At 68.1% G+C, this 56,964-nt stretch carries 51 protein-coding genes (1 of these 51 only partly in view); 26 read left to right on the top strand and 25 right to left on the bottom strand.

From position 1 onward, the window contains the following. The 6 genes from CK944_RS13560 to CK944_RS13540 form a co-directional block, all read left to right on the top strand. Positions 1 to 677, top strand: partial view of a DMT family transporter gene (locus CK944_RS13560; RefSeq protein WP_103173598.1) — the 3' portion only. The gene continues 256 nt to the left of window position 1, outside the view; the window shows 677 of its 933 coding nt (coding positions 257-933); the start codon falls outside the window, past its left edge; the stop codon is at positions 675 to 677. A gap of 77 nt (positions 678 to 754) precedes the next feature. Next, positions 755 to 1,504: a peptidoglycan-binding protein gene (locus tag CK944_RS13555; protein WP_103173597.1), complete on the top strand. Its 750-nt coding sequence runs from the start codon at positions 755 to 757 to the stop codon at positions 1,502 to 1,504. A 210-nt stretch (positions 1,505 to 1,714) separates the two neighbouring features. Next, the gene (locus CK944_RS13550; protein WP_103173596.1) at positions 1,715 to 3,241 is read left to right on the top strand and encodes a UxaA family hydrolase; all 1,527 of its coding nucleotides are present in this window, start codon (positions 1,715 to 1,717) and stop codon (positions 3,239 to 3,241) included. A gap of 58 nt (positions 3,242 to 3,299) precedes the next feature. Next, positions 3,300 to 4,376, top strand: a complete 1,077-nt coding sequence (locus CK944_RS13545) for a PLP-dependent cysteine synthase family protein (RefSeq protein WP_103173614.1) — start codon at positions 3,300 to 3,302, stop codon at positions 4,374 to 4,376. Between the two features lie 109 nt (positions 4,377 to 4,485). Beyond that, a complete protein-coding gene (locus CK944_RS23215) occupies positions 4,486 to 4,659 on the top strand; it encodes a hypothetical protein (RefSeq protein ID WP_158247999.1) in 174 nt (57 codons plus the stop codon). A 114-nt stretch (positions 4,660 to 4,773) separates the two neighbouring features. After that, positions 4,774 to 5,673 carry a DMT family transporter gene (locus CK944_RS13540; RefSeq protein ID WP_205049033.1) on the top strand — a complete coding sequence of 300 codons (900 nt, stop codon included), beginning with the start codon at positions 4,774 to 4,776 and terminating at the stop codon, positions 5,671 to 5,673. A gap of 21 nt (positions 5,674 to 5,694) precedes the next feature. Here CK944_RS13540 and CK944_RS13535 read toward each other — a convergent pair whose 3' ends face one another. From CK944_RS13535 to tpa, 8 genes are all read right to left on the bottom strand, one after another. Continuing rightward, positions 5,695 to 6,642: an ABC transporter substrate-binding protein gene (locus CK944_RS13535; protein WP_103173595.1), complete on the bottom strand. Its 948-nt coding sequence runs from the start codon at positions 6,640 to 6,642 to the stop codon at positions 5,695 to 5,697. 26 nt (positions 6,643 to 6,668) lie between these two features. Next, complete coding sequence (locus CK944_RS13530) at positions 6,669 to 7,658, bottom strand: ABC transporter permease (protein WP_103173594.1); 990 nt, start codon at positions 7,656 to 7,658, stop codon at positions 6,669 to 6,671. After that, positions 7,655 to 9,148 carry a sugar ABC transporter ATP-binding protein gene (locus CK944_RS13525; protein WP_103173593.1) on the bottom strand — a complete coding sequence of 498 codons (1,494 nt, stop codon included), beginning with the start codon at positions 9,146 to 9,148 and terminating at the stop codon, positions 7,655 to 7,657. The genes CK944_RS13530 and CK944_RS13525 overlap by 4 nt, the downstream gene beginning before the upstream one ends. Beyond that, positions 9,145 to 10,287: a Gfo/Idh/MocA family protein gene (locus CK944_RS13520; RefSeq protein ID WP_205049032.1), complete on the bottom strand. Its 1,143-nt coding sequence runs from the start codon at positions 10,285 to 10,287 to the stop codon at positions 9,145 to 9,147. Before CK944_RS13520 ends, CK944_RS13525 begins: the two co-directional genes overlap by 4 nt. Beyond that, positions 10,284 to 11,342, bottom strand: coding sequence for a sugar phosphate isomerase/epimerase (locus CK944_RS13515; RefSeq protein ID WP_103173592.1), 1,059 nt, complete (start codon positions 11,340 to 11,342; stop codon positions 10,284 to 10,286). Before CK944_RS13515 ends, CK944_RS13520 begins: the two co-directional genes overlap by 4 nt. Positions 11,343 to 11,354: 12 nt before the next feature. After that, complete coding sequence (gene xylA / locus CK944_RS13510) at positions 11,355 to 12,659, bottom strand: xylose isomerase (protein WP_103173591.1); 1,305 nt, start codon at positions 12,657 to 12,659, stop codon at positions 11,355 to 11,357. Beyond that, positions 12,656 to 13,621, bottom strand: coding sequence for a LacI family DNA-binding transcriptional regulator (locus CK944_RS13505; RefSeq protein ID WP_103173590.1), 966 nt, complete (start codon positions 13,619 to 13,621; stop codon positions 12,656 to 12,658). Before CK944_RS13505 ends, xylA begins: the two co-directional genes overlap by 4 nt. Before the next feature lie 89 nt (positions 13,622 to 13,710). Continuing rightward, positions 13,711 to 15,090 (bottom strand): hypotaurine--pyruvate aminotransferase Tpa, encoded by a 1,380-nt coding sequence (gene tpa, locus CK944_RS13500; protein WP_103173589.1) that lies wholly within the window; start codon positions 15,088 to 15,090, stop codon positions 13,711 to 13,713. 158 nt (positions 15,091 to 15,248) lie between these two features. Between tpa and CK944_RS13495 the strand changes: the two genes are divergently transcribed. The 3 genes from CK944_RS13495 to CK944_RS13485 all read left to right on the top strand — a co-directional run bounded on the left by CK944_RS13495 (position 15,249) and on the right by CK944_RS13485 (position 16,694). Next, entirely contained in the window at positions 15,249 to 15,821 is a 573-nt protein-coding gene (locus tag CK944_RS13495) for a cupin domain-containing protein (protein ID WP_103173588.1), read from the top strand. 61 nt (positions 15,822 to 15,882) lie between these two features. Then, complete coding sequence (locus tag CK944_RS13490) at positions 15,883 to 16,323, top strand: DUF1810 domain-containing protein (protein ID WP_103173587.1); 441 nt, start codon at positions 15,883 to 15,885, stop codon at positions 16,321 to 16,323. Continuing rightward, entirely contained in the window at positions 16,320 to 16,694 is a 375-nt protein-coding gene (locus tag CK944_RS13485; RefSeq protein ID WP_103173586.1) for a hypothetical protein, read from the top strand. The genes CK944_RS13490 and CK944_RS13485 overlap by 4 nt, the downstream gene beginning before the upstream one ends. Here CK944_RS13485 and CK944_RS13480 read toward each other — a convergent pair. Further along, a complete protein-coding gene (locus tag CK944_RS13480; protein WP_103173585.1) occupies positions 16,648 to 18,048 on the bottom strand; it encodes a M20/M25/M40 family metallo-hydrolase in 1,401 nt (466 codons plus the stop codon). The two genes, CK944_RS13485 and CK944_RS13480, sit on opposite strands and share 47 nt — an antisense overlap. 89 nt (positions 18,049 to 18,137) lie before the next feature. Next, a complete protein-coding gene (locus CK944_RS22905) occupies positions 18,138 to 18,329 on the bottom strand; it encodes a hypothetical protein (RefSeq protein ID WP_146038656.1) in 192 nt (63 codons plus the stop codon). 211 nt (positions 18,330 to 18,540) lie between these two features. On the opposite strand from CK944_RS22905, the gene CK944_RS13470 reads away from it, so the two are divergent. After that, positions 18,541 to 19,161, top strand: coding sequence for a restriction endonuclease (locus CK944_RS13470; RefSeq protein WP_103173583.1), 621 nt, complete (start codon positions 18,541 to 18,543; stop codon positions 19,159 to 19,161). A 2-nt stretch (positions 19,162 to 19,163) separates the two neighbouring features. Here the strand turns inward: CK944_RS13470 and malQ are convergent, their stop codons facing one another. After that, positions 19,164 to 20,963: a 4-alpha-glucanotransferase gene (gene malQ / locus CK944_RS13465; RefSeq protein WP_103173582.1), complete on the bottom strand. Its 1,800-nt coding sequence runs from the start codon at positions 20,961 to 20,963 to the stop codon at positions 19,164 to 19,166. A gap of 253 nt (positions 20,964 to 21,216) precedes the next feature. On the opposite strand from malQ, the gene CK944_RS13460 reads away from it, so the two are divergent. Further along, positions 21,217 to 22,077 carry a hypothetical protein gene (locus CK944_RS13460; protein ID WP_103173581.1) on the top strand — a complete coding sequence of 287 codons (861 nt, stop codon included), beginning with the start codon at positions 21,217 to 21,219 and terminating at the stop codon, positions 22,075 to 22,077. A 4-nt stretch (positions 22,078 to 22,081) separates the two neighbouring features. Here the strand turns inward: CK944_RS13460 and CK944_RS13455 are convergent, their stop codons facing one another. The 3 genes from CK944_RS13455 to CK944_RS13445 all read right to left on the bottom strand — a co-directional run bounded on the left by CK944_RS13455 (position 22,082) and on the right by CK944_RS13445 (position 25,045). Further along, on the bottom strand, positions 22,082 to 23,359 hold the full coding sequence (locus CK944_RS13455) for a sorbosone dehydrogenase family protein (protein WP_103173580.1): 1,278 nt from the start codon (positions 23,357 to 23,359) through the stop codon (positions 22,082 to 22,084). Further along, on the bottom strand, positions 23,359 to 23,793 hold the full coding sequence (locus tag CK944_RS13450) for a DUF2231 domain-containing protein (protein ID WP_103173579.1): 435 nt from the start codon (positions 23,791 to 23,793) through the stop codon (positions 23,359 to 23,361). Before CK944_RS13450 ends, CK944_RS13455 begins: the two co-directional genes overlap by 1 nt. 64 nt (positions 23,794 to 23,857) lie before the next feature. Then, positions 23,858 to 25,045: a replication initiation protein gene (locus CK944_RS13445; protein ID WP_103173578.1), complete on the bottom strand. Its 1,188-nt coding sequence runs from the start codon at positions 25,043 to 25,045 to the stop codon at positions 23,858 to 23,860. 520 nt (positions 25,046 to 25,565) lie between these two features. Here CK944_RS13445 and CK944_RS13440 point away from each other — a divergent pair. From CK944_RS13440 to CK944_RS13380, 13 genes are all read left to right on the top strand, one after another. Continuing rightward, entirely contained in the window at positions 25,566 to 26,960 is a 1,395-nt protein-coding gene (locus CK944_RS13440; protein WP_103173577.1) for an AAA family ATPase, read from the top strand. Then, positions 26,953 to 28,065 carry a ParB N-terminal domain-containing protein gene (locus CK944_RS13435; RefSeq protein WP_103173576.1) on the top strand — a complete coding sequence of 371 codons (1,113 nt, stop codon included), beginning with the start codon at positions 26,953 to 26,955 and terminating at the stop codon, positions 28,063 to 28,065. Before CK944_RS13440 ends, CK944_RS13435 begins: the two co-directional genes overlap by 8 nt. Before the next feature lie 180 nt (positions 28,066 to 28,245). Continuing rightward, positions 28,246 to 31,335, top strand: a complete 3,090-nt coding sequence (locus CK944_RS13430) for a response regulator (RefSeq protein WP_239986070.1) — start codon at positions 28,246 to 28,248, stop codon at positions 31,333 to 31,335. Further along, positions 31,332 to 32,192 carry a protein-glutamate O-methyltransferase CheR gene (locus CK944_RS13425; RefSeq protein ID WP_103173575.1) on the top strand — a complete coding sequence of 287 codons (861 nt, stop codon included), beginning with the start codon at positions 31,332 to 31,334 and terminating at the stop codon, positions 32,190 to 32,192. Before CK944_RS13430 ends, CK944_RS13425 begins: the two co-directional genes overlap by 4 nt. Then, a complete protein-coding gene (locus CK944_RS13420; protein ID WP_103173574.1) occupies positions 32,185 to 34,008 on the top strand; it encodes a response regulator in 1,824 nt (607 codons plus the stop codon). The genes CK944_RS13425 and CK944_RS13420 overlap by 8 nt, the downstream gene beginning before the upstream one ends. A gap of 241 nt (positions 34,009 to 34,249) precedes the next feature. Continuing rightward, positions 34,250 to 34,594: a hypothetical protein gene (locus CK944_RS13415; protein ID WP_158247998.1), complete on the top strand. Its 345-nt coding sequence runs from the start codon at positions 34,250 to 34,252 to the stop codon at positions 34,592 to 34,594. Continuing rightward, positions 34,591 to 36,825, top strand: coding sequence for a NosR/NirI family protein (locus tag CK944_RS13410; protein WP_103173572.1), 2,235 nt, complete (start codon positions 34,591 to 34,593; stop codon positions 36,823 to 36,825). Before CK944_RS13415 ends, CK944_RS13410 begins: the two co-directional genes overlap by 4 nt. 17 nt (positions 36,826 to 36,842) lie before the next feature. Further along, positions 36,843 to 38,795, top strand: coding sequence for a TAT-dependent nitrous-oxide reductase (gene nosZ, locus CK944_RS13405; RefSeq protein ID WP_103173571.1), 1,953 nt, complete (start codon positions 36,843 to 36,845; stop codon positions 38,793 to 38,795). 2 nt (positions 38,796 to 38,797) lie between these two features. Then, positions 38,798 to 40,126, top strand: coding sequence for a nitrous oxide reductase family maturation protein NosD (locus CK944_RS13400; protein WP_103173570.1), 1,329 nt, complete (start codon positions 38,798 to 38,800; stop codon positions 40,124 to 40,126). Then, complete coding sequence (locus CK944_RS13395) at positions 40,092 to 40,988, top strand: ABC transporter ATP-binding protein (RefSeq protein WP_103173569.1); 897 nt, start codon at positions 40,092 to 40,094, stop codon at positions 40,986 to 40,988. The genes CK944_RS13400 and CK944_RS13395 overlap by 35 nt, the downstream gene beginning before the upstream one ends. Next, positions 40,985 to 41,806, top strand: coding sequence for an ABC transporter permease (locus tag CK944_RS13390; RefSeq protein WP_103173568.1), 822 nt, complete (start codon positions 40,985 to 40,987; stop codon positions 41,804 to 41,806). The genes CK944_RS13395 and CK944_RS13390 overlap by 4 nt, the downstream gene beginning before the upstream one ends. Further along, the gene (locus CK944_RS13385; RefSeq protein WP_103173567.1) at positions 41,803 to 42,375 is read left to right on the top strand and encodes a nitrous oxide reductase accessory protein NosL; all 573 of its coding nucleotides are present in this window, start codon (positions 41,803 to 41,805) and stop codon (positions 42,373 to 42,375) included. The genes CK944_RS13390 and CK944_RS13385 overlap by 4 nt, the downstream gene beginning before the upstream one ends. A 4-nt stretch (positions 42,376 to 42,379) precedes the next feature. Next, positions 42,380 to 43,279, top strand: a complete 900-nt coding sequence (locus CK944_RS13380) for an FAD:protein FMN transferase (protein ID WP_103173566.1) — start codon at positions 42,380 to 42,382, stop codon at positions 43,277 to 43,279. Between the two features lie 4 nt (positions 43,280 to 43,283). Here the strand turns inward: CK944_RS13380 and CK944_RS13375 are convergent, their stop codons facing one another. The 6 genes from CK944_RS13375 to CK944_RS13350 form a co-directional block, all read right to left on the bottom strand. Next, positions 43,284 to 44,324: a glycosyltransferase family 4 protein gene (locus CK944_RS13375; RefSeq protein ID WP_239986069.1), complete on the bottom strand. Its 1,041-nt coding sequence runs from the start codon at positions 44,322 to 44,324 to the stop codon at positions 43,284 to 43,286. Then, entirely contained in the window at positions 44,321 to 45,853 is a 1,533-nt protein-coding gene (locus CK944_RS13370; protein ID WP_103173565.1) for an ABC transporter permease, read from the bottom strand. Before CK944_RS13370 ends, CK944_RS13375 begins: the two co-directional genes overlap by 4 nt. Next, positions 45,850 to 46,635: an ABC transporter ATP-binding protein gene (locus CK944_RS13365; RefSeq protein ID WP_103173564.1), complete on the bottom strand. Its 786-nt coding sequence runs from the start codon at positions 46,633 to 46,635 to the stop codon at positions 45,850 to 45,852. The genes CK944_RS13370 and CK944_RS13365 overlap by 4 nt, the downstream gene beginning before the upstream one ends. Next, positions 46,628 to 47,620, bottom strand: coding sequence for an ABC transporter substrate-binding protein (locus CK944_RS13360; RefSeq protein ID WP_103173563.1), 993 nt, complete (start codon positions 47,618 to 47,620; stop codon positions 46,628 to 46,630). Before CK944_RS13360 ends, CK944_RS13365 begins: the two co-directional genes overlap by 8 nt. A 71-nt stretch (positions 47,621 to 47,691) precedes the next feature. Continuing rightward, positions 47,692 to 49,236 carry a sulfatase-like hydrolase/transferase gene (locus CK944_RS13355; protein WP_103173562.1) on the bottom strand — a complete coding sequence of 515 codons (1,545 nt, stop codon included), beginning with the start codon at positions 49,234 to 49,236 and terminating at the stop codon, positions 47,692 to 47,694. Beyond that, the gene (locus tag CK944_RS13350; RefSeq protein WP_239986068.1) at positions 49,233 to 49,967 is read right to left on the bottom strand and encodes a CDP-alcohol phosphatidyltransferase family protein; all 735 of its coding nucleotides are present in this window, start codon (positions 49,965 to 49,967) and stop codon (positions 49,233 to 49,235) included. Before CK944_RS13350 ends, CK944_RS13355 begins: the two co-directional genes overlap by 4 nt. 93 nt (positions 49,968 to 50,060) lie before the next feature. Between CK944_RS13350 and CK944_RS13345 the strand changes: the two genes are divergently transcribed. Then, positions 50,061 to 50,609: a cytochrome b gene (locus tag CK944_RS13345; protein ID WP_103173561.1), complete on the top strand. Its 549-nt coding sequence runs from the start codon at positions 50,061 to 50,063 to the stop codon at positions 50,607 to 50,609. Positions 50,610 to 50,633: 24 nt separating this feature from the next. Here CK944_RS13345 and fahA read toward each other — a convergent pair whose 3' ends face one another. Beyond that, positions 50,634 to 51,839, bottom strand: a complete 1,206-nt coding sequence (fahA, locus tag CK944_RS13340; RefSeq protein WP_103173560.1) for a fumarylacetoacetase — start codon at positions 51,837 to 51,839, stop codon at positions 50,634 to 50,636. Between the two features lie 72 nt (positions 51,840 to 51,911). Next, complete coding sequence (gene hmgA, locus CK944_RS13335; protein ID WP_103173559.1) at positions 51,912 to 53,273, bottom strand: homogentisate 1,2-dioxygenase; 1,362 nt, start codon at positions 53,271 to 53,273, stop codon at positions 51,912 to 51,914. A gap of 117 nt (positions 53,274 to 53,390) precedes the next feature. On the opposite strand from hmgA, the gene CK944_RS13330 reads away from it, so the two are divergent. Beyond that, positions 53,391 to 53,816, top strand: coding sequence for a MarR family winged helix-turn-helix transcriptional regulator (locus tag CK944_RS13330; protein WP_103173558.1), 426 nt, complete (start codon positions 53,391 to 53,393; stop codon positions 53,814 to 53,816). Here the strand turns inward: CK944_RS13330 and CK944_RS13325 are convergent. From CK944_RS13325 to CK944_RS13315, 3 genes are read right to left on the bottom strand one after another with little or no spacing between them, the layout of a single operon-like run. Further along, a complete protein-coding gene (locus CK944_RS13325; RefSeq protein ID WP_103173557.1) occupies positions 53,813 to 54,847 on the bottom strand; it encodes a tyrosine-type recombinase/integrase in 1,035 nt (344 codons plus the stop codon). The genes CK944_RS13330 and CK944_RS13325 overlap by 4 nt on opposite strands. Positions 54,848 to 54,885: 38 nt before the next feature. Then, positions 54,886 to 55,602, bottom strand: a complete 717-nt coding sequence (locus CK944_RS13320) for a hypothetical protein (protein ID WP_103173556.1) — start codon at positions 55,600 to 55,602, stop codon at positions 54,886 to 54,888. A gap of 2 nt (positions 55,603 to 55,604) precedes the next feature. Continuing rightward, on the bottom strand, positions 55,605 to 56,879 hold the full coding sequence (locus CK944_RS13315) for a hypothetical protein (protein ID WP_239986067.1): 1,275 nt from the start codon (positions 56,877 to 56,879) through the stop codon (positions 55,605 to 55,607). Between the last annotated feature and the right edge of the window lie 85 nt (positions 56,880 to 56,964).

The following is a 56,964-nucleotide window of genomic DNA, read 5'->3' as shown; positions in this document are numbered from 1 at the left end:
TGGCGCTGAACTTCTGGGCCCTGGCACTGCTGTCCTTCCCCGAGGTGACGGCCATCGGCTATGCCGCGCCGCTTCTGGTGGTGATCTTCGCGGCGATGTTTCTGGGCGAGGACGTGCGCCTGTTCCGCCTGTCGATGGTGGGGATCGGGCTGACCGGGGTCTTGATCGTCCTGTCCCCGCAACTGCGTCTGGACGCCGATGCCGATCCCTATCGGATGCTGGGCGCTGTCGTCGCCATGGGCGGCGCGGCCGGATCGGCCCTGGCCCAGATCTTCGTGCGCAAGCTGGTGCAGGAGGAACGCACCTCGGCCATCGTGTTCTGGTTCTCCTTCACCTCGACGATCCTGGGCCTTGCCACGCTGCCCTTCGGCTGGGTCTGGCCCGACGCCACCACCGCCATGCTGCTGGTCGGCAGCGGCATCCTGGGCGGCATGGCGCAGATCCTGCTCACCTCGGCCTATCGCTTTGCCGATGCCTCGCTGGTGGCGCCCTTCGAATATGTGTCGATGCTGCTGGCGATCGCGATCGGCTGGTATGTCTTCGGCGAGGCGCCCGCTCGCGTGGTGCTGATCGGCGCGTCCCTGGTGATCCTGGCGGGCATCATGATCATCTGGCGCGAACGCCAGCTTGGGCTGGAACGCAGCAGGCAGCGCAAGGCCATGATGCTGCAAGGATAATCCGCCGGAACCCGGACTGCCCTGTCCGCGCTATATCCCCGGCGCCCCGCGAAAGGGGCAGACACAGGAGATTATCCATGGTCAGGACGATGCTTTCCGCGGCCTTTGTCGCCGCATCTTTGGCCGCACCGGCCGCAGCGCAGGATCTGGGCGATATTGTGGGCGGCGTCGCGCGCGAATACCTGTCCATCGAACAGGATCGCGCCGCCTTCGAACAGGCCCAAAGCCAGGGCACGCTGCGCAGCTATCAGACCTATCTTCAGCAGTTCCCCAGCGGACGCTATGCCCAGCAGGCCCGCGACCAGATCGCCCGCCTGGGCGGGACGACAGCCACGCGCGACGACCCCTATCAGGGCGACACCAGCGAGCTGAGCCGGCAGCAGCGCGTCAGCATCCAGCAGCAACTCAACGCCCTGGGCTACAGCACCAATGGCGCGGACGGCAATTTCGGGCCGGGCACCCGTCGCGCCATTGCCCTGTGGCAGCGCGACCGGGGCTATTCGCAGACCGGATCGCTGACCACCGCGCAGGCGAACGAGATCCTGCGCGGCACGGGCGGCACCTCGGGCGGCACCCGCGTATCGGAAACCACGTCGGGCAGCGCGTCGGGCGTGGGCGCAGCAGGGGCCGAGGGCGACTTGGGGTTGAGCCGGTCGCAGCGTTCCGCCATTCAGGCCAGCCTGACGCGGCAGGGCTATGACACGCGCGGCATCGACGGCGTCTTCGGACGCGGCACCCGCGGCGCCATCGCCGCCTGGCAGCAGGCGAACGGGCTTCAGGCGACCGGCTATCTGACGGCATCGCAGGCCGACAGCCTGCTGCGCTAAGGCTTGTCCGACGCCTAGCCTCCTTAGGCCCCGATTGTGGTGCAGGACGCGTTTTGCCAGCCTTGCACCGCAACCGGATAGGCCTGTGCCGTTTGGCTCTGCCAATGCGGATCCGCCTCTCAGGACAGGTGGATATCGTCCTTCGTTTGCGCTAAACCTCCTCGGGTCGCACAGCCCCGGCAGGGTCGGGACACCAGAGGGATGCCAGCCATGACCAAGCCGCAGATCCTGCGCCTGAACGACGCCGACAACATTGTCGTGGCGATTGCGGATCTGCCGTCCGGCACGCCGGTCGAAGGGGCCGTCCGTGCCCTTCGCCGGATCCCGCGCGGCCACAAGGTCGCCGCCTGCCCCATCGCGCAGGGCGCGCCCGTCCGCAAGTTCGGCCAGATCATCGGCTTTGCCAGCACCGACATCGCGCCGGGCGACTGGGTCCATGAACAGAACGTCACCATGGGCGGCGATTTCGAACGCGACTATGCCTTCGCCTCCGAGGCCCGCCCGCCCGAGGGCCTGCGCCAGGGCGAGGTTCCGGCGCATTTCCAGGGCTTCCGCCGAGGCGACGGGCGCGTGGGCACGCGCAACTATATCGGCATCCTGTCGTCGGTGAACTGTTCGGCGACCGTGGTGGACTACATCGCCGACCAGGCGGTGCGGTCGGGGATGCTGGACGATTACCCCGACATCGACGGCATCGTGGCCCTGCCCCATGGCCAGGGCTGCGGCATGGCAAGCAAGGGCGAAAGCTATGACCTGCTGGCGCGCACGCAATGGGGCTATGCCAGCCACCCGAACTTCGCCGCCGTCTTGCTGGTGGGACTGGGATGCGAGGTGTTCCAGATTGCCCGGCTGAAGGAAACCTATGGCATCGCCGAAGGGGATCATTTCCAGTCGCTGACCATCCAGGACACGGGCGGCACCCGCCGCACCATCGAGGCGGGCGTGGAACGCCTGCGCGACCTGCTGCCCGTGGCAGCGCGGGCGCGGCGCGAGGCGGTTCCGGCATCCGAACTGACGCTGGCGCTGCAATGCGGGGGATCGGACGGTTATTCCAGCCTGACGGCAAACCCCGCGCTTGGCGTCGCGGCCGACATGCTGGTGCGCCAGGGCGGCACCGCGATCCTGTCCGAAACGCCCGAGATCTTCGGCGCCGAACATCTGCTGACCCGCCGGGCAGAGACGCCCGAGATCGGCCAGAAGATCGTCGATCTGATCGACTGGTGGCAGGATTACACCACCCGCAGCGGCGGCGAGATGAACAACAACCCCTCACCGGGCAACAAGGCGGGCGGGCTGACCACGATCCTGGAAAAGTCGCTGGGCGCGGTCGCCAAGGGCGGCACGTCCACCCTGCGCGGGGTCTATCGCTATGCCGAACGGATCGACCGCAAGGGCTTCGTCTATATGGACACGCCGGGATACGACCCGGTGGCCGCGACGGGCCAGGTCGCGGGGGGCGCCAATGTGCTGTGCTTCACCACGGGACGCGGTTCGGCCTATGGCTGCAAGCCGGTGCCGTCCATCAAGCTGGCGACGAACACGCCGCTGTTCCAGCGGATGCCGGACGACATGGACATCAACTGCGGCGACATCGTGGACGGCGTGCCGCTGGAGGAAAAGGGCGCCGAGATCTTCCAGACGATCCTGGACGTGGCCTCGGGGCGAAAGACGAAATCTGAAGACCTGGGCTATGGCCGCAACGAATTCGTGCCCTGGCAGATCGGCGCGGTGATGTAGCGGTCGCGCCGGGTTCGGTGCTATGCTGCCCGGCGATATGATTGCAAAGGGGGTTGGCATGTCAGGAACCATCAGGACGACCAAGGGGCGCGGCAGGCTTTACGACAGCATCCTGGACACCGTGGGCGACACGCCGGTGATCCGCATCAACAACCTCGCGCCCGAAGGGGTGACGATCTATGTCAAGGCCGAGTTCTTCAACCCCGCCGCATCCGTCAAGGACCGCCTGGCGCTCAACATCATCGAGGCTGCGGAACGGTCCGGCGCCCTGAAGCCCGGCCAGACCGTGGTCGAGGCGACCAGCGGCAATACCGGCATCGGCCTTGCCATGGTCTGCGCGCAGAAGGGCTATCCCCTGGTCGTGACCATGGCCGAAAGCTTCTCGGTCGAACGGCGGCGGCTGATGCGGATGCTGGGCGCCAAGGTGGTGCTGACGCCCAAGGCGCAGAAGGGCACGGGCATGTACAGCAAGGCGGTCGAACTTGCGGAAAAGCACGGCTGGTTCCTGGCCCGCCAGTTCGAGACCGAGGCCAATGCCGACATCCACGAATCCACCACCGCGCAGGAGATCCTGGGCGATTTCGCGGGGCAGCGGCTGGATTACATCGTGACCGGATACGGCACCGGCGGCACCGTCAGCGGCCTGTCGCGCGTGCTGCGCCGCGAACGGCCCGAGGTGAAGATCATCCTGACCGAACCCGCCAACGCCGCCCTGGTCAGCAGCGGCACCCCGCAGGATCGCGGCCCCGACCATGCCCCCGCCGCCAGCCACCCGGCCTTCGAGCCGCATCCGATCCAGGGCTGGACCCCCGACTTCATCCCCTGGGTGCTGCAGGAAGCCCTGGACAAGAAGGGCTATGACGACCTGATCCCCATTCCGGGGGCGGAAGGGATGGACTGGGCGCGCAAGCTGGCCGCGCGCGAAGGCATCCTGACTGGCGTCTCGGGCGGGTCCACCTTTGCCGTGGCGATGCGGATCGCCGAAAAGGCCGAACCCGGCACCGTCATCCTGTCGATGATGCCCGACACCGGGGAACGCTATCTGTCCACGCCCTTGTTCGAACCCTTCGCCGAGGACATGGACGATGAGGAGCGCGCGCTGTCCGAATCCACCCCCGGATACCGGATGGGCTGACGATCCCTGCACCCGCTGCAAGGCGGGTGTGCGCAGATGCCGCATTGCGGCAAGGCGGGGGCGGGCCCATCTCTGTCCTGTCAACCAAGGACAGAAAGAGAGTTTGACCATGACCGCCCTCCGCACCGCCCTGAGCCGCATCCGCGCGTTCCTGGACGTGATGGATGCCGCGATTTCCGCCTCGGCCGCCGTGCGCCTGCATCATGCGCCCGCTGTGGCCGACCTGCGCCGCCTGGGGATCGAACCGACCCGTGCCGCCATGACCGCGATGTCGCGCGCCTGACCGCCGCGGAAATCCGACGATCCGGCCCGCCATTGGCGGGCCTTTTGTCTTTCCGGCCTTCAACCGGCCAAGGATCCGGCCTATGGTCCGGCGGTTTGAAATCCGGGGGACCGAATGACCAGCAGCACGACAACCCCAGCCGTTCGGTCCGACTTTGCCCAGGGTCTGATCTGGATGGCCCTGTCCATGACCGCCTTCATCGGCATGTCGGTCGGGTCGCGGGAAATGGCCGAAACCCTGTCGATCCGGCAGGTGCTGTTCTTCCGCGCGCTTGTCGGCCTGTTCGTGATCCTGGCCGTAGGCCGCGCCCTGTTCCCCGAGGTGCGCCGCGCCGCCAAGCTGCGCCTGCACCTGGCGCGCAACGTGATCCATTTCACCGCGCAGTATTTCTGGACAATCGGTGTCGTGATGCTGCCGCTGGCCTCGGTCTTCGCGCTGGAATTCACCATGCCGATCTGGGTGACGCTGTTCGCATGGCTGCTGCTGCGCGAAAGGTTGACCGGCCCGCGCCTGCTGGCGACGGTCGGCGGCTTTGTCGGGGTCATGGTGATCGTGCGGCCCGGCATCGGCATGGTCGATCCGGCAGCGGTCCTGGTGCTGATCGCGGCGGCGGGTTACGGGCTGTCGCTGATCCTGGTGAAACGGCTGACGCAGCACTGTTCGCCCGGCGCCATCGTGGTCTGGATGATCCTGATCCAGTTGCCGCTGGGCCTGATCGCCGCGCTGACCGACTGGCGGCCCGTCGCGGTGACGGACGTGCCCTGGATGCTGGTCGCGGGCGTGGGCGCGCTTGCGGCGCATTATTGCCAGGCGCAGGCGCTCAAGCGGCTGGACGCGTCGATCCTGATCCCCATCGACTTCCTGCGCGTGCCCATGGCGGCGGTCGTGGGATATTACTTCTATGCGGAAGCCATCGACCTGTGGGTCTTCCTGGGCGGCGGCATCATCCTGTTGTCGAATTTCCAGGCGGTGATGGCCGAACGGCGCAAGTCCGCTGCGGTCGCGGCCCCCTGAGAGGGCCGCGCCCCTTTACGATCAGAACGGACTGTCGGGATAGTAATAGGTTTCGGCGTTTTCCGGCGTGACCAGCACCGATCCGATGATGAAATCGCCCGATACTGGCGCCTGGGACACCAGGCCCACGGCCGTGATCTCGATGGCGGTGGCGATCATCGACGGGGGATAGGTGACGTTGGCCGGGATCATCGCGTCGCCGTCCATGGTGCGCTTGATCATCTCCTTCATGCCGGCGCCGCCCAGGACGAACTTGATGTCGTCGCGGCCTGCCGCCTCGATGGCGCCCAGGGCACCCACGGCCATGTCGTCGTCCGAGGCCCAGACCGCGTCGATCTGCGGGTGCTTGGACAGGAAGTCCTGCATCACGGTGAAGGACTTGTCGCGGTTCCAGTCGCCATGCTCCATGCCCAGGATTTCGATGTTCTTGCCCTCGATGGCGGCCTGGAAGCCTTCGACACGTTCATTGTCGATGGTCGTCGGGATGCCGCGCAGCACCACGATCTTGCCGCCTTCGGGCAGGGCGCTTGCCATGAATTCGCCCGACACACGGCCGAAGCCGGGGTTGTCGCCCGCGACATACAGATCCTCGATCCCTTCCTGCGACAGGCCCCGGTCCACGACCGTGATCCAGGCGCCCGATGCCTTGACGTTCTGGACCGGGCCGGTCAGCGGCTCGGATTCGAAGGGCAGCACGACAAGGGCGTCGATGTTGCGCGTGGCCACCATGTCCTCGATGTCGTTGACCTGCTTGGCGGGGTCGGATGCCGTCGCCAGGACGAAGTCAAGCTGGGGATAGGTTTCCTCCAGCCGGTCCACGGTGGCCTGCGCGAAATAGTTCATGCCCCCCGCCCAGCCATGGGTCGCCGCCGGGATCGACACGCCGATCACCTTGGTTTCCCCGTCCTGCGCCCATGCGGGCGCCGCCAGTGCGGCGGCAAGTGCCAGTCCCGATACGAAATGCTTCATGTGTTTCCCTCCCATATTGGCCCGGCTCAGCGGGCCTTGCCTTCGCGCTGCAACACCACAGCGAGAACGATGATGGCCCCCTGAATGGCGCCGTTCAGATAGGGCGATACGAAATCCGTCAGGTTCAGCAGGTTGCCGATCAGCGTCAGGATCAAGACGCCGATCACCGTGCCCCAGACGCGCCCGAAGCCGCCCTTCAGCACGGTCCCGCCGATGATGACGGCGGCAATCGCCTCAAGCTCCCACAGCATCCCCGTGGCGGAGGAGGCCGATCCGAGGCGCGGCACATACATGATGGTGGCGATCCCGACCAGCAGGCCAAGCGCGGCATAGGTCATCAGCCGCACCCGGTCCACGCGGACGGACGAATACTTGGCGACCTGCTCGTTCGATCCGATGGCCGCGCAATAGCGTCCAAAGGCGGTCGAACGCATCACCACCTCTCCGACCAGAACCACCAGGGCGAACACGATGATCGGCCAGGTAATGCCGAAGATGCCGCCGTAATAGACCGGCTGGTAAAGGCTGCGCAGGTTGAAATCCAAGGACAGCGTGCCACCGTCGGCCAGCCATGTGACGAGGCTGCGATAGATGCCCATGGACCCCAGCGTGACGATGAAGGCCTCGATCCCCAGGCGGGTGATCAGGATGCCGTTCAGCAGCCCCGCCGCAAGCCCCGCCAGCAGGGCCACCGCCATGCCGACCAGGATCACCGGGACGCCCACGCCCATGCTGGGCACAAGGCTGTTCATCACCAGGATCATCAGGCCCGCGATGAAGGCCGCCATCGACCCGACCGACAGGTCCAGCCCGCCCGCCGTGATCACGAAGGTCATGCCCACGGCGATGATGCCGATGAAGGCGGACCGGGCCAGCACATTGGTCACGTTGTCCCAGCCCAGGAAGTTGGGGTTCATCAGCGCACCGGCGATGACCAGCAGGACCAGGGCCAGGATCGGCCCGATCACGGTCATGCGGATGCGGCGGGGGGCGGCGGGAACGGCGGCGTCGCTCATGCGGGTTCCTTCAAGGGGGTCGGGGCCACGCCCATGGCAAGGCGGACGATGGCGTCTTCTGTGGCATCCGCGCCCAGCTCGCCCGTGACGCGGCCATGGCGCATGACCAGGATGCGGTCGGCAAGCCCGATCACCTCCTGCATTTCCGAGGAAATGACGACGATGGCGCGGCCCTGGGCGGCAAGGCGGCGGATCAGCACATACATCTGCTGCTTGGTGCCGATGTCGATGCCGCGCGTGGGCTCGTCGATGACGATGATCTGCGGATCGGCCAGCATGGTCTTGGCGAACAGCAGCTTCTGCTGGTTGCCGCCCGACAGGTTGCCGACCAGGGCATCCCGGTGGCCGCGAATGTCGAAATCGGCGATGGCCTGGGTCAGCGCGCGGTCCTCGGCCCCGGTATCCAGAAGGCCCCGGTCGAATTTCGACAGCGCCTGCAGCGTCAGGTTTTCCCGCAGCCCCTTGCCCAGCAGCAGGCCACGGGTCTTGCGATCCTCGGTCAGGTAGCACAGGCCAAGGTCCTGCGCCTGCCAGGGATGGTCGATGCGGACGGGCTGCCCGAAGACGCGCACCTCGCCCGTGGCGGGACGCAGGCCGCAAAGCCCCTCGAAGGTCTCGGTCCGGCCCGACCCGATCAGGCCCGCGACGCCCAGAACCTCGCCCCGGCGCAGGGTGAAGCCGACGTCATGGGAAAACCCCGGTACAGACAGGTTCTGGACCTCCAACGCGACCTCGCTGGGGGTGCCGGTCTTGGCGGGAAACAGATCCGACATCTCGCGCCCGACCATGGCGTTCGCCATTGCGTGCTGGTCCATCTGCGCGGCCTCGCCCGTCCAGACCACGCGGCCGTCGCGCATGATGGTCAGGTCGTCGGCGATCTCCTCGACCTCGTCCAACTTGTGCGAGGTGAACAGCACCGCCGTTCCCGCCTCGCGCAGGGCGCGGACCTGGCGCAGCAGGATCGCGGTTTCCGCCCGCGTCAGCACGGCGGTCGGTTCGTCCATCACCAGAACGCGGGTGTCGCGCAGCAGGGCCTTGGCGATCTCCACCATCTGCTTGTCGCTGTTGGACAGCGTGGACACCACCCGGTCGGGCGAGACGCGGCATTCCAGCCGATCCAGCAATTCCCGCGTCCGCGCCCGCATCGCGGGCTTGTCGAGGAAGGGACCGCGCTTCAGTTCCCGGCCCAGGAAGATGTTCTGTTCCACCGTCAACTGTTCGGCCAGGTTGAATTCCTGGTGGATCATCGAGATCCCTTGGTCCTCGGCCTGGCCCATATTGGCGAAGCTGACCGGCCGCCCGTCCAGCAGCACCTGACCCGACGAGGGCGGCTGATAGCCGGTCATGATCTTCATGGTCGTGGACTTGCCCGCGCCGTTTTCGCCGATCAGCGCATGGACCCGACCAGGGCGCAGGGCGATATCGACGCCGTGCAGCACCTCGATCGGGCCGAAGCTGCGGGAAACATCGCGCAGGGCAAGCACGGTCATGGCGTCACCCAGGCCGCGTCGTCGCGGGCGGACCGGATGCAGGCGTCGATGAAGCGCATCCCGGCCAGTCCCTCCTCCAGTCCCGGCAGGATATCCAGCATCGCGTCGCGTTCGCCCCGTTGGGCCGCCCGGATCGCCTGCGCGGCGCCGGTGTAGATGTTGGCGAAGCCTTCAAGATAGCCCTCGGGGTGACCGCCCGGCGTGCGGCTGACGGCATTGGCCACATCCGACGCCCCGGCGCCGCGCCGGGTCAGCAGGCGCTTGGCCTCGCCGAATGGGGTGAACCACAGATAGTTCGGATCCTCCTGCGCCCATTCCAGCCCGCCCTTTTCGCCATAGACGCGCAGGCGCAGGGCGTTTTCATTGCCCGGCGCGACCTGCGAACACCACAGCATCCCCCGCGCGCCGCCGCCGAAACGCAACATGACATGGGCGTTGTCGTCCAGCCTGCGGCCCGGCACGAAGCTTTGCAGGTCGGCCGACAGGCGTTCGACCGAAAGGCCGGTCACGAAGCAGGCAAGGTTATAGGCGTGCGTGCCGATATCGCCGATGGCCCCGCCCCCGCCGCTGCGTTCGGGATCGGTGCGCCATTCGGCCTGCTTGTTGGTGCCGGTCGTTTCCGACGCCTCGGTCAGCCAGTCCTGCGCGTATTCGACCTGAACCACGCGGATCGCGCCCAGGTCGCCCGCCTCGATCATCGCGCGGGCCTGCCGGATCATCGGATAGCCGGTATAGTTGTGGGTCAGGATGAACAGCGCCTCCGACTGCCGGATCGCGGCTTCCAGTTCCTGCGCCTGCGCCATCGTGGCGGTCAGGGGCTTGTCGCAGATCACATGGATGCCGCGCCGCAGGAAGGCCGCGGCGGCAGGCCCGTGGACATGGTTCGGGGTGACGATGGCCACGGCCTCGATCCCGCCTTCCCGGTTGGCCTCGGCCTCGGCCATCTCCTCGAAGCTGCCATAGCAGCGGTCCGGGTCCAGCCCCAGGGCCGCGCCGCTGTCGCGCGACTTTTCCGGCGTCGAGGACAAGGCCCCCGCCACAAGGTCGAATTCCCCGTCGATGCGGGAGGCGATGCGGTGGACCGCGCCGATGAAGGCATCCTTGCCGCCGCCGACCATCCCAAGCCTGATGCGCGTCATTCCGAAATCCCCAGCATGCGGCGGTTCGCGGCATCGTCCGTGCCGCCATCCGCGAAATCGTCAAAGGCCTTTTCCGTCACGCGGATGATGTGGTGGCGCACGAACTCGGCCCCTTCCCGCGCCCCGTCCTCGGGGTGCTTGAGGCAGCATTCCCATTCCACCACCGCCCAGCCGTCGAAGTCATTGGCCGTCATCTTGGAAAAGACCGCGCCGAAATCGACCTGCCCGTCGCCCAGGCTGCGGAAGCGCCCGGCGCGGTTCACCCAGGGCTGGAAGCCGCCATAGACCCCCTTGCGCCCGGTCGGGTTGAACTCGGCATCCTTGACGTGGAACATGCGGATCCGGTCCTTGTAGATGTCGATATTGTCCAGGTAGTCCAGGCATTGCAGGACATAATGCGACGGGTCGTACAACATGTTGGCCCGCGCATGGCCGTTGACGCGGTTCAGGAACATCTCGAAGCTGTCGCCGTCGTGCAGATCCTCGCCCGGATGGATCTCATAGCAGATGTCCACGCCGCAATCCTCGGCATGATCCAGGATCGGGCGCCAGCGGCGGGCCAGTTCGTCGAAGGCCGCTTCCACCAGGCCCGCCGGGCGCTGCGGCCAGGGATAGACGAAGGGCCAGGCAAGCGCCCCGGAAAAGCTGGCCATGGCACTCAGGCCCAGGTTGCGGCTGGCGGTCAGCGCCATCCTGACCTGATCGACCGCCCATTCCTGCCGCGCCTTGGGGTTGCCGCGCATGGCGGGCACGGTGAAGCCGTCGAAAGCCTCGTCATAGGCGGGGTGGACGGCGACAAGCTGGCCCTGCAGATGGGTGGACAGCTCGGTGATCCGGACACCGTTTTCGGCGGCAATGCCCGCGATCTCGTCGCAATAGTCGCGGCTTTCGGCGGCGCGGGCAAGATCGAACAGTCGCCCGTCCCAGCTTGGCACCTGCACGCCCGCATAGCCGCAATCGGCCGCCCATCTCGTGATGCCGTCCCAGGTATCGAAGGGCGCCTGATCGCCCGCGAATTGCGCCAGGAACAGCGCCGGTCCCTTGATGGTCTTCATCGCCTTTCCCCTTCAGACATATCGGTTGACCAGATTTTCCAGGATTTCCTGCCGGCCCGAGACCGGCTGCGGATCAAGCCCCGCCGCCACCGCACGGTCGGCGATGCCGTCCAGCGTCGCGCCGGGCGCGAGCATGGCCTGCGCTTCCTCGCGCTGCCATCCGGCGTAACGGTCGCGGCGCGCGGATTCCAGCCGGTCGTCCTCCAGCATCTTCGCCGCCGCTTTCAGCCCGCGCGCGCAGACATCCATGGCGCCGGCATGGGCCATCACCAGATCCAGCGGGTCCAGCGACTGGCGGCGGATCTTGGCGTCGAAATTCGTGCCGCCGGTGGTAAAGCCGCCGCCGCGCATGATTTCGTAATAGGCCAGCGTCACCTCCGCGACATTGTTCGGGAACTGGTCCGTGTCCCAGCCCGACTGCTGGTCGTTGCGGTTCATGTCGATCGACCCGAAGATGCCAAGCGCGTTGGCAAGCGCGATCTCGTGTTCGAAGCTGTGGCCCGCCAGGATCGCATGGCCCTGCTCGATGTTGACCTTGACCTCGTTTTCCAGGCCATACCGCTTCAGGAAGCCGTAAACCGTCGCCACGTCGAAGTCATACTGGTGCTTGGTGGGTTCCTGCGGCTTGGGTTCGATCAGGATGGTGCCCCCGAAGCCGATCTTGTGCTTGTAATCGACGACCATCGACAGGAAGCGGCCCATCTGGTCCAGTTCGCGGCCCAGGTCGGTGTTCAGCAGGGTCTCGTATCCCTCTCGCCCGCCCCACAGCACATAGTTCTCGCCGCAAAGCCGGTGCGTCACGTCCATGCAGTCGCGCACGGTGGCCGCGGCATAGGCGAAGACGTCGGGGTCGGGGTTCGTGGCCGCCCCCGCCATGTAGCGGCGGTTGGAAAACAGGTTCGCGGTGCCCCACAGCAGGCGCGGCCCGCCCCCCTCCATCTTCGCGGCCATCAGGTCCGCGATGCGGTTCAGCCGGTCGCGGCTTTCGGACAGGCTGGCGCCTTCGGGCCGAACGTCATGGTCGTGGAAGCAGAAGAAGGGCGCGCCCAGGATGCGGAAGAAGTCGAAGGCCGCGTCCACGCGGGCCTCGGCCTGTTCCATCGTGTCGGCGGGAAACCAGGGACGGTCGAAGGTGCGCCCGCCGAAGGGATCGCCGCCCTCCCAGCCGAAGCTGTGCCAATAGGCCACGGCAAAGCGCAGCTGATCCTCGGCCCGCTTGCCCATGACCGTCTCATTGGGGTCGTAATGGCGGAAGGCCGGGCCATCCGTATCGGGATCAAGCGTCAGGGGCGAAATGGCGTCGAAATAGCCGGTCATGCGGAAACTCCGGGAAGGTTTTCTTTGAAGAAGATGGCGGGGGTGATGGTGACCGATCCGGGCGTCTCGCCGTCGGCGATGGCCTTCATCACATCAAGCGCGCAGGCGACCTCCTCGGCGGGTTTCTGGTCGATCACCACGTCGATCAGGTCGTCCAGCAATCCCGCGCGGGAATGGGGGGTCAGTTCATGCAGCACGACGAAGGGGCGGTTTTCGCCCATGTCGCGCATCAGGGGGATCAGCCCGCGATTGCCCGCGCCGATCGAATAGATGCCGGTGATGCCGGGATCGGCGCGCAGCGCATGGCCCAGCAGGTCGCGCATCCGGTCGGGATTGTCCTGGACGTCGATCGGGGGCAGCAGGCTCTCCGCGCCCAGGATCTCGGCCATGCCGGCCAGGCGGTCGCGGTGATCGCGCAGGCCGGCCGAGCCCATCACCGGCAGGACGCGCGCCTGCCTGCCGCGATGCGCGATCCGGTGCAGCCGCCCCGCCGTACGCCCGGCCGCCAGGTTGTCGATGCCGATATAGGCGCGAAGGCCGGGCATGTCGGTGACAAGCGCGACCACCGGCACATCGCCCGCGATCAGCGCGTCGATCCGGTCCTGCCCCGCCCCCGCCAGCACCGCGCAATCGCAATCGGCCGGGAGACCGTCCAGGCCGTCGCGCAGATCGACGCTGATCCGCTGTCCGGCCCTGGCTTCGGCCTGATCCTGGAAGGCGCGGCGGATGGCGGAAAAGAACCCGTGATCGCCGGGCGGGACATAGGCCGCAAAGCGATAGCTGCGCCGACGCGACAGGTTGGCCGCCGTGATGTCGCGGCGATAGCCCAGATCATCGATGGCCTGGCGGACCCGCTGGATCGACTTCATCGCGACCCCGCCGCGCCCGTTCAGGACGCGGTCGGCAGTCGAATAGCTGACCCCAGCAGCCCGCGCCACATCATGCAGCGTCGGATTGCGCATTGTCCGATTGTCCTCCCGGAACCAGCATCGGACGGCAAATGAAAGACGTCAATCATTTTCTTCGGCCCGCCGCGCGGCAGGCCGTCCGGTCAAGCCATCACCCGTGTCAGCGCGGCGTCGATGGCGTCCGTGATGCGGTCGATATCGTCGGGTGTGGCGATCAGCGCGGGCGATAGGCACAGGGTGTTGTTCAGCCCCGGCAGGCTGCGGTTGGTGGCGCCGATGATCACGCCCTGGGCCAGGCATTCGGCCACCACGGCCTGCACGCGCTTTTCGTCCAGCGGCTCGCGGCTGTTGCGGTCGGCCACCAGTTCCGCCCCGCAGAACAGCCCCTTGCCGCGCACCTGGCCGATCACCGGATGCTTGTCCTGCAAGGCATGAAGGTTCGCCATCACCCGCTGGCCCATGGCGACCGTGTTGTCCAGCAGGCCCTCATCCTCGATGATGCGCATGTTTTCCAGCGCCGCGACCGGTCCGGCCGTGCAGCCCCCGAAGGTCGAGATGTCGCGGAAATAGCCCATCGGGTCGCTGGCATCGTCCTTGAACATCTCGAAGACGGCTTCCGTGGTCACCGTGCAGGAGATCGCCGCATAGCCCGAGGCCACGCCCTTGGCCATGGTCACGATGTCGGGCTGGATGCCGTAGTGCTGGTATCCGAACCAGGTGCCGGTGCGGCCGAGCCCGCAGACCACCTCGTCAATGTGCAGAAGGACGTTGTACTTGCGGCAGATCTCCTGCACGCGCTGCCAGTATCCCTCGGGCGGCACGATCACGCCGCCGCCGGCGGTGATCGGCTCCAGGACAATGGCGCCCACCGTGTCGGGGCCTTCGCGCAGGATCACCTCCTCAATGGCGTCAGCGGCGCGTTCGCCGTAGTTCTCCACGTCCCACTGGGCCCGGTATTCCAGGCAATGGGGCACGCGGACGAAGCCGTCGGGATAGGGTCCGTATTGCGCCGCCCGCTGGTCCTGGCCCGAGGTCGCCAGCGTGCCGATGGTGGTGCCGTGGTAATCGCGGTCGCGATACAGGATCTTCCACTTCTTGCCGCCATGCTGGCGCGCGGCGATCTGGCGGACCATCTTGTAGGCCTTCTCGTTGGCCTCGGACCCCGAATTCGAATAATAGACCCGGCTCATCCCCGGCATCTTGGCGATCAGGCGTTCGGCGAACAGCGCCGCCGGCACGGTCCCCGCCGCCCCCGCATAATAGTTCAGCTTGACCAACTGGTCGCGCACGGCATTGGCGATGCTTTCCCGGCCGTAACCCACGTTGACCGTCCAGACCCCGCCCGACAGCCCGTCCAGGTATTCGCGCCCGTTGGTGTCCCACAGGCGCATCCCCTTGCCCTCGACGAAGACGCGGGGGTCGGCGGATTCATATTGCTTGTGCTGCGACAGGTGGTGCCAGACATGCGCCTTGTCAGCGGCGACGACATGGGACAGGTCGTTGACGGGATGATCGAGGGACATGGCAGACTCCGGTTTAAAGGGTCGCGTGCGGCGACTGTGGATCATCCGACTGTCGCGGGATAACGGCATTTGGGCAACGGCGATTTTTCGGAACAGGCCAGCTTGTTGATTTTGCGAAGCTCTGTCACGATCCGCTTCGAATCCGAAGCACGAAAGCAATGGCCAGAAGCTGCGACGACAAGGAAGACCGGCTGGTCGCGATGCGGCTGCGCATCGTGCGGCGGTCCAAGGGGCTTTCCCAACGCGAACTGGCGCGGCGCGCGGGCGTGGGCAGCGGCACCATATCGCAGATCGAATCCATGGCGCTGAAACCCTCGGTCTCGGTCCTCAAGCGGATCCTGGACGGCGTGCCCATGGATCTGGCGACCTTCTTCAGCTTCGAGCTGTCGCAGGACCAGGCCCGCGTGTTCCGGCGGAGCGAGCATGTGGACATCGGCGCGCCCGGCATCAAATACCTGCTGCTGGGGGCGCAGCGGTCCGGACGCAACATCCAGATGCTGCACGAATATTACGAACCCGGCGCCAGTTCCGGGCGCCACGCCCTGTCCCATGCCGGCGAGGAATGCGGCCTGGTCATCAGCGGCACCCTTGAGGTGACCATCGGCGACGAGGTGCATGTCCTGAATGCCGGGGACGGCTATTACTTCAGCAGCGCCCTGCCCCATCGGTTCCGCAACACCGGAACATCCGTCTGCGAGGTCGTCAGCGCCTGCACGCCCCCCAGCTTCTAGCGCGGGCTTCCCGAACCCGATTCCGCCGGGGGCGTTATCCCCGACAGCACCGGAGACCGCCATGCCCCGCCACACGCCGCAAGACGACGCCGATACGCTGGAACGCTTTGTCGATGCGCAGGACGGCCTCCACGATGTCGCTCTGTCCGAACTGAAACGCGGGCGCAAGGAAAGCCACTGGATGTGGTTCATCTTTCCCCAGTTGCGCGGGCTTGGACATTCGCCCATGTCGCACCATTACGGCATCGCCGACCTGGACGAGGCGCGCCGATACCTGGCCCATCCCGTGCTTGTCCCAAGGCTGGTGGAATCCGCCAGGGCGGTCCTTGCGCATGACGCCCTTTCGGCCGAGGCGATCTTCGGGTCGGTCGATGCCGCCAAGCTGCGGTCCTCGGCCACGCTGTTCGCGGCGGTGCCGGATGCGCCCGATGTGTTCGACCGGATCCTGCGGACCTTCTTCGGCGGGCAGCCCTGCCGCCGGACCCTGGACCGCATCGGATGACCCTTCGCACCCCTGACGGGCGCTATATCGTCGTGCGGGGCAGGCTGTGGCGCGCGGCCAATCCCCATCTGGACGATGCCGACCGCGCGCGGCTGGTCCGGCAGTTGATGGCGGCCCGCCGCGCGGTCGGGGCCGCCCTGGCGTCAGGCGATGCCGGGGCCGAAAGGGCGGCCCGCGATCAGGTCAACCAGGCCAAGATCGGCTTGGGCGAACGCGGTCCGGTCTGGTGGGACGATGGCGCGCCGGATCTGAACCGCAGGATGGCGAAGAACACCGTCTATGCGGAATGGTTCGGGGGGCTGACACAGCCGAACTCCGATTCCGTCAGGCGGGCGGCGGATGCCCCAGGTCCCAGAAGATGCCCGCCATGATCGCCAGCCCCTCGCGCGCGATGCCGATGGGCAGGTGCTCGTCGGCGCCATGCTGGCCGCAGCCGGGATAGGAATGGGGCACCCAGATCGTCGGCAGGCCCAGCGTATCGGCGAAGATCGCGTTGGGCAGCGATCCGCCCAGGTTTGGCAGGATCACCGGCGGCTTGCCCAAGGTGCGCTGCATCGACGCCGCCACGAAGCGGACCCATTCGTTGTCCAGATCCGACCGGCTGGCGGGAAAGGCGGCACCGTCGGCGGGCAGGATCCCGACCCGATGCAGGCCCGCATCGTCCAGCCTCCGCCGGATGGCGGGCAGCACCGCATCGGTATCGACCCCGACCGGGTGGCGCAGTTGCAGCCGCGCCCGCGCCCGGGGCGGAATGGCATTCAGGGGCTCGGCGATGCTGCCCCCCTCGATCTCCAGCACCTCCAGCGTGGACCAGCCATAGACGCGCTCGGCCTGGCTCAGGCCGGGGGCTCCCCACCAGGGGTCAAGGTCGGGGTCGCCCGGCGCGGTCTGGATGGTGCAGCGCGACAGCGCCTGGCGCACGTCGTCGGGAATGGCGCCGGGGGTCAGTTCCGGGACCAGGCATTCGCCGGTCGGACCGATCAAAGCGGCGATGGCATGGGCCAGTTCCACGGCGGGATTGGCCAGCAAGCCGCCCCAGTTCCCCGAATGGTGAAAGCCCTCGCGGGCCGCCACCTCCAGGTGGATGTCCATGCAGCCGCGCGCGCCCAGGAAGATCGTCGGCTGGTCCAGCCCGATGCGCGGGCCGTCGGACGCGATCAGCATGTCGGCGGCGAATGCCCCCGCCTCCTCGGCGACCAGGGCGGCAAGGCCGGGCGATCCGCATTCCTCGCCCATCTCGATCAGCATCTTCAGGTTGAAGCCAAGCGCGCCGCTGACGGCCAGGACCGCCTCGATCGCGGCCAGGTTCACCGAATGCTGGCCCTTGTTGTCGGCGGTACCGCGGCCATACCAGCAGCCGTCCCGTTCCGTCATCTGGAAGGGGGACAGGCCGGGCGACCACGCCTCGGCCAGGCCCGTCACCACGTCGCCATGGCCGTACATCAGCACAGTGGGCAGGGCCGGATCCTCGATCCGGCTGGCCAGCAGGAAGGCGCCGGGGGCATCGTCGCGGCGAAACACCCGAACCCCGAAGCCCAGGCAGTCGAAGACCGGAACCAGTTCCCGGTCGAGATAGGCTTGCAGGTCGGCCCCATGCGCCCCCTCGCGCGAGACGGTGGGCATCGCCACGCGGCGCGCCAGATCGGCCTTGAAGCGGCCCGAATCCAGAACCTCAAGCGCGGCGGCGATGGCGCCCTCTCGGGTCGGGGCGGGATCAAGGCTCATGCGGCACCTTCAGACGGTTCTGGACGAATGGCGGTAGCGCCCGATCATAGCCACCCCGGCTGCGGGGCGGAAAGGGGCGACGCTGCGGATCAGGCCTCGGCCTTGACGATTTCCAGCGACAGCCCTTCCAGCGGCGGGTTGGTGTTTTCCCGCGTCATGTAGTCGAAGGCCTCGTCGTGGCTGGCAAAGACCATCGGCGCGACGCTGGTGGAAAAATCGCGACCGTCTTCGGTCAGGCGGAAATGCGGATTGTCGCGGCGGCAGATCCAGTATTCGTCCATGGCAAGGCTTCCCGGCGGCTTCTTCAGCCACCCTACCCGCCTGACCCGCCGATGGTTCCCTTCGCTCTGCCCCAACACTGTGGCTTGCCACAAGAAGTTGCGGTTGTTCAGATTCATACCGCAACCCGTGATTGCCCATGTCCTGCTTTTGTTCTAGGCTGCGTGGTCCGGGCGGCATGCAGGCCCGTCCCGTCCCTTTCCCCGAACGACCATGCGCCGGCTGATCTCGACCGCCTTCTATCTGTTCCGGTACGGCATCCTGTCGGCCACGCTGATCGTGATCGGCGGCTTCCTGATGGCGACCTTCGCGGCGGGTGGGGGGGCTGGGGAACCGATCCGGCAATCGATGGCGGCGGGGATGGTTCTGGCGGCGCTGCTGCTGCCCGCGCTGTTGATGCCCCGGACGGCCAAGGCCCGGCGGCGGACCGCCAGCCGAAGACGCAAGAAGCCCGCACCCCGGCCCCGCGCGCGGTCCAAGCCAAGCCCCGTCTCGTGTCCCCGCGACGGCCATGCCTTTGAACAATGGGTCGCCGACAAGATGGAAACGCATGGCTGGCGGGTCGATGTGACCGCCGGGTCGGGCGACCAGGGGCTGGACATCATCGCCCGGCGCGACGGCCGCAAGATTGGCGTGCAATGCAAGCGTTATGACGGCGCGGTCGGCAACAAGGCGGTGCAGGAGGCCTTTTCGGGCCGCGCCTTTCACCGCGTGGATGCGGCCGTGGTGATCACCACCGGCCATTACACCCCAAGCGCCAAGGCCCTGTCGCGCAAGACCAGGGTGCATCTGCTGCATGTCAAGGACATCCCCCGGATGCGCAGGCTGGTCTGACCTTACCGCGCGCCGCCGGACCGGGGCCGTTCGGCCGCGATCCCCGCCACGATCGCGTCGAAGGCGGGACTGGCCGCGATCTCGTCGATGGTGGCCGCCAGCCGGGGCCGCCAGTTGGGATATTCCCCGGCGGTGCTGGGCAGGTTCACGGGCCGGATGTCCTGGGCCAGATCCTCCAGCCGGGCGGCCATCAGGCGCGACGGCGTGCGCGCGACATAGCGGTGGACCGCCACCATCAAATCCAGCGGCACGGCGTCGTTCTCCGCCATGTCCCCGGCCTGGTCAAGCAGCCCCGCATCGCATAGCGCGCGGACCAGATCCCGCCTCTCGGCCGGGCGGGCGTCCGCCTGTTCGCGGCCGGTTTCGGCGCCGATCAGGTCGAATTCCACGCGCAGGGCGATGTCCTTCCCGGTCCACCATCCCTTGAAGGTGGGCAGGTCATGGGTGGACAGGCAGGCCAGGGCGCCTTCGGGATAATCCTCGGGGGCAAGAAAGGCCGTGCCCTCCCGTTCGAAGAACAGGATGCGGTATGACAGGATGCCCGCCTGCTCCATCATCTCGCGAAAACCGGGTGGGACGTTGCCCAGATCCTCGCCGATGACGATGGTCCGGCTGTCGTTCGAGGCCTTTGCAAGCGCCCGCAGCATGTCGTCCAGCGGATAGCGGGCATAGGCGCCCGCATCCGCCCCCGCGCCCTCGGGGATCAGGAAAAGCTGCCACAGTCCCAGGGCGTGGTCGATCCTGACCGCGCCCGCCCGGCGCATCACGCGGCCCATCAGCGTGCCCAGCGGCGCGGCGCGGCTGGCGGCCATGGCGGCGGGCGACAAGGGTGCCAGACCCCAGTCCTGGCCCTGTTCGTTGAAGTAATCGGGCGGCGCGCCGATGCGCACGCTGGACAGCACGTCGGGATGGCCCCAGCTTCCCGACCCGTCCCCGGCCTCGCCCACGGCAACGTCGAGGTAAAGCCCGATCGCCATGCCCGCCGTCTTGCAGGCCTCCTGGGCGCGGGCAAGCTGGCTGTCGGCCTGTTCCTGAAGCCAGCGATAGAAGGCGATGTCGCCCGCATGGGCCGCCGCGAAATCCGCGACCGCCTGCCCCTCGGGATCGTGCCAGTCGTCGGGCCAGGCCCTCCATCCCGCGCCCTGCCCCTTCGCGGCCATATCGGCCGAGATCGCGTCGAACAGCGCGTGCCGGTCCAGGTCGGCCCCGCCCTTGCGGCGGAATTCATCGGTCGCGTCCGGCATGTCCAGGGCCCCCCAGACCGCCTGCAACGCCGCCATCTTGGCGCGGGCGACGCCGGGATAATCGACCAGTTCGGTCGCCCGCAGCCGGTCGAGATCCGGGGCCTCGACCATGCGGGGATCAAAGGCGGGGATCCGGTCCACGGCCAGGTAAAGCGGATTGAGAAACCGCCGGTTCGACGGCGAAAACGGGCTGCATCGTTCGGGATCGGCCAGAAACAGCGCATGCAAGGGGTTGAGGCCGATGAAATCCGCGCCCCGCTCCGCCAGAACGGGGATCAGATCCTCAAGATCGGCGAAATCGCCGATGCCCCAGTTGCGCGCGGATCGCAGTTGGTAAAGCTGCACGGCCACGCCCCAGAATCGTCTCCCGTCGGGCAGATAACAGCGCAGGCCCGCCGGGGCCTGCAGCGCCTGGGGGCGCATCGCCGCCGCATCCCGCCCGAAGGCCTCCACCAGGCTTTCCAGGGTGCTGTCGGGAACCTGGTGGCGGGTGCCGTCCATCCCGTCATATTCGGGCTGGATGCCCAGTTCGCGCGCGCGCGCCGCGATATCAGCCATGCCGTTTTCCCCCTGTCCCGTCCTTGCGGAAAAACGGGGCCGAGGGGGTGATTGTTCCGCAGGAAACGCAGCCCCCCTGACCGAAAGGACAGCTTCCCTACAACGAAAGAACCAGACATATACGCCTTATCAGCCTGGCGGCGCCTGTTGTTCTGTTCCCGTTTTTCCGGTATCGCCGCCTGGCTGACATTTCCCCCCATTCCATCCTGCCGGCCGGGCCTTCGCTTGGGACCGGTGCCGTTCGGACCCCGCCATGAACATCCCCCTGACCCATGCCCCGGCCCTGCCCTGGGCGGCCGAGACCACGCCGATCCTTGCGGGCTTCGAATGCGGCAGGCTGCACTGGAACGGGCACGACCTGCTGCATTCGACAGGCCACCTGCCCGATGCGGCCATGGCCCATCACTATGCGGTGGCCCGCGAACAGGGGGTGGCGGGCGCGCGGGACGGGTTGTCCTGGCGCCACGACATCGCCGCGCGGGTGGGCGCCGCGCCGCCCGGCTTTCCGGTGATCTGGGATTTCGTCCATTTCGACGCCCCGCCCCGGCCCGTGCAGCACGCCCTGGCCTGCTGCGATGCGCTGCCGCCCGGATCCTGGGCGATCGCGGTCAACGAACCCTCGGTCGGGCGGCGGGTGTCGGGCATGACGCCCGGCCGGGCCACTGACATGGCGCTGCGGATCATGGCGGCGGCGGCCTGTCTTCCCGACCCGCCGCGTTTTGCGACCTGCGATCCCTTCCATCACCTGCATCCGAAGGTCTTCCGGGCCACCGACCGGCTGGTCGCCAGCGGCCATGTGCGGATGGTCGGCGTGAACTATTACCCCCACCACGCGGTCGAGCCGCTGCACCGGGTGCTGCGCGCCGTCGCGGACCGCTACCGCCTGCCGGTGATGATCACCGAGACCGGCTGGCACCAGGGGCTGCGCGCGGTGCACCGCCGCTTTCCCCATATCCGCGACCGCTGGGACTGGCTGGCCCATGTCCGGGCGGAGATCGCGCTGTCGGGCGTGCCCGTCGCCGGGCTGTGCTGGTATCCCTGGCTGGACATGCCCGCCTGGGACGACCCCGCCCATGGCCGCTGGCCTTGCGGCTGGCCGGGGCGCCAGGCCTGACGCGTCAACGGGCGGGCGCGGCCCGCCAGATGGTGTTCGACAGGTCGTCCGCCACGATCAGCGCCCCGCGCGGATCCAGCGTGACGCCCACCGGACGGCCGCGGGTGTTGTCCTCGTCCACCAGGAAGCCGGTCATGAAATCCACCGCCTCGCCCGCCGGGCGGCCGTCGCGGAACGGCACGAACACCACCTTGTAGCCGACCGGCGGATTGCGGTTCCAGCTTCCGTGCATCCCCACGAAGACCCCTTCCGCGAAATCCCCGCCCATCACCGGGTCCGAGAATGTCACCCCAAGCGCCGCCACATGCGCCCCCAGGGCATAGTCCGGCACGATGGCGGCCGCGACCTTGTCCGGGTCCTGGGGCTGCGCGCGCGGATCGACCGTCTGGCCCCAATAGCTGTAGGGCCATCCGTAAAAGCCCCCCTCTTGCACGGCGGTCAGGTAATCGGGCACCAGATCCGGCCCGATCTCGTCGCGTTCGTTGACCACGGCCCACAATTGCCCGGTGTCAGGCTGGATGGTCAACGCGGTCGGATTGCGCAGGCCCGTGGCATAGGGACGGTGCATCCCGGTCCGGGCGTCGATCTGCCAGACCATCGCGCGGTCCTCCTCGGCCTCCATGCCGCGTTCGGTGATGTTGCTGTTCGACCCGATCCCCACATACAGGAACCGCCCGTCCGCGCTTGCGGTCATGGCCTTGGTCCAGTGGTGGTTGATCGCCTTGGGCAGGTCGGTCAGCGTGACGGGCGGGCCGCTGGCCTGGGTCTGGCCGTCGGCGTAATCGAAGCGGACCACGGCATCCTGGTTGGCCACGAACAGCCCCCCGTCGATCAGCGCCAGGCCATAGGGCGAATTCAGCCCCTCGGCAAAGACCCCTTGCATCTCATAGGTGCCGTCGCCATCGGCGTCGCGCAGCAATGTCAGCCGGTTGCCTCCGGGCTCGGGGCTTTTGCCCAGGGCCTTGATGAAGCCCGCGATCACGTCCTTGGGCCGCAGGGCCGGGGCGCCCTGCCCCTTGCCCTCGGCCACCAGGATGTCGCCATTGGGCAGCACCAGCGTCTGGCGCGGGATCTTCAGCCCGGTCGCGATGGCGGTGACGGTGAAGCCTTCTGGGACCGTGGGAAGGGCGTCGCCCCATTCGGCCGGGCGGGGAATGACCATCTGGGGCAGAAGCCCGCGTTGCGGGTCGGGCAGTTCCGGGGTGGCCCCGGTCGCCGGGGTCTGGGCGGCAACGCCAAGCGGCAGGACCGCAAGGGCCGTCATCATCAGCAATCCGCGCATCACGCCCACTCCCGAAATCCAAGATAGCCGGTCCAGGACGCCAGCAGCGCCAGAACCGCAGCAATCGCCGACAGCCACAAGCCCTCGGGCATCATGGCCCAGGCGTCCTTGGCGTGGACCAGGGCATTGACCAGCCCCAGCACCCAGGCCGCCAGCAGAAGCAGGGCATGGACCAGCCGCCGCCGGTCGCCGCCTCGGTGGCGGATCACCCCCACCAGCGACCACAACAGCGCAAAGCCCCCCAGCAGCAGCCCGCCGGCATTCAGCCATTGCGCGAAATTCGCCCACTGGATCTGGAAGGTCCGGGCATAGGCCAGGTCGCTGGCCAGCGTGCCCAGGAACAGCGGGAACAGGAAGGCCAGAAGAATGGCATGAAGCGGATGCAGCGGCCGGGCCGGCGCAAGGCTTGATCGGGGGGATGAGAGACTGGCCACGGGGTTTTCCTTCCTGTCGGCGTCAGGGACTCAACGCCCCCGGGCGACGATGGTTTCCCCTGCCCTATTCCCCGTCGGTCTCGGCCATCAGTTCGGGCGACATGTCCTGCCAGAAACCCGCGATGCGCGCGGCGTTCAGGGGCGACATCCAGCCATGGCGCTCGAAATCCTCGCGCAGGCGGGCATCGGCAAGCTGGCTCATGAACAGGCGCCTGTCGGCGTCGCGCTGCGTGGGGGTGCGCGCCTTCACCGCCGCCAGGATCCGGCGCAGCCGTTCCGCGCGGGGTGAGGTGGGCGCAGGCGGCGCGCCCGTGTCAGCATCGCCCGCGGCCTTGCCGTCAAGCGCCGCCGTCAGATAGCCGATCTTGCTGCGCACGCCCTCCTTGCCTTCGACATAGGCAAGCTTGGCCATCACCTGCGCCTCGCCATGCAGGCTCAGCCATTGTCGGGCCAGGCGGTCGCTGACGCCCAGGGCGCGCAGCCGGGCATAGACCGGGCCGTGCCGCGCCCCTTCCCCGTCGTCCATGTCCAGGATCGCAAGCTGTGGGTTTTCCCGGATCAGGAAACGGATGTCGGTAACCGCGCGCCCGGTCTTCCTGGTTTCGGGCGTCAGGATGATGTTGCTGGTGCGGCTGACCTCGGCCACGGCGGGCTTGATGATCTTGGCGTTCAGGTGCTTGAACGTCTCGTAATAGGCGGATCCGTCCACGCCCATTAGGCGGCGGAACAGCTCGATCGGCCACCAGCCGGTCGATCCGGTCCTCACGAAGCGATAGCAGTTTTCATAAAGCGCAAGCGCATGGCCGCTGGTGAAGCGCCGCTGGATGTTGAGGTTGATCAGCGCGAAGACCTTGGGATCGTGCAGCTTCTCGGCCAATGCCGGGGAATAGGCGTATTCGCAGACGCCCCCCTTCAGCCGCGCGAAGGACAAAAGGCTGCTGACGCCCCATTCCTGCTGGCCCTTCTCGTCCAGCATGTCCCATTCCGCGACCGTCTCGGCCAGGCCCCGCAGCGACTGCTTCAGCGTGTCGAGGTCGTTGGAATTGTAGCCGATCATCAGGCACAGGGTGCGTGCGTCGATCTGGTGGCGCGGGCTGCTGATCAGCGTGTCATAGGCGTTGAGCAGCAGAACATTGGACAGCTTGCGCTGCAACAGCGTCAGCTTGCCCGACACATGGATCGCCGCCACATGCTTCTTGACCGCGCCCCGGCGCAAGGCGCCCGTCAACTGATCGCGGGGAATGTCCTGCATGGGCCTGTCCGGTTGAGGGTCTCCCAAACCATTATGCCCGCAAGGGTGCCCGCCTGCAATGCCGTGACGGGCACCTTGGATGCCGTTCGGTGCCGTTATGGGCCATCCTGAAAACGGGTGCCTTTGCAACCCGGTCAGCCTTAAGGGAACCCGTTTACAGGATAGATAGCCGCTGCCTTGCGCTGTCGGACGCCCGTTTGGCCGGGTTTGCTGGCGGAAATCCCCTGTTCCTGCGAATCGGTGCCCCCGATCCCGGAATCGGGTACCCTCCATCCCGGAATCGGGTGCCCGTCATCCCGAAGACGGGTGCCTGATGGTCCTCAAGACATTGTATTATATTAATAAAGACGATGCGAAAGATCTTAAAGAGGATTCATACTCCTCTAAACCACAGGACGATTTTCCTAGAATTAAGAGGGGTTTCGCCGCGAAACGTGGGACGCTGCACGAACTTTTCCCCTTCCATGTCACGAACTTTGCAGGAATACCTTCAACTGCAGCACATCGTGGGAAACGTGACATGTCATCTGGCAAAGATCCCTTGCCCCCTTATTTCAACATAGACCCGGCCAAGGCAGCACGGCGCCTGTCCGATCCCATCGACACCGCCCGATTCGCCAAGGCCGCCGCCTTCGCGACCCGTGGCCGCCAGGACCTGGCCGAACGCGGCTATGCCCCCGACGGCCGGAAACGGCTGCGGCGCTTTTCGACATGGGAGGTCTGCCGCTACCTGATCCCGGTGGCCCCGGCCCATTTCCGCCGCGTGCTGCGCAAGTTCCCCGACCTGCCCCAGGGCACCGGCGAGGGCAATTCGAAATGGTTCAGCCTGGAGGACGTGCTGCGCCTGCGCGATCACTTCGCCGCCGAGGGCGCGGCGGGCCGCGAATACCGCCCCTGGCGCCCCGAAGGGCTGCCCGCCAAGACGATCGCTGTCGCCAATTTCAAGGGCGGCGTCGGCAAGACCTCGACCGCCGCCCATCTGGCCATGTCGGCGGCGCTCGACGGCTACAAGGTGCTGGTGATCGACCTCGACAGCCAGGGCAGCATGACCTCGATCATGGGGGGCAAGGTGGCCGACGAATGGTCCACGGCCTTTCCGCTGCTTGCCCGTGACTATGCCCTTGCCCTTCAGGACGAGAACCGCGTCCGCGAGGCCGCAGGCCAGCCCCCCCTGCCGTTCGACGAGACCCTGACCGAAGCGCTGACCATCACGGCGCGCGACCTGATCCAGCCGACCCATTGGCCCAACATTGACCTGGTCGGTGCGCAGCTGAACCTTTATTGGGCGGAATTCCAGGTGCCGGTCTGGCGCATGGGCCTGCGCGGCTGGCCGTTGTGGGACGCGCTTGGCAATGCGCTGACCAAGGACCGGATCGTCGATGACTATGACATCATCATCCTGGATACGCCCCCTGCCCTGGGCTATCTGACCATCAACGCCCTGGCCGCCGCCGACATCCTTCTGGTGCCGCTGGGCGCGTCCTTCTTGGAATTCGACTCGACCGGCCGCTTCTTCGACATGCTTTATTCCACCTTTGCCAGCGTCGAGGACGGAGAGAATGCCGCCCGCCGCCGCGAAGGCCTGCCGGAAATCCGCTTCGAATGGGACGCCGTCCGCGCCATCATCACCCGCTTCGATGCAGCCCAGCAGACCGATCTTGCCAATGTGATCCAGGCCTATTTCGGCGATTTCATGACCACCTTCCGCCAGGAGGTCACCGCCATGATCGGCCAGGCCGGCGAACAGGTGAACGGCATCTACGAGGCCGACTACCGCGAATTCAACCGCGACACATATGTGAGGGGCCGGGAAACCTTCGACCGCACCTGGGCCGAGGTCAAGGAGCTGATCCTGGGGGCCTGGTGGCGCGATCTTCAGATGGAACAGGCCGAACAGGAGAAGGCGGATGGTTAAGCGCAGGCGTCTGGAAACCCCCAGCAGCGACGATCTTACCCGGATTGAGGAGGAGTTTCGCCGCGAAACCCATGGCCGCCCGTCGATCGGGCCGGGCATCGCGCCGATCGCCCAGGTGGCCGCCGACAGCGCCGCGGTGGCGCCTGCCGAAGGGGCCGATGCGCGGGCTGCGCGGGCGCGGGACCAGGCCGATGCCCAGCGGCTGCGTCAGGCCGAAGGGCAGGGGCTGCTGATCACCGAGATCCCGCTGGACCAGATCGACGAAGGCGCGATGATCCGCGACCGCATGGTCATGGGCGAGGACGAGATGACGGAACTGCGCCTGTCCATCGCCGCCAACGGGCTGCGGCTGCCGATCGAGGTGTTCCGCCTTGACGACCAGGAAGGGCAGGGCGGGCGCTTTGGTCTTCTTTCGGGCTATCGCCGCCTGCAGGCCTTCCGCGCCCTGCGCGACCTTGCCGGCCCCGAGAAATACGCCTGCATCCGCGCCCTGATCCGCCCCCGGGCCGAGGCCGACGCCGCCTTCGTCGCCATGGTCGAGGAAAACGAGGTCCGCGAGGAGCTGAGCCATTTCGAACGCGGCCGCATCGCCGTGATCGCCGCCAACCAGGGCGCCTTTGCCAATGTCGAGGACGCGGTGAACCGCCTCTACGCGACCGGGTCCAAGGCCAAGCGGTCGAAGGTCCGGTCATTCGCGCTGATCTTCGAGGAACTGGGCGACATGCTGCGCTTCCCGGAAGCGCTGACCGAAAAACGCGGCTTGCGATTGTCGGCGGCCCTGCGCAACGGGTCCGAAGGTAAGCTGCGCCAAGCCCTGTCGTCCGGCGCGGCCGAGGATGCCGAAGGGGAATGGCAGTTGCTGGAACCCGTCATCGTCCAGGCGGAAACGGCCCCGCGCAGCCCGTCGCGCGGCGGACGCCCACGCGCGCGCCAGACCGCGCAATACGGTTGGATCGACGACCAGACCATCCGCACCAGCAGCGGCGTCACCATCAGGCACGCCCGCGACGGCAAGGCCCATGTCCTGCGCATCGAAGGCAGCATGATCGACAACGACCTGATGGAAAGCCTGATGTTGGAGATCCGGGCCCTTCTCGAACGATAGGTTTCGCAGCGAAACCCTCATGTTGACGTAAGGTCAATCTTTACCGGCAGGCAGCCAATGTCCATGTTGCCTGCCGAAAAGAATCTGGAGCCGCCCGGCCGTCCTGGAACAGGAACCCGGGGGCGTGTTTGGCGTTCCGGCTGGTCATTCGGACCGGGCGGGTCGGGTCGGGGAGAGAACGTGGCGAAGACGAGAGACCTGGCGATCCTGTCCCTGATCGTCGTTTTGATATGTGCGGTGTTCATCTTTGATCTCTATGTCCGCCTGGGGACCGCGGTCTGGCTGATCTATATCATCCCGCTGGCGCTCAGCTTCTCGACCACCTTGTCCTGGGCGCCGGTTGCCGTCGCGGTCATGTCCTGCGTGGCGATGGCGGCAGGGTTCTTCCTGGACGGGCAGGCCGGGATCGACCCGCGCATCGCCGCGGTCAACCGCACCATGGCCGGGATCGTCTATCTGATCCTGGGCAACATGGGCCGGATGCTGATCGGAAGCCGCGAAGCCATGCACCGCGAGGCCTGGATCCGCGAAGGCGAGGGCGAGGTCTCGCAGGCCGTGCAGGGCGACCCGACAGCCAGGCAACTGGGCCAGGATGTGCTGCGGGTCCTGGCGGACCGGCTGGGCGCCCGCGCCGCCGTCGCCTATGCCGTGGACGGGCAGGGGGTGGAACGGCTGGCGGCCTGGGGCGTGGATGAGGGCGACCCGGCGGGAAAGGTCCGGGGCAAGCCCGGCCATCTGGCCCGCGCGATTGCCGAAGGCCGGCCGGTCCATCTGACGCTGGATCCCGATCAGGCCCTGGGCTGGGGCTCGGGCCTGGCGCGGGGGCGGGCGGCCCATGCGCTGATCGTGCCCACCCGCGAAGGACGGCAAACCGACGGCGTCCTGGAATTCGGCTTCGACGCGCCGCCGCCGGGCAGGGCGATGGATCTTCTGGAGCGGGTCGGCGAACGGGTGGCCCTGGCGCTGCGGTCGGTGGCCTATCGGCAGCGGCTGCAGGATCTGCTGGAGGAAACCCGCCACCAGGCCGAGGAACTGCGCAGCCATGCCGAGGAACTGGCCGCCACCAACGAGGAACTGGAGGAGCAGAGCCGCGCCCTGCAGGACAGCCAACGGCGGCTTGAGGAACAGCAGGCCGAACTGGAACAGCAGAACAGCCAGCTTGAAATCCAGACCCAGGAGCTTGAGGATCAGCGCGACGCCCTGGCCCGGTCGCGCCGCAGCCTGGAAGCCAAGACCATCGAACTGGCGCGCGAAAGCCGCTACAAGTCGGAATTCGTGGCGAACATGTCCCACGAATTGCGCACGCCGCTGAACGCGCTGCTGATCATGTCCCGGCTTCTGGCCGAGAACCGGTCGCGCACCCTGACCGAGGAACAGGTCCGCTGGGCCGAGACCATCGAAAGCTCCGGCAAGGATCTTCTGGTCCTGATCAACGACATCCTGGATCTGTCCAAGATCGAGGCCGGCAAGATGGAGGTCGCGCGCGAAAGCGTCGATCCGGGGCAGGTCGCCAGGAAGCTGGTCCGCGCCTTCGAGGAACAGGCCCGCACCAAGGGGCTGGAACTGGGCTTCGAACTGGCGCCGGGGCTGCGCACGATCCAGACCGATCCCGCGCGGCTGGAACAGGTGCTGCGCAACTTCCTGTCGAACGCGCTGAAATTCACCGAACGCGGCCGGGTGACGCTGCGCATCGCGCCCGCGCCCGACGGCATCGCCTTTGCGGTCGCCGATACGGGCATCGGCATCGACCCCGACCAGCAGGACGCCGTCTTCGAGGCCTTCCGCCAAGCCGACGGCACGATTTCCCGCCGCTTCGGGGGCACCGGCCTGGGGCTGTCGATCTCTCGCGAACTGGCCGACCTGCTGGGCGGGCGGATCGTCCTGGAAAGCCGGAAAGGGCAGGGCAGCACCTTCACCCTGGTCCTGCCCGACATGGCCGACAAGGCCGCACCGGCGCCCGCGTCCGTTGCCGCGTCCGGCCCCGCGCCGGATATTGCCGGGGCAGGGGAGGGGGAGGAGGACAACACCCCCCTGGCCGCCCTGCCGGGCCTGACGGACGACCGCGACCGGATCGAGCCGGGCGACCGGGTCATGCTGGTGGTCGAGGACGACGCGGCCTTCGCGGGCTTGCTGTGCGACCTGGCGCGCGAACTGGGCTTCCGCTGCGTCTGCGTGGACCGGGCCGACGACGCGGTGCGCGCGGCCAGGCGGTTCCTGCCCCATGCGATCGTGCTGGACATCCGCCTGCCCGATCATTCCGGCCTGTCGGCGCTTGACCGGCTGAAGCGCGACACGGCGACGCGCCATATCCCCGTGCATGTGATCTCGGCCGAGGATTACACCCGCGAGGCGATGGCCCAGGGGGCGATCAGCTATATGCTGAAGCCGGTGGCGCGCGAACAGCTGGAAACCGCCATCCGCAACCTGGAACAGCGCCTGAAGGGCCGGTTGCGCCGCGTGCTGATCGTCGAGGACGACCCCGCCCAGATGGAGGGTCTGCGCGCCCTTCTGGCCAGCGACGAGGTCGAGACCGTGGGGGCGGGCACCGCGGCGCAAGCCTTCGAGATCTGCCGCAGCCAGACGGTCGATTGCATCGTGCTGGACATGACGCTGCCCGACGCGTCGGGCTTCGATCTGCTGGAACGGCTGGACGGCGACGGCACCGCATCCTTCCCGCCGGTGATCGTCTATACCGCCCGCGCGCTCGACGAGGCCGAGGAACAGCGGCTGCGGCGTTATTCCAAGTCGATCATCATCAAGGGCGCGAAATCGCCCGAACGGCTGGTGAACGAGGTGACGCTGTTCCTGCACCAGGTGGTGTCGGAACTGCCCGAACGCCAGCGGAAGATGCTGGCGGCGTCCCTGAACCGCGACGCGCAGCTTGACGGGCGGCGCATCCTGGTGGTGGAAGACGACATCCGCAACATCTATGCCCTGACCGGCGTCTTCGAGCCCCATGGCGCGACCGTCCAGATCGCGCGGAACGGGCGTGAGGCGCTGGAGGCCCTGGGCCGGATCAACGACGGGGCCGCGCCCAAGGTCGATCTGGTGCTGATGGACGTGATGATGCCGGAAATGGACGGGCTGACCGCCACGCGCGAGATCCGCAAGATCGACCGCTGGAAGACGCTGCCCATCATCATGCTGACCGCCAAGGCCATGGCCGAGGACCAGAACCGCTGCATCGAGGCGGGCGCGAACGATTACCTGTCCAAGCCCTTGGACGTGGACAAGCTGTTGTCGCTGACCCGGGTCTGGATGCCGCGATGACGCTTGCCCCCGTCGCCGCCGATCCTGCGGATGTGGTGGAACTGGACCTGTTTCTGGAAGCGCTGCACCGCCGGTGGCATTACGATTTCCGGTCCTATTCCCGCGCCTCGCTGGTCCGGCGGGCCGATCTGGCCCGCCAGCGGCTGGGCTGCGCCAGCCTGTCGGAACTGCAGGGCCGGATCCTGCGCGACGAATCCGTTCTGCCCGACGTGATCGACGCGATGACCGTGCAGGTCAGCGAGCTGTTCCGCGACCCCACCTATTACCTGGCGCTGCGCCGCGAGGTGATCCCGCATCTGCGGACCTTCCCGTCGCTCAAGGTCTGGGTGGCGGGCTGCGCGGACGGAGAGGAGCTGTATTCCCTGGCCATCCTGTTCCGAGAGGAGGGATTGCTGGACCGGACCCTGTTCTATGCGACCGACCTGAACCGCCGCGCCTTGGCCCGCGCCGAGGCGGGCGTCTATCCGATTGACCGGCTGCCGGTTTTTTCGCAGAATTATCAGCGCGCAGGCGGGGCGGGGACACTGGCGGATCATTACACGGCGGCTTATGGTCGGGTGGCCTTCGACCGTCGCCTGCGCGAAAGGACGGTCTTTACCGAACACAACCTGGCCGCCGACCAGGTCTTCTCCGAGGTGCATCTGGTGTCCTGCCGCAACGTGCTGATCTATTTCGACGCCTCGCTTCAGGACCGCGCCCTGGGCCTGTTCGCCGAGGGTCTGGCGCGGGGCGGCTTCCTGGGCCTGGGCTCGCACGAGACGCTGCGCTTTTCGACCCATGCGCGGCATTTCGCGGCCTTCGACGAACCCGGCCGCATCTGGCGGCGCACCGCCAGCCCGGAAGACGCCCATGCCTGACAGACCCATCCGGTTCCTGATCGTTGACGACATCCCCGAGAACATCCTGGCGCTCGATGCGCTGCTGCGCCGCGACGGGCTGGTGATCGACCACGCCCAGACCGCCGCCGAGGCCTTGGAACTGATGCTGGTCCACGATTACGCCCTGGCGCTTCTGGACGTGCATCTGCCGGGGACCGACGGTTACGAACTGGCCGAACTGATGCGGTCCACCGAACGGACGCGCAGCGTGCCGATCATCTTCGTGACCGCCGCCGAGCGCGACGAGACCCGCCGTTTCCGCGGATACGAGGCGGGGGCGGTGGATTACATCTTCAAGCCTATCGACCCGCTGGTGATGAAATCCAAGGCCGAGGTGTTCTTCCGCATCGGCCGCCAGGCCCGCGACCTGCAGCGCCAGCACGACGAGATGCAGCGCATCGCCCATGACCGCGACCGCGCGGCCAGCCTGCTGCGCGCCCATACCGACAATTCGCCGCTGGCCTTCGTCACGCTGGACCAGGATCTGGTGATCCGCGCCTGGTCCAAGGGCGCCGAACGGATGTTCAGCCGCGAGGCCGCCGACCTGCTGGGCCAGCCCGCGACCGAGACCGGCTGGATGGACGAGGCGGGGGCGGCGGTGCTGGCGGGCTGGCTGTCGCCCGGCGACCTGGCGCCGCGCCATTCGGCGGAACTGCCCCTGGGCCATGCCGAGCGCGGCCCGATCCCCTGCGAGATCTATGGCTCGATCCTGACGGGGGGCAACCGGCGCACCCTGTCGCTGCAGATCCTGGACATCACCGAACGCAAGCGCGCCGAGGAGGTGCGGTCCCTCTTGGTGGGCGAGTTGAACCACCGGATCAAGAACACGCTGGCCAATGTCCAGGCGATCGCGCGGCAGGGCCTGCGCCGGTCGGGCGATCTGGCCGAATTCGAGCAGGGCTTCGTCGGCCGCCTGCAGGCCTTGTCGCGCGCCCATTCGATCCTGTCGGATTCGACTTGGTCCAGTGCGCCGCTGGACCAGTTGATCGACGACCTGATCCGGGTGGGCACGCTGGATGCCGACCGGCTGCGCCGCAGCGGGCCTGCGGTGGAACTGACCCCCGACACCATGCTGCGCATGGCGCTGACCCTGCACGAACTGGCCACGAACGCCGCCAAGTATGGTGCCCTGTCGGTGTCGCAAGGGATGGTGCATCTGGATTGGGCGATGCGGAACGGCGGCCTTGTGCTGTCCTGGCGGGAAACCGGCGGGCCTGCCGTTACCGCCCCTGACCGCACGGGGTTCGGATCGGACCTGATCGCCGCCGTGGCCGGGGGCGACGACGATTCCGTCCATGCCGACTGGCGGCCCGAAGGCGTCGTCTGGACCATCCGCCTGTCCGAAGGCGTCAGCCCGCTGGAAAGCGAACCCGTCCCCGTCGAGGCGCAGGCCTGCGCGGTGACGGGACCGGCGACGATCCTGCGCGGCTGCAACATCCTTGTGGTCGAGGACGAGCCGCTGGTGGCGATGGACATCCAGGCCGAACTGGAACATGCTGGCGCGGGCCAGGTCCATGTCGCCCGCACCGTGGAGATGGCCCTCTCGGCCCTGGCGGAGGTGCGGTTCGACCTGGCGCTGCTGGACGGGAACCTGAAGGGGCAGCCCGTCGATCAGGTGGCCGACCGGTTGCGTCGGGCGGCGGTGCCGTTCTGCTTCGTGTCGGGCTATGGCCGCGAACACCTGCCGCCCGGCTTTGACGAGGCGCCGCTGATCCAGAAGCCCTTTCCCCCCGCATCGCTGCACCAGACCCTGAGCGAGCTTCTTTACGCCCGCACCGCCCGCGCCGCCGAGTGATCTTCGACGGCGCGCGCGCCCGGCCCGCCGATCAAGACGGTGCAGGCCGTTCCGCGATCTGACCTGCGCATCTTCGCCATGCCTTCTGGCCGGAGAAAAATTTTCTTGAATTGATACACGGGGTGCAATTCAATCAACCGCATAGCGGGTGTGCTGTTTGATCCAACTCAAAGACGTGGTCCCGGCCACGACCTATTGAGGGCCTATGGAACGCGCCACATATCCATATCGTTTGCGGCTTTTGCTGGCGATTCTGCCGGTGTTTCTGCTGTTGGCGGGGACATGGGGGCAGGGCTTCGCCTCGGCCGCCGAGGCGATGACGGTGGTCCTTTGCAGCGACGGCGTGATGAAGACCGTCACGCTTGATCCCGACGACACCGGCCGCGGCCCGCAGGACTGCCGCGACTGTCCGGCCTGCGCGCCGCCGCTTCCCGCCGTTCTTTCCCCCGCCGCCCATTCCCTGCGCCCTGCGGACCGGGAATCCGCGATCCATCCGCGCCGGACCGGTGCCGCCGTCCTTGTCCACAGGGCCTGCGGTCCCCTGTCGCGCGGTCCCCCACGTCAATTCCCCTGGTTCCGCGCATGATCTTCTTCCGCCTGTCCCCGCATCGCCTGCTTCTGTCGGCCATCCTGGCCCTGACCTGGCTTCTGCTGTCGGTCCCGCTGCCTGCCGCCGCCCAGACGGTGCTGGCCCAGCTGCTTCCCGATCAGATCGCATCCGACCTGGTGCCCGGCGCCGAGGGCTTCGGCCCGCTGCGCGAGGATCTGGCCGTGGCGCCGGTGCTGAAGGGTGGCGAGACGGTGGCCTGGGCCTTCGTCACCTCGGATTTCGTGGGAACGACGGGTTATTCCGGCAAGCCCATCCATACATTGGTGGCCGTGGATCCCGACGGCAAGGTGGCGGGGGTCCGGCTGGTCAAGCATTCCGAACCCATCGTCCTGATCGGCATCCCCGAAGCCAAGGTCCGCACCCTGGTCGAGGGTTACCAGGGCCTGGATCTGGTGGCCGAGGCGCAGTCGGGCGGCACCACGCACGAGGTGGACATCATCTCCGGCGCCACGGTCACGGTGATGGTGATCGACGATTCCATCGTCCGGTCGGGCCTGAAGGTCGCGCGCGCCCTGGGCCTTGGCGGTCTGGCCCCCGAGGCCGCGGCGACCGGCCCGCGATACGAGATCGACACGACCGCCCAGGCCCCCGCCGACTGGGCCACGATGGAAGGCGACGGCACCCTGCGCCGCTTGTCGCTGGACGTGGGCCAGGTGAACGAGGCCTTTGCCGCCAATCCCGACCCCCGCGCGGCCCAGCGTGCCCTGACCGAGCCGCCCGAGACGACCTTCATCGACATGCAGGTGGCGCTTGTATCGGTCCCCGCCATCGGCCGCGCGATCCTGGGCGAGGCTGCGGACCAGAACCTGCGCGGCTGGCTGGCCGAGGGCGACCGGGCCATCGCGGTCTTTGGCGACGGGCTCTACAGCTTCAAGGGGTCGGGCTATGTGCGCGGCGGCATCTTCGACCGGATCGTGCTGATCCAGGACGACGTGTCCGTGCGCTTCCGCGACCGCGATCACCGCCGCATCAACAGCGTCGCCGCCGAAGGCGCGCCGGATTTCGCGGAAATGGACCTGTTCCGCATCCCGGCGGGCACCGGCTTCGACCCGACGAAACCCTTCCGCATCCAGTTGCTGGTGCAGCGAGAGGTCGGGCCGATCGACAAGGTCTTCCAGACCTTCGACCTGGGCTATGACCTGCCGCCGCAATACCTGCGCCAGGTCGCGGCCCCGGCCCCCGCCCCCGAGGCCGCCCCTGCCGCTGCCGCCGCGCCCGCGGCCGAGGAAAGCCAGGCCCAGGCCGAGTTGTGGAAACGCATCTGGCTGGATTCGCAGGTCAAGATCGCCGTCCTGGGGGTCATGCTGCTGGTGCTGACCGGGGTGTTCTTCTTCCAGCATTACGCGGTCAGGAACGAACGGCGCTTTTATGCCTTCCGCATGATCTATCTGGCGGTCACGCTGATCGTGCTGGGATGGATGTTCAACGCGCAACTGTCGGTGGTCAACATCATGGCCCTGACCGGGTCGGTGGTGACGGGCTTCAGCTGGCAGGCCTTCCTGCTGGATCCGCTGACCTTCATCCTGTGGTTCGCGGTCGCGGCCGCGCTGTTGTTCTGGGGACGCGGCGCCTATTGCGGCTGGCTGTGCCCGTTCGGCGCGCTGCAGGAACTGACCAACCAGGTCGCGCGCAAGCTGCGCATCCCGCAATGGACGCTGCCCTGGGGCCTGCACGAACGGCTGTGGCCGATCAAGTACATGATCTTCCTGGGCTTGTTCGGCGTGTCCCTGGCCAGCGTCGAGCAGGCCGAACGCCTGGCCGAGGTCGAGCCCTTCAAGACCGCGATCATCCTGAACTTCGTGCGCGCCTGGCCCTTCGTCGCCTATGCGGTGGCGCTGCTGGTGGCGGGGCTGTTCGTCGAACGCTTCTATTGCCGCTATCTGTGCCCGCTGGGCGCGGCCCTGGCGATCCCGGCGCGGATCCGCATGTTCGACTGGCTGAAACGCTATCATGAATGCGGCAATCCCTGCCAGATCTGCGCCCATGAATGCCCCGTGCAGGCGATCCATCCGACCGGGGAAATCAACCCCAACGAATGCGTCAACTGCCTGCATTGCCAGGTGCTCTATCACTCGCCCAAGGTTTGTCCCGTCGTCATCAAGAAGATGAAGCGGCGCGACAAGCTGGCGGCAAGCGCGGTCCCCGACCTGGGCCGGCCCCCCGCGGGCCATCCCAACGCGGCCCGCGTCACCGAACCCTCTACTTGATGAAACAGGAGACGACAATGGACACAGTCGAAAGAAGAGGTCTCAGCCGCAGGATGTTGCTGGGCGCGACCGCAGGGGGCGCGGCGGCCGCCACCGCCACCGCCTTCGGCGGGCGGCTGGCGCTTGGCCTGGGCGGCGCGGCGGGCGTCACCGCCGCCACGACGGGCGCCGCGGTGGCGGCGACCGGCGCGGACGGCAGCGTGGCGCCGGGTCAGCTGGACACCTATTACGGCTTCTGGTCGTCGGGCCAGACGGGCGAAATGCGCATCTTGGGCGTGCCCTCGATGCGCGAGTTGATGCGCGTGCCGGTCTTCAACCGCTGTTCGGCCACCGGTTGGGGACAGACCAACGAATCCATCCGCATCCTGGAAGGCGGGATGACGGAAAAGACCAAGAAGATCCTGGCCGCCAACGGCAAGCGGATCCACGACAACGGCGACCTGCACCACGTCCACATGTCCTTCACCGAGGGCAAGTATGACGGCCGCTATCTGTACATGCAGGACAAGGCCAACAGCCGCGTGGCCCGCGTGCGCTGCGACGTGATGAAGACCGACGCGGTCCTGGAAATCCCCAACGCCAAGGCCATGCACGGCTTCCGCCCGCAGAAGTTCCCGCGCACCAACTATCTGTTCGCCAATGGCGAGGACGAGGCGCCGCTGGTCAACGACGGCACCACGATGGACGATCCGTCCACCTATGTGAACGTCTTCACGGCGGTCAACGCGGACGAGATGAAGGTGGCCTGGCAGGTGCTGGTATCGGGCAACCTGGACAACGTGGACGCCGACTATGAAGGCAAATGGGCCTTCTCGACCTCCTACAACTCGGAAATGGGGATGACCCTGGCCGAGATGACCGAGGCCGAGATGGACCACGTCGTGGTCTTCAACCTGGCCGAGATCGAACGCGCGATCGCGGCGGGCGAATACCAGGAACTGAACGGCTGCAAGATCGTCGATGGCCGGAAAGAGGCGAACAGCAACTTCACCCGCTATATCCCCATCGCCAACAACCCCCATGGCTGCAACATGGCGCCCGACCGCAAGCACCTGTGCGTGGCGGGCAAGCTGTCGCCTACGGTGACCGTCCTGGACGTGACCCGGTTCGACGCGCTGTTCACGGAAAACGCCGATCCGCGCAGCGCCGTCGTGGCCGAGCCGGAACTGGGGCTTGGGCCCCTTCACACCGCCTTTGACGGGCGCGGCTTTGCCTATACCTCGCTGTTCCTGGACAGCCAGGTCGTCAAGTGGAGCATCGAGGACGCCATCCGCGCCTATGCCGGCGAGGACGTCGATCCGATCAAGGACAAGATCGACGTGCATTACCAGCCCGGCCATCTCAAGACGGTGATGGGCGAAACGCTGGACGCGCAGAACGACTGGCTGGTCTGCCTGTGCAAGTTCTCGAAGGACCGCTTCCTGAACGTGGGTCCCTTGAAGCCGGAAAACGACCAGCTGATCGACATCTCGGGCGACAAGATGGTTCTGGTCCATGACGGCCCGACATTCGCCGAGCCCCATGACGCGATTGCCGTGGATCCGGCGATCCTGTCGGGGATCAAGTCGGTCTGGGACCGCCAGGACCCGATGTGGGCCGAAACCCGCCGCCAGGCCGAGGCGGATGGCGTCAACATCGACGACTGGGCCGACACGGTGATCCGCGACGGCAACAAGGTCCGCGTCTATATGACCAGCGTGGCGCCGAACTTCAGCCTGGAAAGCTTCACGGTGACCGAGGGCGACGAGGTGACGGTCATCATCACCAACATGGACGAGATCGACGACCTGACCCACGGCTTCACCCTGGGCAACCACGGCGTCGCGATGGAGATCGGGCCTCAGCAGACCAGTTCCGTCACCTTCGTGGCGGGCGCGCCCGGCGTCTATTGGTATTATTGCCAATGGTTCTGCCACGCCCTGCACATGGAGATGCGCGGCCGGATGTTCGTCGAACCGAAGGCCGCCTGACCATGCGCCTGCTTGCCCTGATCCTTGGCCTGCTGATTGCCCTGCCCGCCCTTGGGGCAGAGCATCGGGTTCAGCCCGGACCGGGCAGGCTGGCCGATGCCATCGCCGGGGCCGCCCCCGGCGATGTGCTGGTGCTGACAGCCGGGGCCTATCCTGGCCCCGTCACCATCGACCGCCCCCTGACGATCACCGGCCCGGAAGGGGCCGTCGTGGACGGGCAGGGGCAGGGGACGGTCATCACCGTTGATGCCCCCGATGTGGTGCTGACGGGCTTCACCGTCACCGGATCGGGCGGGCAGAACAAGGATCTGGACGCGGGCGTGAAGATCCTGAAGGGCGCGGACCGCGCGCGGATCGACCGGCTGGTCCTGACCGACAACATGCACGGCATCGACGTGCATGGCGGGCGCGACGCGCAGGTCACGGCCAACCGCATTACCGGGCGCCAGAACCGGCAGATGAACGAACGCGGCAACGGCATCTATGTCTGGAACAGCCCCGGCACGCTGCTGGATGGCAACGTGATCCGATACGGCCGCGACGGCATCTTTTCCAACGCAAGCGCCGACAGCGTCTATCGCAACAACATCCTGCGCGACCTGCGGTTCGCGGTGCATTTCATGTATACCCGCAACACCGAGGTGTCGGGCAACACCAGCATCGGCAACCACCTGGGCTTTGCGATCATGTTTTCCGATCGGGCCAAGATCCTGAACAACCTCAGCCTGGGGGACCGCGAACACGGGCTGATGCTGAACTATGCCAACAATGCCGACGTGACCGGCAACCTGATCCGGGGCGGGGCCAAGAAATGCCTGTTCATCTACAATGCCCACAAGAACCTGATCTGGGACAACCGCTTCGAAGGGTGCGGCATCGGCATCCACTTCACCGCCGGATCCGAAAGGAACGTTCTGACCGGCAACGCCTTCATCGCCAACCGCGAGCAGGTGAAATACGTGGGCACCCGCTTCATGGAATGGAGCCACGAGGGCCGCGGCAACTTCTGGTCCGACCACCCCGCCTATGACCTGAACGGCGACGGGGTGGCCGACGGCACCTATCGTCCCAACGACCTGATCGACCATATCCTGTGGTCGCAGCCCGCCGCCGCCCTTCTGACCGGATCCCCCGCCGTGCAGCTTGTCCGCTGGAGCCAGTCCAGCTTTCCCGCCACCCTTCCCGGCGGCGTCACCGACAGCCATCCGCTGATGCGCCCCCTGACCATCCCCGTCGCCCCCGAAATTGAGGCCCAGGAGGCCGAGGTGGCGGGACGCTGGGCCAAAGGAACCTATGATGACATCGACCCTGACGATATCGCATCTCACTAAGCGCTTTGCGGGGGTCGAGGCGCTGCGCGACGTGTCCCTGACGGTGGAACCCGGCCAGCGGGTGGCCCTGCTGGGCCATAACGGCGCGGGCAAGTCCACGATGATGAAGATCATCCTGGGCCTGATCCCCTTCGACAGCGGCGCGGTCACCGTCTGCGGCGCGGCGCCCGGATCGGCCGCGGCCCGCGCGCAGGTGGCCTATCTGCCGGAAAACGCGGCCTTCCACCCGGCCCTGACGGGCGAGGAACAGATCCGCCATTACCTGTCCCTGCGCGGCGAACGCCCGGTGCAGGCCCCGGACCTGCTGGCCCGCGTGGGCCTGGCGGATGCCGCGAAGCGCCGCATCGGCACCTATTCCAAGGGGATGCGGCAGCGCGTGGGCCTGGCGCAGGCGCTGATCGGCAAGCCGCGCCTGCTGGTTCTGGACGAGCCGACCTCGGGTCTGGACCCGGTGTCGCGACGCGATTTCTATGCGCTGCTGGACGATCTGGCGGCGGGCGGCACGGCGATCCTGCTGTCGTCCCACGCCCTGACCGAGGTCGAGGCGCGCACCGACCGCATCCTGATCCTGTCGGGCGGGCGGCTGATGGCCGAGGGATCGCTGGCCGACCTGCGCCGCAAGGCCGCCCTGCCGGTGGCGATCAGCGTGGCCCCCGCTGCCGGGCAAAAGGCCGCCTTGGCCGCAGCCCTGCCCATGGCGCGGGTCAATGGCGACGGGCGGCTGCACCTGGACATCGCGCAGGACGACAAGCTGGCGGTGCTGTCGCGCATCACCGGCCTTCCGCAGGTCGCGGATCTTGAGGTGATCCCGCCCAGCCTGGAAGACATCTATTCCCATTTCAGCAGAAGGGACGGGCAATGAACCGCATCCTGTCCACCGCCACCGTCGAATTCCGCATCGCTGGGCGCAACCGCTGGGTCGCCATCGCCGTGGCGCTGATGGTGGTCTTTGCGCTTGTGCTTGCGGCCGCAGGGGCTGCGCCCACGGGCGACATCGGCGCCGACCGGCTGTCGGTGATCGTGGCCTCGCTGACCTCGCTGGCGGTCTATCTGGTCCCGCTGATCGCCCTGCTGATGAGCTTCGATGCCATCGCGGGCGAGGTCGAGCGCGGCACCCTGCCGCTGCTGCTGACCTATCCCGTTTCGCGCGCGCAGGTGCTGGCGGGCAAGCTGCTGGCGCATCTGGCGATCCTGACGCTGGCGGTTTGTGCCGGTTATGGCGCGGCGGCGGGGGCGGCGTTCTGGATGGACCCGGCGTCGGCTGCGGGGCTGCCCGCGCTGCTGCGGCTGGTCGCCAGTTCCGTCCTGCTGGGGGCGACCTTCCTGGGCGCGGGCTATGCGCTGTCGGCACTTGCGCGCAGGCCGTCGGGGGCGGCGGGGCTTGCGGTCGGGCTGTGGTTGGGGGCGGTGGTGCTTTACGATCTGGTGCTGCTGGCGCTGATCGTGTCGGACGGGGGCGGCGCGCTGACCACGCAGGCGCTGCCCGTCGCGCTGCTGGCCAATCCCGCCGATGCCTTCCGCCTGTTCAACCTTGCCGCCGCCGAAGCCAGTGCGGCCGCTGGCGGCATGGGTGGCGCGGCGGCGGCCATTCCCCTGTGGCAGTCGGCGCTGTCCATCGCCCTTTGGCCGCTGCTGGCCCTGATGCTGGCCATCGCCGCCTTTCGAAAGGTCACGCCATGAGACCCGCCCTGATCCTGGCCCTGTGCCTGTCCCTTGCCGCCTGCAAGCAGGAGGTCGCGCAGGACATCACCCCGGTCGAACTGAGTGCCGAGACGCTGGGCCATTTCTGCCAGATGAACCTTCTGGAACATCCCGGACCCAAGGCGCAGGTTCATCTGGAGGGGATGCCCGGCACGCCGCTGTTCTTCAGCCAGGTCCGCGACGCCATCGCCTATGGGCGCCTGCCCGAACAAAGCCACCCGATCCTGGCGATGCAGGTCAACGACATGGGCGCCGCCGGCGCCACCTGGGACGATCCGGGCCAGGGCAACTGGATCGACGCGGATGATGCCTTCTATGTCCTGGGTTCCGCCCGCGAAGGCGGCATGGGCGCGCCCGAGGCGGTGCCCTTTGGCACCCGTCAGGCAGCGGACGCCTTTGCCGCACAGGAAGGCGGCACCGTCATGCGCCTGGGGGACATTCCCGACGATCTGGTCCTGACGCCCGAGGAAACGGGACCGGCGGATACCGCCGACGACGCCGATTTCGAAGACCGCCTGCGCGCCCTGTCGCGCCCGGCCGAGGGATAGAACCATGACCCTGACCCGCCGCCGCTTCCTGACGATCACCGCCATCGCGGCCTGCCTGCCCGGCGCGCTTGCCGCCGCGCCCGCCCGCCACTGGACGGGCCAGGCGCTTGGCGCCCGCGCCTCGATCCGGCTGGATCATCCCGACGCCCCCACGATCACCGCCCGCTGCCTGGCCGAGATCGACCGGCTGGAAAACATCCTGTCGCTGTATCGCGCCGACAGCGCCCTGTCGCAATTGAACCGGACGGGGCGGCTGGACAATCCGCCCTTCGAACTGCTGGACTGTCTGTCGCAGGCGGGCGCGGTGCATCGCGCCAGCGGCGGCGCCTTCGACGTGACGCTGCAACCGCTGTGGGCCTTGTGGGCCGAAGCTGCTGTGCAGGGCCGCCGCCCCACGTCCGCTGAACGCGACGCGGCCCTGGAACGGGGCGGCTGGGACGGGGTGCGGATGTCGCCCCAGGCGATCACCCTGCGCCCCGGCATGGCGCTGACCCTGAACGGCATCGGCCAGGGCTATGTCGCCGACCGCGTGGCGGCGCTGCTGGAATCCCAGGGGCTGACCGACATCCTGATCGACACGGGCGAGATGCGCGCCTTGGGCCAGCGTTCCTGGCCCGTGCGCACCACCAAAGGCGGCAGCCTGCCGCTGTCGGCCCGGGCTTTGGCAACCTCGGCCCCGCTGGGCACCTGCTTCGACGCGGGCGGGCGGGACGGGCACATCCTGGATCCGCGCACGGGTGGTCCGGTGGCCTCTCCTTGGGGGGCCATCACGATTTCCGCGCCAAGCGCCGCGCTTGCCGATGCGCTGTCCACCGCCGCCTGCCTGACGCGGGACCGGGACGCGTTGGACGGGCTGATGGCCGCATTCCCCGCCGCCCGGCTGGAGGAGGCGGCCCCCGCCTGACCGGTCACAGGCCCGACAGCACCCGGCTGGCCCGGTCGGCCATCTGCTGCCAGCCCGGCAGCGCCGCGCCTGCCGCCATGGCGGCATCGGCCATCGCCTGCCGCTTGGCCGCGTCCTGCAGCAGGCCACGCAGGGCCCCGGCAAAGGCCCCCGCATCCCCCGGCGGGACCAGCAGGCCCGCCGCCGGCGGAACGGTGTCCGGGACCGCGCCCGCGCGGCAACTGACGATGGGCAGCCCGCGGACCAGGGCCTCGTCGAAGACGATGCCGTGGCCTTCATACCAGGTCGCCAGGGCAAAGACCGAGGCGCGGGAATAAAGCGCCTCAAGCTTCTCGGCCGTGACGCGGCCCGCAAGGCGGATCCGGGGGGCCATGGGACTTGCCGCCCGCTGGCGTTCCAGGGCTGCGGCATGGTCGCGGTCCCAGGGGTTGCCCACGATCACCGCCCGCCAGTCCAGATCCCCCAGGCTGGACAGCGCCTCGATCAGCACGTCATGGCCCTTGCGCGGGTGCAGGATCCCGACCGACAGGATCAGCGGCGGCGTGGCGGGCGCGGGCGGCAGGCTGGGCCGATCCACGCCGGGGCGCAGCACGGTGATGGCATGGGGCGGCACGTCATAGCGGTCGATCAGGATGCGGCGGGTATGGGGGCTGGGAACCAGCACATGCCGGACCAGCCGCAGGTTGTCACGCTCGGTGCGGAACAGGTGGTCGCGGCGGTCCGGGGTCAGGCCGGTTTCCAGGGCCAGCGGATGATGGATCATCGCCACCAGAGGGGCACGGACCCGAGCCAGCCCGCCCGTGTCGATGGAACCGAAGACCAGACCGTCCAGGATCAGCGGCCGGTCGGGGGAGACATCCGCCAGGGCCGCGACCGCCGCCGCCATGTCGGCCTCCGAAGGGTCGGGAAAGCTGGCGGGCAGCACCAGGTGCCGGACATCGTGGCCCGCCTGCCGCAGCCCCATCAGCAGGCGGCGTTCATAGATGAACCCGCCCGTCAGGGTGGCGATGTCGCCTGGAATGGCAAAGGCCAGCGGGCGCGTCACGGGCGCACCTGTTCGGGGGCCATGACCGACAGCACCCGCCGTTCCGCCCAGGCGATGCCCCCATAGATCATCGCCGAGATCAGCGTCACCGCCACCATCGCCAGCCACAGCATGGTGTAATCCGACACCGAGGCCGACAGCGCCATCAGGTTGCCGAGGCCCCGCCCGGTCGCCAGCCATTCGGCCACGGTCGCGGCCAGGATGGCGGCAGGCACGCTCATCCGGGCGGATGCGAACAGGGCGGGCAGCATGGCGGGGATGCGGACATGCAGCATCTGGCGCCACGGACCGCTTGCATGGCTGCGGAACAGATCCAGGATCGGGCCGGGTGCCTGGCGCAAGCCCTGCTGGCAGGCGACGAAGGTGGGAAAGAACACCATCAGCGCGACCAGCGTCACGGTTCCGGCCGCGCCGCGCCCCAGCAGCAGCACGATCAAGGGCGCGGTCGTGACGATGGGAATGGACCGCAGCGCCACGGCCAGCGGCACCATCAGCCCGGCAAGGCCAGGGCGCAGCGACAGAAGCACCGCAAGCCCGGCCCCCAGGGCCAGCCCGGCCAGGTATCCGGGAACCGCCAGGGCCAGGGTCTTCGCGGCGGCATCCAGAAGGGCGGCCCTTGTGCCGGGCGATCCGAAAAAGGCCGCCGCGACATCGGGCGGGCGCTTGGCGAAGAAGGGGTTCAGGCCCAGAAGCTCGATCCCCGCCCACCACAGGGTCAGGGCGGCGGCAGCCAGCAGGGCAGTGTCGGCCAGCCTGCGGGCGGGCGAACCGCGGATCAGGCGCGGGGGCGCTAGGATCACCGGCGGCGCGCCGGGCAAGACCCTGCGCCCCGCCCAGCCGATCGCGGCATAGACGGCGATGGACAGCCCCGCCGCGACGACCGCGACCGACCACAGCGCGGGAATGTCCAGGTCGCGGGTGAAGCGGATCGTGAGGACGCCAAGGCCCCGCTCGGCGCCTGTGAACTCGCCCACCATGGCGCCCAGGATGGCGGCGGGGGCCGAGATCTGCAGCCCCGCCAGCAGATAGGGCAAGGATGCGCGGGCGCGCACATGGACCAGTTCGGCCCAGCGGCCCCGGCCATAGCTTTGCACCAGATCCAGCCAGGCAGACGGGATCGCCCGCAGCCCCGCCAGCATCGGGATCAGCGTGGTATAGTAAACCGCAAGCGCCGCCAGCACGATCTGCGGCCCCTCGCCCGGTCCCATCAGCACGCGCAGGATCGGCCCGGTGGCGATCAGGGGCAGGCAGAAGACCACAAGCGCCAGCCCCGCCACCAGGTTCTGCGCGCGCGGCCACAGCGCGGCAATGACGGCAAGGCCGATGGCGGCCCCGTTGCCCAGCACGAAGCCCCAGGCGGCATTGGCCAGCGTCACCGCCACGGCGCGGGTCGTCAAGCCGGGGTTCGACCACAGCCAGCCCGCCACCTCGGACGGTCCGGCCAGCAGCCAGCCGCCCCCCGCAAGCGCCAGCCCCTGCCACAGCGCCAGAAGGACGGCCGGTCCCGTCCAGCGGGCCACAGGCGTCATTGCGCGGCCAGCGACTGCGCCATCTCGCCGCCGCGCGCCAGTTGGGCCAGGACCTCGCCCACGATCCGCCGGAAGGCCGGCGCTTCCGGGTTGCGCGGCTGCGGCAGGGGCACGGCGATGTCGGCCACCACCCGTGCCGGGCGCGGGGACAGGATGACGATGCGATGGGCCAGCATCACGGCCTCCTCTACCGAATGGGTCACCAGCAGCGTGGTCGCGGCCTGGTCCTGCCACAGGGGCGGCAGATCCTGGGCCAGTTGCCTGCGCGTCAGGGCGTCAAGCGCGCCGAAGGGTTCGTCCAGCAACAGGACGCGCGGCCGGGTGATCAGGGCGCGGGCGATGGCCGCGCGCTGCCGCATCCCGCCCGACAGCGATGCGGGCCGGGCGTTCTGGAAGCCGCCAAGGCCCACCAGATTGATGATCTGGTCCACCCCCTGCGGATCGGGGGCCTGCCGCGCCAGCTTGCGCCCAAGGGCCACGTTCTTCGCCACCGTCAGCCACGGCAGCAGGCAGGGATCTTGGAAGGCGATGGACAGCCCGCCCTGGCGGCACAGCGCGGCGGGGGGGTCGCCCGCGATGCGGACCTGACCGGCGGTCGGTTCCTCAAGCCCCGCGATCAGGCGCAGCAGGGTGGACTTGCCACAGCCCGACGGCCCCAGCAGCGCCGAGGTGCGGCCCGCGGCGAAGGTGATGTCGATGCCGTCCACGGCCAGGATGCTGCCGTCGAACAGGCGCGACAGGCCGGTGCATTCGATGGGGGCGGGCGGCCCCGGCCTATCCATGGATGGCTTCAAGGATCGACCGGTCCCACAGGTCGGGCGTCACCGCCCGGCCCATCAGGGACAGGGTGCGGATCGTCGCCTCGACCGACTCCTCGCTCCACCAGCCGAAGCCCTGGGCGTCGGTCAGGTCGGAAAACATCAGCGGCACCTGGCGGCGGGCCTGCAGCTTTTGGGTTTCCGGGTCCAGCCCGGCATCGGGGAACATGCGCACCGTCAGGTCCGCCGCCGCGTCGGTGTCGGCGCGATAGGCGTCCCAGCCCCGGACCTCTCCGCCCAGAAGGGCGATCAGGTCGTCGCGGCGGTTGGCAAGGCTGTCGTCGGTGGCGATATAGGTCTGGGAATGCAGGACATAGCCGTGATCGGCCAGCAGCATGGTCTGGGCCTGGACGCCCTCCGTCTCCATCGCGACGGGCAGGTCGGTTTCCCAGCACAGCAGGCAATCGACCTCTCCCGCCAGCAGGGGTTGGGCGGAATACTGGGTGGGCACTATCTGGATGGCGCCCATGTCGATGTCGTTCAGGGTGCAGAGCGCCTGCAGGACGGGGGTGTTGGCCACAGCCATGCCGATGCGCTTGCCGGGCAGGTCGGCGGGCGTGCGGACCGGATTGTCGGGCAGCGAGGCGATGGCGAAGGGGTTCTTCTGCATCGCCACGCCAATGATCCTGAAGGGCGCGCCCTGCGCCACCGCCGCCGCCGCATAGTCGGCGGCCGAGATGCCGATCAGCGCCGTTCCCGCCACCACCGGCGGTTCCACCGGCGCGTTCGGCCCCCCTTGCAGCAGCGTGACATCCAGGCCCGCCTCGCGCCACCATCCCCTGTCCTGGGCGATATAGCTGCCCGCGAACTGGACCGAATGCAGCCAGGACAGTTGCAGCGCGACCGGCACCTGCGCAGCTGCGGGCCGCATCAGGCCCATTCCCCCAAGGGCCAGTCCCGCCGCCCCGGCCCGGATCATGGCGCGTCGTGTCAGGGGGATGGGGGGCATCGGCGAACTCCGTTCACGGGACAGGCGTCACCTTGCATCATGTGACGGGCGCAGGGCATCAGGCAAGCCCGTCATGATTGCGGCATCCTGCCGCCGAAGCCGCGCAGGATCAGGTCGCGCATCCGGTCCATGGGCAGGGCCTGCTGTCCCGGTGGCGGGATCAGGCCGGGCGCAAAGCCCCAGTCCGCCGCGCGGTCCACCAGATGGGCGGGGCCGATCAGGTGGATGGCCGTATCGGGCCCGTCGTCCTGCGCGACCCAGGGCACGGGCTGGTGATCGCCCAGGACGATCAGCAGCGGCGGGTCGTCCGCGTGCCGCAGGGCATAGTCCATGACCGTGGACAGGCTGTAATCGACCGCATCGCGATAGGCCGCGCGCACCCGGTCGCGGTCGCGCCAGACCACCTCGGGCGGGTCGCCCGACTGGGCCATGGCGTCGAAGACGGTCCCGTCGCCGATCCGGTCCCAGTCCAGAAGGCGCGGCACCGGCACCCATGGCGCGTGCGACGAAATCAGCGCCACCTGCGCGAACAGATGCGGCCCGCCCCCGCCGCGCAGCAGCCGGTCGGTGGCCGCCAGGGTGAACTGGTCGGGCATCGTCACCCAGTTGAAGGGCTGCCCGCGATAGCCCAGGTCGCCCGCCGCAAGGATGCGGTCGAAGCCCATGGTCTCGCCGTCGGGCCAGGGCCGGGTGATGGCGGGCATCACCGCCGCCGTGCGGAACCCGGCGCGCCGCGCATGGTGGAACAGCCCCTGTCGCCCGCTGGCCAGAACCGCGCCATAGCGCGTCTGGTCCGCAATCCACAGCCCGTTGGCGAAGGTCGCGTGCGACAGCCAGCTTTGCCCGCCCTGGGTCGGCGCGGTCAGGAACCCCGATCGCATCGCCAGCCCCGCATCGGCCAGTTGCCCTTGCGCCCGGCGCAGCGTCCCAAGATGTCTTTCGGCGTGATAGGGCGCATCGAAACTGGCGCGGCCATAGCTTTCGACAAAGATCACCAGCACGTCGCGGTCGATCTCTGCCAGCAGGCCGGTCGCCCCGGCCAGATCGTCCCGGGCGGCAAGCGTCCTGATCTGGCGCAGATCCTGCGCGGTCTGGCGCAAAAGCTCGACCCGGGCAAAGGCATAGGGGGTGTTGCCGGTCCACCCCCCGCCCAACCCTGCCAGGACCAGCAGGGGCGCCACGGACAGCAGGACCAGCCGCCCGGCGGGCCGCCATGCCAGGCGCGACCAGGTGCCCGTCGCCCACCACAGCGCCGCCCCGGCGGCAAGGACCGCCACCGCCAAGGCCGCCGAGCCCGCCAGAAGCCGCGCCATGCCAAGCGACTGGGCCAAAAGGTCCGCCCCCGCGCCGATCAGCGCCATGTCGGCCAGGATGTTGAAGGGCCGCCCAAGGGCCGCGATCATCGCAAGATCGGCGATCTTCTGCACCGCCAGCACCGACAGGGCCAGAAAGACCGCCACCCGCCCCACCCGGCCCAGCAGGGGCAGGCCCAGCAGGATCAGCGGCAGTTCCGGCGCGATCCGCAGCAGCGCCTGACCCACGGGCATGGGCGCGGCGGGCAGGATCAGCACCAGATGCATGACAAAGGCCGCCGCCAGCAGCCGCAGGCCCGTCATGGCCGCCGCATCCACAGCCAGCGGATGTCGGCCGCGAAGGACGCGATGACCAGCAGGGCGGCGATCCGGGCCAGCCAGATCGCCTGGTCGGGCGTCAGGACCGGCAGTTGCAACAGGATCAGCGCGGCGATCTGGATCACGCAGATTACCTTCCGCCAGCGGCGACCGGGCAGATCCGCCCGCATCCAGGGCAGGACCGTCCCCGCCAGCACGAAGCCATAGCGGGCAAGGCCCAGCACCAGGATCTCGGGGCCGACGACGGTTCCGGCGATGACGTGCAGGGACAGGACCAGGGCCAGGGCCGCGTCCACCTCCATGTCGAAGCGGGCGCCGAAGCGGGACACGAGGCCGCTTTTGCGGGCCAGGTGACCGTCCACCCCGTCCAGGACCAGGGCCGTGCCCGCCACCCCTGCCACGGCCCAGCCCGCCGCCTGTCCCGCCACCAGCGGCGCCAGCAGCGCGCAGGTCAGCGCCGCCCGCAGCAGCGTGACGGCATTGCAGCCGCCGATCCGGTGGTGGGGATAGCTGCGCCCCATCAGCGCCGCCACGGCCCCGCAGACCAGAAGATAGGCCGCGATCCCCGCCATCACCCCGGCCGCGTCGCCCGCAAGCACCGTCCCCGACGCGGCGATCAGCAGGGCGCCCCCAGCAGCAGTCAGGGCGATCTGCGCCGGAATGACGCCACCGGGGCGGGACGGTCGGATCGGCCGGATCTGGGAGGCGTCGCGCATGTCGAAAGCCTATGCGAAGTCCGGATTGCGTCAAGCACATCGGCTGTGCGAAATCCGCATTTTCTGCTAGGCTGCCCCGCGAGAGGAGCCGCCATGGCCGACCACCTGCCCAGGTATCGCCCGCCCGCCCGATGGTTTCACTGGACCGTCGCCGTTGTGGTGCTGCTGATGATCCCCGCCGGCCTGATCATGACGCGCGAGGGTCTGGCCCGGCCCGTGCAGGACGCGCTGTATCTGTTTCACAAGAACATGGGCGTCCTGCTGGTTCCGGTGATCCTGGCCCGCATCGCCTATCGCCTGACCCACAGGCCGCCGCCGCTGCCCGCCTCGATCCCCGGCTGGCAGCGCGGCGCGGCGCGCCTGTCGCACGCGCTGCTTTATGTCCTGCTGGTCGTGATGCCGATCAGCGGCTTCATCCGCGTCCGGGCAGGGGGGTTCCCGATCGAGCTTCTGGACCGCCTGGGCGTGGGGCCGTGGCTGGCGAAATCCGAACGGGTCGCGGACATTGCCCAGGGGATCCATGCCGTCGGCGCCGTCACCCTGATCGCGGTTCTTGCCATTCATGTGGCGGCGGCGGCGCAGCACGCCCTGATCCGCCGCGACGGTGTCTGGGGGCGCATGTGGCCTGTCCGGGGCGGCTGAGGACCGCCCGTCATCGCCGCCCGGTCAGGGCTTTGCGGGCAGGATGCGTCCCGTGCAGGGGCCGAAGCCGATCCTGTATCCGTCTCCCTGCGCTTGGGCGAACAGCGCCACCTCGTCACCGTCGCACAGGAAGGTGCGGGCCTCGCCGTTCACCGTTACCGGCTTCTTGCCGCCGTCGGTCATCTCCAGCAGGGCGCCGGTCTGGTCGGGGGCGGGGCCGCTGATCGTGCCCGATCCCAGCAGGTCGCCCACCCGCATCGGGCAGCCCGAACTGCTGTGATGCGCCAGTTGCTGCGCCGAGGAGTAATACATCACGTTGTAATTCGTGCGCGCCATGACCTGCCCGTTCAGGGACCAGCCGACGGCCAAGTCGTAAAGGCCCGGACGGCTTTCCTGCAGATAGGGCAGAAGCGGGTTCACCCGTTCGGCGCCGGGACTGCGGAACGGTTCCAGCGCGGCCGGGGTGACGATCCAGGGGCTGATGGTGGTGCCAAGCGCCTTGGACTGGAACGGGCCCAGCGGCTGGTATTCCCAGGCCTGCACATCACGCGCCGACCAGTCGTTCAGCAGCACATAGCCGAAGATCATGTCCTCGGCCTCCTCCACGCTGACGCGGTTGCCCATGGTGCTGTCGGCCCCCACGATGGCCCCCAGTTCCAGTTCCAGATCCAGCCGCTTGCAGGGCGCCCATTCGGGACCGTCCTTGCCCTTCAGCTGTCCCATGGGCCGCCGGATTGGCGTGCCCGAGACCACGACCGAGGACGCCCGCCCGTTGTAGCCGATGGGCATATGCGTCCATTGCGGCGGCAGGGCGTTCTCGGGACCCCGGAACAGCAGGCCCACGTTGAAGGCATGGTTCCGGGACGCATAGAAGTCGGTAAATTCCGCCACCCGGATCGGCAGGTGCAGCCTGGCATCCGCCATCGCCACCAGCGGCAGGTCGCGGTCCTCATCTTCGGCCAGCAGCGCCGTCAGCCGCGCCCGGATTTCGGCCCATTTCGCCCGGCCAAGCGCCATGAAGCCATTGAGTTGCGGCTGCGCGAAGGTTCCGCCCGCATCCAGCAGTCCCCGCGCCTCGCAGGCCGCCAGATCCACGATCCTGTCGCCGATGGCGGCCGCGCAGCGCGGCGCATCGCCCGCAACCGAAAAGACGCCAAAAGGCAGGTTGTTCAGCGGAAAGGGGCTGTCCGCCCGATTGGCGCTGTCCAGCCAGGATCGGATCAATGGCATATTGCCTCTTATCTTCTGTGCCAAAATATCCCACGGAGGGCCGGGGGGTGTGAAACCCCCGCCTTGGGTGCATCACTTCACGCCAGGCGTGCCGTCGAACTTCTTTTCCAGGCGCTGCCAGACTTCCATGTATTCGGGCTGCATCGGCGCCTCGCGGGCGGCAAATTCCGTCAGGTGCTGGGGAAAGCGCGTCTCGAACATGAAGGACATGGTGTTGTCCAGCTTCTCGGGGCGCAGTTCGGCGTTCGACGCCCCCTCGAAGGCGTCGCGGTCTGGGCCGTGCGGCAGCATGCAGTTGTGCAGGCTGATGCCGCCGGGCACGAAGCCCTGGGGCTTGGCGTCATAGATGCCATAGATGTTGCCCATCAGTTCGGACATGATGTTCTTGTGATACCAGGGTGGGCGGAAGGAATGCTCGGCCACCATCCAGCGTTCGCGGAACAGCACGAAGTCGATATTGGCGGTGCCTTCCTGCCCCGAGGGCGCGGTCAGCACCGTGAAGATCGAGGGATCGGGATGGTCGAACAGGATCGCGCCCACCGGCGAATAGGTCCGCAGGTCGTATTTGTAAGGGCAGTAATTGCCGTGCCAGGCCACCACGTCCAGCGGCGAATGGCCGATCCAGGTTTCGTGGAACTGGCCGCACCACTTGATGACCACGCGCGACCGGGTTTCGCGATCCTCGAAGGCCGCGACCGGGCACTTGAAGTCGCGGGGATTGGCCAGGCAGTTGGCGCCGATGGGCCCGCGGCTGGGCAGGTCGAACTTCTGGCCGTAATTCTCGCAGACAAAGCCGCGCGCGGGGCCTTCCAGAACCTCGACGCGATACACCAGGCCACGGGGCAGGATGGCGATCTCCCTGGGCTCCAGGTCGATGATTCCCAGTTCGGTGCAGAACCGCAGCCGGCCTTCCTGGGGCACCACCAGAAGCTCGCTGTCGGCCGAGAAGAAGTATTCGTCAACCATCGACTGCGTGACCAGATAGACATGCGACGCCATGCCGACCTGGATGTTGACATCGCCCGCCGTGGTGATGGTGCGCATCCCCGTGATCCAGGTCAGGTCCTGGTCCGGCACCGGGATCGGATCCCAGCGGTACTGGCCCAGGCTGACGATGCCGTCATTGATATGCGGTGCGGTCTTCCAATAGGGGATCTCGATGGGCGCGAAGCGGCCGGTGTGATGGACAGAAGGACGGATACGATAGCACCAGGTCCGTTCGTTCTGGCCGCGTGGCGCGGTGAAGGCCGTGCCCGACAACTGTTCGGCATAAAGGCCGTAATTGCATTTCTGCGGGCTGTTCTGGCCTTGGGGCAGGGCGCCGGGCAGGGCCTCGCTCTCGAAGTCGTTGCCGAAACCGGGCATGTAGCCTTCATGCGTGCCGGTCGTGGCGGCGGCGCGGACCATGCCGTCGGGCATTGCGTATCGCGTCATGTCTTTCCCCCGGAAGATCATTGCCGATGCGGCGAAAATATCGTTGCAAATGCAACGATGTCAAGTTTTCCGGGAAGACTGTTGCGGCAGCAACGGATTTCTGCTGATTTCACCTGCATGAGCTTCGATCTGGACGCTTTTCTGCCTTATCGCCTTTCGGTCGCGGCCACCCAGGTCAGCCGCCGCTTCGCCGCGCGATACGCAGCCGAGGCGGGCCTCAGCATTCCCGAATGGCGGGTGCTGGCGCATCTGTCCCGGTCGGGCGCGGTCAGCGTGCGCGACATCACCGCCCGCGTGAACCTCGACAAGTCCATCGTCAGCCGCGCCTCGGCCCGGCTGGAAGGGGCGGGTTACCTGCGCAAGTCGGGCCATGCGGGGGATCAAAGGCTGGTGGTGCTGGACCTGACCGACAGCGGCCGGGCCTTGATGGACCGGCTGGGCCGCATCGCGGACGAGTTTCAGGCCGAACTTCTGTCCGATCTTGGCGACGACGCCCCCGCCTTCCGGCGGGCCTTGCTGCATCTGGCCGGGCCGACCGACTAGCCCAGCAGGTCGGTCGCGGGATTGTCGGCGATCTCCACATCGGCATAGTAGCGCTGCGCCTGCGCCGGGCTGCGATGCAGCGACAGCGCCATCGCGGCGGGCAGCGGCGCGCCGTCCAGGGCGGCCTGGGTCAGGAAACCCGACCGCAGGCCGTGGGCACTGGCGAAGTCGGGCGGATAGCCCGCCAGTTCCAGCCGGTGCCGGATCACGGCCCGGATCCCCTCGGGTCCAAGGCGGCGGTTCAACACGCGGTCTGACAGGCTGACGGGGCGGAACAGCGGGCCGTCCTCGATCCGGGCGGCGATGATCCAGGCCATCACGGCCCGCGCCGGGCGACCCTTCAGCGGCAGGCGCGGGGCCAGGTCGGGGCCGGTGGTCTTCGTGGCCAGCAGCCGGATCCGCAACAGGCCGGATGCGTCGAAGTCGCGGGTGTCGATGTCGTCGCGGTTCAGGCCCGCGATTTCCGACCTGCGCCGCCCGCCGGATGCCCAGCCCAGCATCAGCACCGCGCGGTCGCGCAAGCCCCGGTGGCTGCGGTCGCAGGTGGCCAGCATCGCCTCCAGCACGGGGCGGGTGATCGGGTTTTCGGACTTGCGCGCCCGCGGCCGCGCCGCCGCCCGCCGCGCCCGGGCGCGGGTCTGCGACACCAGGGGCGCGTCGAAGGGCGAGGGCAGGTTCTTCATCCGGTGAAAGGCCCGCCAGCTTGCGATGCGCCGATCCAGCGTCGCCGGGGCGGGACAGGCCAGGCTGCGCCGCAGCCCCGCCGCGATCAGCGCCAGGGCCGCGTCCTGCGCGGGACCGGGCGCATCGGTCAGATCCTGGGCGTGGTCCAGCAGGAACCGCAGGGCCACGGATTCGCTTTCCGGCCAGTCCAGGCCCACCCCGAAGACCGCCTTTTTCCAGGCCGCGATATAGGCCAGGTCGCGTTCCCAGGCCCGCAGGGTGTTGGCGGGCGTGCCGCGCCGGTAAAGGGCGGTCAGGGCCTCGGCTTCGTCGGGCGTCAGGGTCAAGGGGGCAATCGGCAGATCCATCGGGTGAATGTGTGCCACCCCGCGCGGATCCGCAATCCTCAGTCCGTCACCAGCCGCAGCTCGGCCAGGACCTCGGGGGTCAGGATGTTGATGTCTTCGGGCGGCGTGCGCAGGGCGTATGACATCAGCCGCAGATCGACCCCCATGTCGGTCAGGAAATCCAGCACGCCCGCCTGGCCGCGTTGCAGGTCGCGGATCGCCATGAAGGCGGGCAGGATGGTGTTTTCGCCGAAATCGTGCTGATGGACCCCCACGACGCTGCCCTCCGTCACCCGGCGTTCGGTTCCCCCCGCCAGCATGTAGGGGCAGGCCGACAGGCAGACCGCGCCATCGGCCACCTGGGTCCGGTATCCGGCGGACCGGATGGTGCGGCCCATGGCCACCGCATCCGCGACCGAGCCGCCGGAACTGTCCAGGCTGACCAGGGTCTCGGCCGGGCGGGTCTGGTCCAGCCATTTGACGAAGCGGTCGGCATCGCCCGGCGCGATCTGGCCCACGATGCCGATGGCGCCGTCGGCCGACGTGAATTCCAGCTGTTCGGGCATCGCGCGCATGGCGGGGGCGCCGGGTCCGGCGGGGCGCAGGTCGGGGCGATAGGGGCGCACCGCCGGTCCCTGGGCGGGTGGCGCGAACAGCCCCGGCGCGGCGGGGCCGGGGGTGCCGCGCAGATCCAGCGCCACGATGGCCCCCGCCATCACCACCTGGGACAGCAGCACCACCCGGATCGCCCCTTGCGGGGTCGAGAACAGCCCCACCGCTATTCCCCCGGCCGGATCAGCGCGCGGGGCGGATCGGCAGGGCCGGGGTCCGGGTCGGATGCGGGCTGCCGCAGCAGGTCCGCCGCCGCCAGGGCCGCCCGCAATTCGCCCACGGTCATGCGGTCGTCGGTCAGCGTCTCGCCCCGGCCGCTGCGGATCGCCGATTGCACGACCATGACGATGAAGACCAGCACCGCGGGCAGAAGGTCGATGGCGATCGCGCCGGCCCAGGCCGGGACGAAATTGCCGGCATAGGCGATCACCGCATCGGCGGCCGACATCGGGGCATAGATCGCCTCGGACGGCTGGGGCAGGGCCAGGACCTCGTTCGCCGCCGCCGTCAGGGTCGCGGCGCGCTGTTCCACAAGCGACAGGACCGAGGCGATGGTGCTGTTCTGTCCCGCCCGCACATCCGCCGTCCCGCCGTCCAGTTCCGGCAGGACCACGGCATCCGCCAGATCCTGCGCGGCGCGCGCGACCAGCGGCGCGGGGTTCAGCTGGCGCATCCGGGTGATCAGGCCGGACAGTTGCACGGCGTCTTCGGAAAAGCGCACGGTGCGGTCCTCGATCCCGCCGGGTTCGACGGACAGGCTGCGCATCCGGGCCAGGATGGTGTTGCCTTCGGCGAAGGCGTCCTCGATCGGCTGGGCCACGGCGGTCATCTGGTCTTCCAGGGCCTGCAGTTCCGACCCCTTCTGCGTCAGCACCCGGAACACCGCCCCGCGCCCGGAAAAGCCCGACAGGGTGCCGCCCGCCTCTTGTTCGGACAGGTCGTCGAAGCTTTGGCGCACGCGGGCCACGTCGCGCGACAGGGATTGGCCCGCGACCGCATTGGCATGGGCGCGTTCCAGCGCCGCCTGGTAGTCCTGCACCGTGGCCGCCATGTGCGTTTCGACCGCGGCGCCCCCGGCCAGGGCGGCGGCGTTCAGCCAGGACGACATGGCGATGATCGCCACGCAGCCAAGCGCCATGGTCAGCATCAGGCCGACACGGGACGCGGCGGTGCGGACGGCGGGCAGAAGCCGCAGCATATAGGACCAGAAGACGAAGATCCCCACCGACACGGCGATGGAATAGGACAGCGCCGCGAAGGTCGTCCAGATGCCCGGATCGTCCAGAAGCGTGCGCACGCCCAGATAGGTATAGATGCCCGATGCCGCCGCCAGCACGCCAAGCGCGGTCGAGGTGAAGGTATCCAGCCAGTCGAGGTGGCGTTCCAGTTCGCGCGCGTAACGGTCGCCGGAACGGTCTGCCGTCGGAAGGGGATCGGCCATTGGCTCTCCGCAAGGGATGGGTGACAATTCGGAATAAAGGCCCGGGGGGTTCAAGTCACCACCCGGCCGGTCACGCTTTGGCGAG

Source organism: Paracoccus sp. SY (genome assembly GCF_002901215.1).
GTDB classification, from domain to species: Bacteria; Pseudomonadota; Alphaproteobacteria; order Rhodobacterales; family Rhodobacteraceae; genus Paracoccus; species Paracoccus acridae.
The sequence above is the reverse complement of the archived record's forward strand: the minus strand, read 5'-3'. Positions and strand labels throughout refer to the sequence as shown.

Bases quoted from the DNA above. Each gene is read 5' to 3' on its own strand.
- CK944_RS13555 (WP_103173597.1), top strand. From the start codon at position 755: ATGGTCAGGACGATGCTTTCCGCGGCCTTTGTCGCCGCATCTTTGGCC.
- CK944_RS13550 (WP_103173596.1), top strand. From the start codon at position 1,715: ATGACCAAGCCGCAGATCCTGCGCCTGAACGACGCCGACAACATTGTC.
- CK944_RS13545 (WP_103173614.1), top strand. From the start codon at position 3,300: ATGTCAGGAACCATCAGGACGACCAAGGGGCGCGGCAGGCTTTACGAC.
- CK944_RS23215 (WP_158247999.1), top strand. From the start codon at position 4,486: ATGACCGCCCTCCGCACCGCCCTGAGCCGCATCCGCGCGTTCCTGGAC.
- CK944_RS13540 (WP_205049033.1), top strand. From the start codon at position 4,774: ATGACCAGCAGCACGACAACCCCAGCCGTTCGGTCCGACTTTGCCCAG.
- CK944_RS13535 (WP_103173595.1), bottom strand. From the start codon at position 6,642: ATGAAGCATTTCGTATCGGGACTGGCACTTGCCGCCGCACTGGCGGCG.
- CK944_RS13530 (WP_103173594.1), bottom strand. From the start codon at position 7,658: ATGAGCGACGCCGCCGTTCCCGCCGCCCCCCGCCGCATCCGCATGACC.
- CK944_RS13525 (WP_103173593.1), bottom strand. From the start codon at position 9,148: ATGACCGTGCTTGCCCTGCGCGATGTTTCCCGCAGCTTCGGCCCGATC.
- CK944_RS13520 (WP_205049032.1), bottom strand. From the start codon at position 10,287: ATGACGCGCATCAGGCTTGGGATGGTCGGCGGCGGCAAGGATGCCTTC.
- CK944_RS13515 (WP_103173592.1), bottom strand. From the start codon at position 11,342: ATGAAGACCATCAAGGGACCGGCGCTGTTCCTGGCGCAATTCGCGGGC.
- xylA (WP_103173591.1), bottom strand. From the start codon at position 12,659: ATGACCGGCTATTTCGACGCCATTTCGCCCCTGACGCTTGATCCCGAT.
- CK944_RS13505 (WP_103173590.1), bottom strand. From the start codon at position 13,621: ATGCGCAATCCGACGCTGCATGATGTGGCGCGGGCTGCTGGGGTCAGC.
- tpa (WP_103173589.1), bottom strand. From the start codon at position 15,090: ATGTCCCTCGATCATCCCGTCAACGACCTGTCCCATGTCGTCGCCGCT.
- CK944_RS13495 (WP_103173588.1), top strand. From the start codon at position 15,249: ATGGCCAGAAGCTGCGACGACAAGGAAGACCGGCTGGTCGCGATGCGG.
- CK944_RS13490 (WP_103173587.1), top strand. From the start codon at position 15,883: ATGCCCCGCCACACGCCGCAAGACGACGCCGATACGCTGGAACGCTTT.
- CK944_RS13485 (WP_103173586.1), top strand. From the start codon at position 16,320: ATGACCCTTCGCACCCCTGACGGGCGCTATATCGTCGTGCGGGGCAGG.
- CK944_RS13480 (WP_103173585.1), bottom strand. From the start codon at position 18,048: ATGAGCCTTGATCCCGCCCCGACCCGAGAGGGCGCCATCGCCGCCGCG.
- CK944_RS22905 (WP_146038656.1), bottom strand. From the start codon at position 18,329: ATGGACGAATACTGGATCTGCCGCCGCGACAATCCGCATTTCCGCCTG.
- CK944_RS13470 (WP_103173583.1), top strand. From the start codon at position 18,541: ATGCGCCGGCTGATCTCGACCGCCTTCTATCTGTTCCGGTACGGCATC.
- malQ (WP_103173582.1), bottom strand. From the start codon at position 20,963: ATGGCTGATATCGCGGCGCGCGCGCGCGAACTGGGCATCCAGCCCGAA.
- CK944_RS13460 (WP_103173581.1), top strand. From the start codon at position 21,217: ATGAACATCCCCCTGACCCATGCCCCGGCCCTGCCCTGGGCGGCCGAG.
- CK944_RS13455 (WP_103173580.1), bottom strand. From the start codon at position 23,359: ATGCGCGGATTGCTGATGATGACGGCCCTTGCGGTCCTGCCGCTTGGC.
- CK944_RS13445 (WP_103173578.1), bottom strand. From the start codon at position 25,045: ATGCAGGACATTCCCCGCGATCAGTTGACGGGCGCCTTGCGCCGGGGC.
- CK944_RS13440 (WP_103173577.1), top strand. From the start codon at position 25,566: ATGTCATCTGGCAAAGATCCCTTGCCCCCTTATTTCAACATAGACCCG.
- CK944_RS13435 (WP_103173576.1), top strand. From the start codon at position 26,953: ATGGTTAAGCGCAGGCGTCTGGAAACCCCCAGCAGCGACGATCTTACC.
- CK944_RS13425 (WP_103173575.1), top strand. From the start codon at position 31,332: ATGACGCTTGCCCCCGTCGCCGCCGATCCTGCGGATGTGGTGGAACTG.
- CK944_RS13420 (WP_103173574.1), top strand. From the start codon at position 32,185: ATGCCTGACAGACCCATCCGGTTCCTGATCGTTGACGACATCCCCGAG.
- CK944_RS13410 (WP_103173572.1), top strand. From the start codon at position 34,591: ATGATCTTCTTCCGCCTGTCCCCGCATCGCCTGCTTCTGTCGGCCATC.
- nosZ (WP_103173571.1), top strand. From the start codon at position 36,843: ATGGACACAGTCGAAAGAAGAGGTCTCAGCCGCAGGATGTTGCTGGGC.
- CK944_RS13400 (WP_103173570.1), top strand. From the start codon at position 38,798: ATGCGCCTGCTTGCCCTGATCCTTGGCCTGCTGATTGCCCTGCCCGCC.
- CK944_RS13395 (WP_103173569.1), top strand. From the start codon at position 40,092: ATGACATCGACCCTGACGATATCGCATCTCACTAAGCGCTTTGCGGGG.
- CK944_RS13390 (WP_103173568.1), top strand. From the start codon at position 40,985: ATGAACCGCATCCTGTCCACCGCCACCGTCGAATTCCGCATCGCTGGG.
- CK944_RS13385 (WP_103173567.1), top strand. From the start codon at position 41,803: ATGAGACCCGCCCTGATCCTGGCCCTGTGCCTGTCCCTTGCCGCCTGC.
- CK944_RS13380 (WP_103173566.1), top strand. From the start codon at position 42,380: ATGACCCTGACCCGCCGCCGCTTCCTGACGATCACCGCCATCGCGGCC.
- CK944_RS13370 (WP_103173565.1), bottom strand. From the start codon at position 45,853: ATGACGCCTGTGGCCCGCTGGACGGGACCGGCCGTCCTTCTGGCGCTG.
- CK944_RS13365 (WP_103173564.1), bottom strand. From the start codon at position 46,635: ATGGATAGGCCGGGGCCGCCCGCCCCCATCGAATGCACCGGCCTGTCG.
- CK944_RS13360 (WP_103173563.1), bottom strand. From the start codon at position 47,620: ATGCCCCCCATCCCCCTGACACGACGCGCCATGATCCGGGCCGGGGCG.
- CK944_RS13355 (WP_103173562.1), bottom strand. From the start codon at position 49,236: ATGACGGGCCTGCGGCTGCTGGCGGCGGCCTTTGTCATGCATCTGGTG.
- CK944_RS13350 (WP_239986068.1), bottom strand. From the start codon at position 49,967: ATGCGCGACGCCTCCCAGATCCGGCCGATCCGACCGTCCCGCCCCGGT.
- CK944_RS13345 (WP_103173561.1), top strand. From the start codon at position 50,061: ATGGCCGACCACCTGCCCAGGTATCGCCCGCCCGCCCGATGGTTTCAC.
- fahA (WP_103173560.1), bottom strand. From the start codon at position 51,839: ATGCCATTGATCCGATCCTGGCTGGACAGCGCCAATCGGGCGGACAGC.
- hmgA (WP_103173559.1), bottom strand. From the start codon at position 53,273: ATGACGCGATACGCAATGCCCGACGGCATGGTCCGCGCCGCCGCCACG.
- CK944_RS13330 (WP_103173558.1), top strand. From the start codon at position 53,391: ATGAGCTTCGATCTGGACGCTTTTCTGCCTTATCGCCTTTCGGTCGCG.
- CK944_RS13325 (WP_103173557.1), bottom strand. From the start codon at position 54,847: ATGGATCTGCCGATTGCCCCCTTGACCCTGACGCCCGACGAAGCCGAG.
- CK944_RS13315 (WP_239986067.1), bottom strand. From the start codon at position 56,879: ATGGCCGATCCCCTTCCGACGGCAGACCGTTCCGGCGACCGTTACGCG.